Raw genomic sequence first — 53784 nt, forward strand, 5'->3', positions numbered from 1 at the left:
GCGGTTCGATGACCCATCCGGTATTAGCCCCGATTTCTCGTGGTTATCCCAGACCTGAGGGCAGGTTCTTTACGTGTTACTCACCCGTCCGCCGCTCATTCCGTCGACTTCCCCCCGAAGGGTTCCGTCGATTTCCTGCGCTCGACTTGCATGTATTAGGCACGCCGCCAGCGTTCGTCCTGAGCCAGGATCAAACTCTCCAAAGAATTTGATATAGCTCTTGAAAATGACGAAGCTTGCGCTTCAATCAAAACTTGTAAAACTTTTTTGCCTCATCGTTCAGTTTTCAAAGACCAAATGTTGTCGTGTTAGCGACTTTTTAATAATAGCGAGTTCACTTTTTAAAGTCAACCGTTTTTTATTATTTTTCCACTTTTTTCTGTTGCTCAAATTTGAACAGCAGCGACGTTTATTAATATATCAATGCCTGCACTATTCGTCAACTGTTTTTCTAAAAAAACTTTGATTGCTTCAAAAATTATTTCGATACGCTTAAATCGGCCGTGGACTCCCTTCTTAACCAATGGAAAAGCTCAGGCGAAATCACCTGAGCTCATCACTGGCAAGAGAACATTACGACGATTTGGACGAGACGCGTTTCTTCGTCTTTAATGACTCTTTAGGACCACTATTCGATTTTGACACTGCTTCACCGTGCGCTGGCGCTTGGAAACGATGAAGCATCAACACTTGGTAAGCGTTGGCGAACACGAGCGTCGCAAGTGCCGGCCATAGAAGAGCGATCTCATCTGTCGCTTGCAGTGCCGGAATCCACTCAATCAACGTAATGACGATCATCAAGAAGAGCGCGGGGATAAATGCACTCGCGTTCGTCTGTCTCGCCTTGCTCGTCGCTACGATCCACGACACGACGACTAGGACGAGCATCTCTCCGATATAACGCCACATGTGATCATTTCCAAATGCGAGCATGCGTAGATAGACCGCGTCAAATAACGCGAATACAATCAAGAGCACTTGAACTCGATTCCACAGTTTCGCTCCGCGGAATAAATCCAAGCCGACACGGTGGACGATCAAGTAGGCAAAAAAGCCCATCATACTGATTCCCGTCCACGTGCTCGAGTAACTGAGTGCCGTCACGATCGCTTCCCACGACTGACTGACCAAATAACCCGGATTGGCGAGTATATTCATCAGGAACCCAAATAGCGTCCCGAAAACGAGCGTCGTCCAAAACAAACGTAAAAAACCTTGTACTTTCATCTGCTAACCATTCACCCTTCTATTTGTTGAATGACCGATTGCGCCAATTCATCATATGTTGTCTCAAACGGATGCCCATCCCGGTAGACCGAAGGCGCAAAGTCGTCTTCGTTGTCATACGGCTGACCGAGCGGGATTTGCGCGAGCAGTTTACTCTTGAGCGCTTCTGATAATTTTTCGCCGCCGCCGTAACCGAAGACGTATTCTTTCTCGCCCGTTACCTTACTCTCGAAGTACGCCATATTCTCAATGATTCCGAGCACTTTATGGTTCGTCTTGATTGCCATCGCACCCGCTCGAGCCGCTACGAACGCAGCGGTCGCGTGAGGTGTCGTTACAATCAACTCCTGGCATGACGGGAGCATCGAGTGGATATCAAGCGCGACGTCACCTGTCCCTGGCGGTAAATCGAGCAACAAGTAGTCGAGGTCGCCCCACTCCACATCATTGAAGAAGTTGTTGAGCATCTTCCCGAGCATCGGTCCGCGCCAGATGACCGGCGCATTGTCTTCGACGAAGAAGCCCATCGAGATGACTTTTACCCCGAACCGCTCGACCGGGATGATTTTTTCACCTCGGACGACGGGACGTTCTTCAATCCCGAGCATATCCGGGACACTGAACCCGTAAATATCGGCATCGATCAAGCCGACCTTTTTACCGGCACGTGCTAACGCGACCGCCAAGTTGACCGACACCGTCGACTTCCCGACGCCGCCTTTTCCTGAAGCGATTGCTATGAACGTCGTTCCTGAGTTTTCACGAAGGATAGCCGGTTTTGTCGCTTCTTGTAAACTTTCGTCATTTAGCGCTTCGAAACGAAGGCCGACCGTCTTAAAGCCTTTTCCTTTCAACAATGTGACGATCTCTTGTTGCAACTGAAGCTGTTCCCCGCTCCCGGTCTGACCGAGTGCCACTTTCACGCTGACATAGTCTTCTTTAATTCGGACGTCTTTCACGCCAGCTGTATCTCCAAGCGTACGATTGATCGTCGGATCGACCAACCCTGCTAGTTCTTCACGAACTTGTTCTACTGTAAGCATGTCATTTCCCCCTAATTTCTGTCTCGATAACAGTATATCAAAAAAAGCGTTTTCTTGAGGGAACGAAAACCGACTATTTCTCGAGCAACAAAAAAAACTCTCCGCCCATAAAGGCGAAGAGTTTAGACCAAACTGTTCGAAGATTAACGCTTCGAGAACTGTGGTGCGCGACGTGCTGCTTTAAGACCGTATTTTTTACGCTCTTTCATACGTGCGTCACGAGTCAAGAAGCCTTTTTCTTTGAGGCTTGGACGGAATTCTGGGTCCGCTTGAAGAAGCGCACGTGATACGCCGTGGCGAATCGCTCCAGCTTGTCCAGTGAATCCACCACCGTTAACGTTAACGATGATATCGTATTTACCTTCTGTTTCAGTCAATACGAGTGGTGATTTTGCCATCATGATCAAAGTCTCATGACCGAAGTATTCTGAAATATCACGGCCATTTACAACAACTTTGCCGTCACCTGCAACGAGGTGAACACGAGCCACCGAGTGCTTGCGGCGGCCAGTTCCGTAGTAACGTACATCTGCCATCGTTTAGTTCCTCCTTGTGTCCCGATTAACCGCGAAGTTCGTAAACTTCTGGTTTTTGTGCTTCGTGGTTGTGCTCAGCTCCAGCGTAAACGTGGAGTTTAGTGAATTGTTGACGACCGAGCGATCCTTTTGGAAGCATCCCTTTGATCGCGAGTTCAAGCATACGCTCTGGGCGTTTTGCAAGAAGCTCTTTTGCAGTTTGTGATTTCAAGCCGCCTGGATGACCTGAATGACGGTAGTACATCTTGTCGTTCAGTTTGTTACCAGTCAATTTGACTTTCTCAGCGTTGATGATGATGACGTGGTCTCCGCAATCAACGTGTGGTGTGAAAGTTGGCTTGTGCTTACCGCGAAGAAGTGATGCTACTTCACTAGTCATACGACCGAGTGTTTTGCCTTCTGCATCGATAAGGTGCCATTTGCGTTCTACTTCAGATGCTTTAGCCATGAATGTCGTGCGCATGTGGAATACCTCCTAAAATGTCTGTTCATTTGAATTTTTTAATGCTTGTTTGATGCTTTATCATAATCCTAGTTTACGGGGCTAAGATTGTGGTTCATCTCTCAATGTGAAAATGAAATGCCAATGAATATGATACGTTTTTACAAGGGGAATGTCAATCTACTTTTTTATAATTCACATTCCATAAATATAGACCGTGCGGTGGAGCCGTAATCCCAGCACTGCGGCGGTCTTTCGCCGCGAGCATTCGACTCACATCGGCCGGCTCATACTTCCCTCTACCAACCTCCATTAACGTACCGACCATAATCCGAACTTGGTTGTACAGAAAGCCGGATCCGACGAAGCGAAAGTACATTTCGTCTCCCGCATCAACGAGTTCCGCTTCATAAATCGTGCGGACACGGTCCACCACTTCTGACTTCGTCACCGAAAACGAAGTGAAATCATGTGTCCCGACGAGTGAACGGAGCGCTTGACGCATCCGTTCCCGGTCAAGCGCATACGTCACCGTCACGGCATGATGGCGGCGGAACGGATCAACGTCAGTGCGAATGAAGTAACGATACTCTTTCCGTTTCGCACCGTAGCGGGCATGGAAAGAAGCATCTACTTCTTCGGCTGAACAAACAAGGATATCATCTGGCAACATCGCGTTCAACGCTTTGACAAAACGATCTACCGGCATCGATAAATGCGTATCGAAGTGGATGACCTGACCTTTAGCGTGAACACGGGCATCCGTCCGCCCAGAAGCGACGACTTTCATCGCTTGACCATGCATCTTCGCAAGAACCGTCTCGACTTCGGCCTGAACCGTATTGCCGTTTGGCTGGACTTGATAGCCCGCATAATTCGTCCCATCATAAGCAATCGTCAATTTAACCCGTCTCATCCTATACCTCGCAATCCAATCAAAATGAGCGTCAAGCAGACAAACACGATCAACAATCCTGTGTCGCGCCGTTCCCACGTCATCTCACGCCACCTCGTCCGCCCTTCACCCCCACGGTACCCGCGAGCTTCCATCGCCGTGGCAAGGTCCTCAGCCCGCTTAAACGCGGACACGAACAATGGGATCATGAGCGGGACGACCGCTTTTAACCGATCTTTAATCGGACCACTCTTTAAATCGACGCCTCGCGCCTGTTGCGCCTTCATGATGCGATCCGTCTCGTCGGCTAGCGTCGGCAAGAAACGAAGCGAGATTGACAGCATCAGGGCGATCTCGTGTGCTGGCACTCGTATGCGTTCGAGGGGACGAAGACCGGCTTCAATCGAATCGGTCAGTTCCATCGGCGTCGTCGTTAAGGTGACAAGCGTCGTCAACATGACGAGATAGAAGAAACGGAGCGAGACGATCAAGCCCATTCTCACCCCTTCCGAATAAATCGAGAACGGACCGAGTGAAACGAGCAGCGTCCCTTCCCGATTAAAGAACAGTTGCAACAGGAGTGTGAACACGATCAAAAATAAAATCATTTTCAAACCGTTCCATAAATAGCGCCATGACAACTGAGACAATTTGACCGCGAATAACGTGAACGCGAGTAAAAACACGTTCGTCCACAAATTGTCGGCCAAGAAGACGACTGGAATAAACCCGAGGATGAACAGCGTTTTGGCCCGAGCGTCAAGTGTGTGCAGCCATGAATGACCGGGAATGTATTGCCCGATGATCATATGGCTCCCCCCTTTCTCAACTCGGCCGTAATCCAGTCCGCCAGTTCGACTTCCGTCCGAAGGGATGGAGGCTCGACCCCGAACGCCGGTGCGAGTTCAAGCGCGAGTCGAAGCACGTTCGGGACGTCGAGTTGCAACGAGCGAACGAGTGACTCGTCCTTGAACAGTTCGAACGGGTCACCATCGAAGGCGACTCGTCCTTGTTCCATGACGACGACACGTTCCGCATACGTCAACACATCATCCATGTCATGCGAGACGAGGATGAGCGTCAAGTCGAGTTCTTCTTTTAAACGTTTAAACAGCGCCAGCATGTCTTGACGGCCGAGCGGGTCGAGTCCCGCCGTCGGTTCATCGACGACTAAGACGTCCGGACGGCTCGCGAGCACGCCAGCAATCGCGACACGTCGCATCTGTCCGCCCGACAAATCGAACGGGGAACGGTCCCATAACGTTTCATCAAGACCGACAAGGCGCAGGGCAGCATGGGCCCGGTCTTTCGACTCAGCCTCCGTCGCACCGAAGTTGCGGGGACCAAACATCACGTCGCGTTCGACCGTCTCTTCAAACAGTTGATGCTCGGGATACTGAAAGACGAGCCCAACGCGGCGCCGAAGCGGAAGCAGACTTTGCTTTTTATCGCGACGCTTCGTAATCGCACGTACTGTAATGTCATCCACGACGACACGACCTTTTGTCGGTCGCAGTAAGCCGTTCATGTGCTGAACGAGTGTCGATTTCCCAGAGCCGGTATGGCCAAGAAACGCAACAAGCGCCCCCGACGGAATAAATACATTCACATCGCGCAGCGCGGTTCGTTCAAACGGAGTATTCAATTGATATTGGTAAGTCACTTCTTCAATGCTAATCGGCATAGATGGTTCACCAACTCCGAATGTTGTAGCATCAGACGATCGAGTGGTATGCCCCGTTCCTTCAGTTCGAGTTGCATCCGTACGATAAACGGCACATCGAGTTGGATGGCACGTAACGCTTCCGGATTTCTAAACACGTCTTCTGGTGTACCGGTCATTGCAATTTTCCCTTTAGACAGGGCAATGATACGGTCGGCAAACAACACTTCGTCGAGCTCGTGTGTAATGGCGACAACGGTCATCCCTTCTGAGACGAGCTGTTGTACCGTTTGTAACACCTCTTTACGCCCAATCGGGTCGAGCATCGAGGTAGCTTCATCGAGCACGAGGACATGCGGGCGCATTGCGAGAGCCGAAGCAATCGCAACACGCTGCTTTTGTCCACCGGATAACTGATGCGGTTCACGGTCCGCTAGTTCCGATAATCCAACGCGCGCTAGACTGTCATCAATTCGACGAACCATTTCTTGACGTGGAAGTCCCATGTTTTCGAGAGAGAACGCCACATCATCGCGCACGGTCGCCCCGACAAACTGATTGTCGGGATTTTGGAAGACGACACCGATCCGTTTACGAACGTCCCACACGTCTGTGGCGTCCGTCGGATCGAGCGTCTCAACCCGGACCTCTCCTTCCTGAGGAAGCAAAAGCCCGTTCCACAACTTCGTCAAAGTCGACTTGCCGGAACCATTATGGCCAACGATGGCGAGCCATTCCCCTTTGTATACATCGAGTGACAACCCGTCTAAGGCTGGCTCGGTTTGTCCCGGGTAACGAAACACGACATCGCGTACCATAATTTGAGATTCCATCTGTCGACTCCTTTCCGATGTGGAAACAGGGCAATACGTGACCGCATGCCCTGTTGACTGCCTAATGAATTAGACGAGTTCGATGATTACGACTTCCGCACCGTCACCGCGGCGTGGGCCGACTTTCATGATGCGTGTGTATCCACCTTGACGTTCAGCGTAGCGTGGTGCCACGTCTTCGAACAATTTTTGGATTGCGTTTTTCTCTCCAGCGCTCTCTTTGCGAACGAATGAAGCTACTTGACGACGGGCATGAAGATCGCCACGTTTTCCAAGAGTGATTAATTTTTCAACGACTGGGCGAAGTTCTTTCGCTTTTTGTTCAGTTGTTTGAATGCGCTCGTTGATAATAAGGTCAGTTGCAAGATCACGCAAAAGAGCCTTGCGTTGCGAGCTTGTACGGCCAAGTTTCGAATAAGCCATTACATTTCCCTCCTTCGGTTGAACTTAGTCTTCTTTACGCAAGCCCAAACCGAGCTCGTCCAACTTGAGTTGAACTTCTTCGAGTGATTTACGTCCGAGGTTACGGACTTTCATCATCTCTTCCTCTGATTTGTTTGCGAGTTCTTGAACAGTGTTGATGCCGGCGCGCTTCAAGCAGTTGTACGAACGAACTGAGAGATCGAGTTCTTCGATCGTCATTTCAAGTACTTTTTCTTTTTGGTCTTCTTCTTTCTCGACCATAATTTCTGCATTGAGAGCTTCGTCAGTCAAACCAACAAAGATATTCAAGTGTTCTGTCAAAATTTTCGCTCCAAGCGATACTGCTTCTTCCGGACGGATTGAACCATCTGTCCACACGTCTAATAGAAGCTTATCGAAGCTAGCATCTTGACCGACACGTGTTTTGTCTACTTCGTAGTTCACGCGTTGAATCGGTGTATAGATCGAATCGATTGGAATGACACCAATCGGCATATCATCACGTTTGTTATCTTCTGCCTGGACGTAACCACGACCACGGCGAGCAGTCAAACGCATGCGAAGCGTCGCATTGTCAGCGAGAGTCGCGATGTGGAGCTCAGGATTCAAGATTTCAACGTCGCTATCATGGGTAATGTCTGCCGCAGTGACAGCACCGGCACTTGAAACGTTAATCTCAAGCGTTTTCTCTTCTTCCGAGTACACTTTGAGCGCTAACTTCTTGAGGTTTAAAACAATTTGGGTGACGTCTTCGACGACTCCGTCAATCGTTGAGAACTCGTGAAGCACGCCATCGATTTGAACCGCCGTAATCGCTGCACCAGGAAGCGATGACAATAAAATTCGACGCAGTGAGTTGCCGAGAGTAGTGCCATATCCACGTTCAAGCGGTTCCACCACGAATTTACCAAACGTAGCATCCTCGCTGATTTCGACCGTTTCGATCTTTGGTTTTTCAATCTCGATCATCTGAACCCCTCCTTGAGTGTATCCTGCCACGCAGCTTGCGCTGCATTGTATATGTTGTTCGTGCTAGGTAAGCCCATCACACGCACAAACGATTATACGCGGCGACGTTTTGGAGGGCGGCAACCGTTGTGCGGAACAGGTGTTACGTCACGGATTGCAGTTACTTCAAGACCAGTAGCTTGGAGGGCACGGATTGCCGCTTCACGTCCAGCACCAGGACCTTTAACATTAACTTCTACTGTACGCATACCGTTGTCCATTGCAACTTTCGCTGCAGTTTCAGCAGCCAATTGTGCTGCGAACGGTGTCGATTTACGTGATCCTCTAAATCCAAGGTTACCAGAAGTAGCCCATGAGATCGCGTTACCTTGCGTGTCAGTGATTGTGATGATTGTGTTGTTAAATGTAGAACGGATGTGTACCACACCGACTTCAATATGCTTTTTGACTTTACGTTTTGAACGTACATTTTGCTTACGTTTCGCCATTGTTCAATTCCCTCCTTTACTTCTTCTTGTTCGCTACTGTACGGCGTGGGCCTTTACGAGTACGCGAGTTGTTCTTCGTGTTTTGTCCGCGAACAGGGAGACTACGACGATGACGGACACCGCGGTAGGCGCCGATTTCGATCAAACGCTTAATGTTGAGTGAAACTTCACGACGAAGGTCACCTTCAACTTTAATTCCGTCAATTGCTTCACGGATGCGGTTGATTTCGTCTTCTGTAAGATCACGTGTGCGTGAATCTTCAGATACGTTTGCAGTCTTCAAGATTTCTTGTGCTTTTGTTTTACCAATACCAAAGATGTATGTGAGCGAAATAACGATACGTTTTTCGCGCGGAATATCTACACCAGCAATACGTGCCATGTGTGCACCTCCTCTTAGATTAACCTTGTTTTTGTTTGTGTTTCGGGTTTTCGCAAATTACCATTACTTTTCCTTTACGGCGAATAACTTTACATTTTTCGCAGATCGGTTTTACCGACGGTCTTACTTTCATGATTATACCCTCCTCCTGGAAAAATCGGAGTTACTTATAACGGTACGTGATTCGCCCGCGAGTCAAGTCGTACGGAGACAACTCGACAGTTACGCGGTCGCCTGGAAGGATTCGAATGTAGTGCATCCGAATTTTCCCTGAGACGTGCGCGAGCACCGTGTGGCCGTTTTCTAACTCCACTTTAAACATTGCGTTTGGAAGTGGTTCGATAACAGTGCCTTCCACTTCAATGACATCTTGTTTCGCCATCATTTATTCCCCTTTCTATATGAAGATATTTAGGAGCACAGACGATCTATTGTACAGTACTGTGAGAGAAGGATCCATAACGGATCAGCACGCAACAATAGAGCCTCATTCACCGGAATCGAGTTTCGTTAAAATCTCGTATCCATCGTCTGTGATGGCGATGGTGTGCTCAAAGTGGGCGCACATGCTACCGTCCACTGTCACAACTGTCCAGTTGTCAGCCAGCGTTCGAACATAGCGTTGACCAGCGTTGACCATTGGTTCAATGGCTAACGTCATCCCAGTCTTTAGGCGCGGCCCTTTCCCCGGTGGACCATAGTGCGGAATTTGCGGTTCTTCATGCAAATTTTGACCGACACCATGACCGACATACTCACGGACGACAGAAAACTCATGAGATTCAACATACGCTTGAATCGCATGCGAAATGTCTGTCAATCGCAGTCCAGCCTTGGCGTGCTCCAATCCTTTATACAGACTTTCTTCGGTTACGTCAAGCAACCGCTGTGTCTCTTCTGAGATTGTTCCCACTGGATAAGTCCAAGCGGAATCTCCATGGTATCCGTTATAGTAGGCACCGATGTCGATCGAGATGATATCTCCATCGTTCAATACCCGTTCTCCGGGAATTCCATGAACAAGTTCTTCGTTCACTGAAGCGCAAACACTACCGGTAAAACCGTTGTAGCCTTTGAACGACGGTGTCGCACCTTGGCTGCGAATGTAATCTTCCGCAATCCGGTCGAGCTCTAGCGTCGTAATACCTGGTTTGATGTGCTCTTTGAGCACCTGGTGCGTTCGAGCAACAATTTGCCCAGCCTCACGCATAATCGCAATTTCTCGAGGCGTCTTCGTGATGATCATTCAGTATCACCGAGTAACGCTTTAACATCGGCATAAACGACATCGATTGGACGATCTCCATCCAATGTACGAAGATACCCTTTTTCTGCATAAAAGTCAATAAGTGGTTTCGATTGCTCGATGTTGACGTCAAGGCGACGGCGAACCGTTTCCTCTTTATCGTCTTCACGTTGCATGAGTGCCGACCCATCCACATCACAGATGCCTTCCACTTTTGGTGGGTTGAAGATCACATGATATGTCGCTCCACACGTCGGGCAGATCCAACGACCTGTCAAACGCGGAACGAGAATTTCCGCAGCCACATCAATGTTGACGACGTGGTCGATCTGTTTCCCCAAATCTTTAAGCAAACTTTCGAGTGCCTCTGCTTGAGCAACAGTACGCGGGAATCCATCGAGTAAAAAACCGTTTTTCGTATCATCTTGACTCAAGCGTTCACGTACGATTCCGATTGTTACCTCATCCGGTACGAGTTCACCTTTATCCATGAACGATTTAGCTTCTTTACCAAGTGGCGTTCCGCCTTTGATTGCCGCACGAAACATGTCGCCTGTCGAAATGTGTGGGATTTGGTACTCTTCGACGATTTTAGCCGCTTGAGTCCCTTTCCCTGCACCCGGTAAGCCCATGAGTACTAGATTCATCTCAGTTAGCCTCCAGTTTTGATTTTCACAACACATCGTAAACACGACAGGAAGGAAGGGAGAGCCCTTCCTTCCGCTTTAACGGATAAAGCCTTTGTAGTGTCGTTTTACGAGTTGACTTTCGATTTGTTTCATCGTTTCAAGGGCTACCCCGATTACGATCAACAAGCTCGTCCCTCCGATTTGCACCGAAGTTGGGAGACCGGCAAGCTTAATGAAGATTGTCGGCATGATCGCGACGAGCGATAGGAAAATCGCTCCGAAGAAAGTCAATCGATAGAGCAACTTCGTGATGTACTGTTCTGTTTGCGCCCCAGGACGAATCCCAGGAATATAGCCGCCTTGCTTCTGCAGGTTTTCTGCCATTTGTTCTGGGTTGACCTGAATAAATGTATAGAAGTAAGCGAACGCGATGATGAGCGCTACGTAGATTGACATTCCGATTGGAGATGTCGTATCGAAGTAAGTCTGCAACTTCTGCGTCGTTTCCGGAGAAGCAATGAAGCTTGCAACAGTTGGCGGTGTCACCATGAAGGAAATCGCGAAGATGACCGGGATGACACCAGCAGCGTTTAGCTTGATTGGCAAGTGCGTCGACTGACCGCCCACAGGGGTGCGGTTCGCCGTGCGCTTAGCGTATTGAATCGGAATCTTACGTGCCGCTTGTTGAACATAAATGATCCCAACCGTCACAGCAAGAATAACGAGCAATAGCACAGCCAAGTAAACGATGTTAATGAATAACGCATCTCCAGCATTTTGGAGCTTCGTCTCGTAAATCTGCGTGAAGATTCTTGGGAACCCAGCGATGATACCAGCGAAGATAATAACGGAAATACCATTCCCGACACCTTTCTCCGTTGTCATCTCACCGAGGAACATCAAGAACGCCGTACCTGCAGTAAGTACAATCGCGATCACGAAATAGGTTGCCGTTCCCCACGTCTCATTGACGAGACCTGGATAGAGACGGTTAAATCCAAATGACAGTGATGTCGCTTGAACAAACCCTAACATGATCGTCCCATAGCGCGTGACCGTCGCTAGCTTCTTACGCCCGGACTCGCCTTGTTTTGCCCATTCGGCAAACTTCGGAACGACGTCCATTTGTAAAAGTTGTACAACGATCGATGCCGTGATGTACGGCATGATCCCCATTGCGAACAGGGAGAAGTTCTGTAAAGCATTTCCTCCAAACAAGTTCAAGAAGTCGAGTAGACCTCCTGAGTCAAAACGCAACACATCCGTATTCACCATCGGCACCGGGATATGGGCCCCGATGCGGAAAATGATGATGATTGCGAGTGTGAAGAGAATACGCTGTCGAATATCTTTCACGCGCCACATATTGGAGATCGTCTGAAACATCAGATCACCTCAACTGAACCGCCAGCTGCTTCGATCGCTTCTTTCGCTGCACCCGAGAATTTGTTGGCTTTAACAGTTAATTTTGTTTCAAGCTTGCCGTTAGCAAGTACTTTGATTCCGTCTTTAGCAGAGCTGACGACACCAGTCTCGATTAAGAGTTCTGGAGTGACTTCAGTACCTGCTTCGAAACGGTTAAGCGTGTCTAGGGAAACAACTGCATACTCTTTACGAGTAGGGTTGTTGAAACCGCGTTTTGGAAGACGACGGTAAAGTGGGTTTTGTCCACCTTCGAACCCTGGACGAACGCCACCGCCTGAACGAGCTTTTTGACCTTTATGTCCACGGCCAGAAGTTTTACCGTTACCAGTCGCCATACCGCGACCGACACGGTTGCGTTCGTGACGCGAACCTGGAGTTGGCTTCAATTCATGGAGTTTCATAGTGGCACCTCCTTATTATTAAAATCGATATTATTCGTTAATTTCTTCTACAGTCACAAGGTGCGACACTTTTTTGATCATACCACGCATCGCGACGTTGTCAGGGACAACGACGGTTTGATGCATTTTGCGAAGACCAAGTGTACGTACTGTTACACGCTGATCCTCGGGACGACCGATTGTGCTGCGTGTGAGGGTGATTGCGAGTTTCGCCATGTCTAGTTCCCTCCCTTATTTAAGAAGTTCTTCTACGCTTTTACCGCGTAGTTTAGCAACTTCCTCTGCTTTTTTAAGCTCTGTCAAGCCTTTGACCGTCGCACGGACGATGTTGATCGGTGTGTTTGATCCAAGCGATTTCGAAAGGATGTCACCTACACCTGCAAGTTCGAGCACTGCACGAACTGGACCACCGGCGATAACCCCAGTACCTTCAGAAGCAGGTTTCATGAATACGCGACCTGCTCCGTATACTCCTGTGATTTCGTGTGGAATTGTTGTACCAACCATTGGTACTTGAACCATGTTTTTCTTAGCGGCTTCAATAGCCTTGCGGATCGCTTCTGGCACCTCTTGTGCCTTACCTGTACCGAAACCGACGTGACCATTTTTGTCACCTACGACTACGAGAGCGGCGAAACGGAAGCGACGGCCACCTTTCACAACTTTCGCGACGCGGTTTACGGTAACAACGCGTTCTTCAAGTTGTTCCATGTTAACGTCTAACTGGCGCATCGAGTGTCCCCTCCTTTTTGTTAGAATTTAAGACCCGCTTCACGAGCTGCTTCTGCAACAGCTTTGACGCGGCCATGATAGAGGTATCCACCACGGTCGAACACAACAGTGTCGATACCTTTCTCGAGTGCACGTTCAGCTGCAAGTTTACCAACAGCTTTCGCTGCTTCAACGTTGCCGCCGTTTGTAAGATCGAGTGCTTTATCTTTCGAAGATGCTGACACAAGCGTTGTTTGTGACGCATCATCGATAAGTTGTACGTAGATGTTCTTGCTCGAACGGAATACGTTCAAACGTGGACGAGCTGCCGTCCCGATGATCGTACGACGTACACGAGCATGACGTTTCTTACGAACTGCATTTTTATCTGCTTTTGTGATCATTTATGCCACTCCTTTCCGTTCATTTCGTGACGAATTACTTACCAGTCTTACCTTCTTTACGGCGAATACGTTCATCAGAGTAACGAACACCTTTACCTTTGTAAGGTTCTGGAGCACGGTACGAGCGGATTTGAGCTGCAACGTGACCGACGCGCTCTTTGCTAATCCCTTTTACGATGATTTGCGTGTTTGAAGGAACTTCGATCTCGATACCTTCTTCAGCAACGTACTCGATTGGATGCGAGTAACCGAGGCTGAGGACGAGTTTGTTACCTTGCTTAGCAGCACGGTAACCAACCCCTGAGATCTCAAGTGTTTTCTGGAACCCGTTAGACACACCTTCCACCATGTTGGCGATGAGGGCACGTGTCGTACCGTGGATCGTACGGTTCTCTTTCGAGTCATCCGGACGAACAACAGTTAGTTCGTTTTCTTCAATTTTGACTTCCAAAGCTGGGTTAGCTGAAAGCGAAAGTTCACCTTTAGCACCTTTTACTGTGACAATGTTGCCTTCTGCAACCGTTACAGTAACGCCAGCTGGAATCGTAACTGGTTTTTTACCAATACGTGACATTGATTACACCTCCGTTCTTGTTAGAAAAGTGACTTACCAGATGTAGGCGAGCACTTCGCCGCCGACTTGTTGTTGGCGAGCTTCTTTATCAGTCATAAGACCTTTTGATGTCGAAAGAACTGCGATACCGAGTCCTCCGAGTACTTTTGGTACTTCATCTGCTTTTGCATATACACGAAGACCTGGTTTCGAAATACGTTTGAGACCAGTGATAACACGTTCGTTGCTTGCTCCATATTTAAGGAAAAGACGAAGTGTACCTTGTTTAGCGTCCTCGATATATTCAACATCGCGAATGAAACCTTCACGCTTGAGGATCTCTGCAACCTCACGTTTGATGTTAGAAGCTGGAAGCTCCAATTTTTCATGGCGAACCATGTTAGCGTTACGGATACGTGTAAGCATATCTGCAATAGGGTCTGTCATTACCATGCGATGTACCTCCTTTCACACTGTTAGTGGATTACCAACTTGCTTTTTTAACACCAGGGATTTGACCTTTGTATGCAAGATCACGGAACTTGATACGGCTGATCCCGAATTTACCCATGTAACCATGTGGACGACCTGTGATACGGCAACGGTTATGAAGACGTACAGGTGACGAGTTACGTGGCAATTTGCTGAGTCCGATGTAGTCGCCTTCAGCTTTTAATTGCGCGCGCTTCTCAGCGTACTGGGCAACGAGTTTCTCGCGTTTTTGTTCGCGATTCACCATTGACTTTTTAGCCATGTTGTCGACCTCCCTTTATTATTTTTGGAATGGCATTCCGAGAAGTGTGAGCAATTCACGAGCTTCTTCGTCTGTGTTCGCTGTTGTAACAACAACGATATCCATACCGCGTACTTTAGTTACTTTATCGTAATCGATTTCAGGGAAAATAAGTTGCTCTTTCACACCAAGCGTGTAGTTACCGCGTCCGTCGAATGCTTTCTTCGATACACCGCGGAAGTCACGTACACGTGGAAGTGAAACAGTTACTAATTTGTCGAGGAAATCGTACATGCGCTCGCCACGAAGTGTTACTTTCGCACCGATCGGCATGCCCTCACGAAGTTTGAAACCAGCGATTGATTTCTTAGCCTTCGTTACGAGTGGTTTTTGACCTGAAAGAATTGATAATTCTTCCACTGCCATGTCAAGAGCTTTCGAGTTCGAAACAGCGTCACCTACACCCATGTTGATGACGATCTTGTCGACTTGTGGCACTTGCATAACCGAGTCATAGTTGAATTTATCCATCATCGCTTTCACGATGTCGCTTTTATACTTCTCTTGCAAACGGTTCATAGTCGAATGGACCTCCTTTCGTCACGTTGTTCTTATTTATCGAGTACTTCGCCCGATTTCGCGACACGAACTTTTTTACCATCGACTACTTTGAAACCAACGCGAGTTGGTTTGCCCGTTTTAGGGTCGATTGGCATGACGTTCGAGACGTGAATTGGTGCTTCGATTTCAAGGATACCGCCTTGTGGATTCGCTTGTGATGGTTTAGCGTGTTTTTTCATCACGTTAACCCCTTCAACGACTACGCGGTTCTTGCTTGGCATAGCTTTGAGGATAACCCCTTGCTTGCCTTTATCTTTACCAGACATTACCTGGACTGTATCGCCTTTTTTAACATGCATCGTTTTGCGCACCTCCTTATAGGATTGAAATTGGAAATTAAAGTACTTCCGGTGCCAACGAAACGATCTTCATGAATTCTTTTTCACGAAGTTCACGTGCAACTGGCCCGAAGATCCGAGTGCCGCGTGGGCTCTTGTCATCTTTGATGATGACTGCTGCGTTCTCATCGAAACGGATGTACGAACCATCTTTACGACGAGCGCCGCGTTTTGTACGAACGACAACTGCTCTGACAACGTCACCTTTTTTAACAACGCCACCTGGTGTTGCTTGTTTTACCGTCGCGACGATGATGTCACCGATGTTTGCAGTCTTACGACCTGAACCACCGAGGACTTTAATTGTCAACAGTTCACGCGCGCCAGAGTTGTCTGCTACTTTCAAGCGAGATTCTTGTTGAATCATGCGAGTGTACCTCCCTCCGGATGTTTATAGATCCGAACTGTTATTAGATGATTACTGATTCTTCTACTACTGTTACGAGACGGAAACGTTTGTCTTTAGAAAGCGGACGTGTTTCCGCGATGCGGACTACATCGCCTACTTTAGCGACATTGTTCTCATCGTGCGCTTTAAATTTCTTCGTGTAGTTTACACGTTTTCCATAAAGCTTATGACGTACTTTTGTTTCAACTGCAACGACGATCGTTTTGTCCATTTTGTCAGACACGACGCGTCCAGTGAGTACTTTACGCTTATTGCGTTCCATGAGTGTTACCTCCTCTTCAATAATCCGATTAGATTAGCCGTTGTTGATGCCGAGTTCGCGTTCACGAAGAATCGTTTTAGCACGCGCAATCGACTTGCGTACTTCACGGATACGAGCAGGATTCTCAAGCTGACCTGTAGCTAATTGGAAACGAAGGTTAAAGAGTTCTTCTTTCCACTCGCCTACTTTACCGTTGAGCTCTTCATTTGTTGATTGACGGAGATCAGTTGCTTTCATTCGTATCACCACCATTTTCTTCACGTTTCACGAACTTACATTTTACTGGAAGTTTGTGCGCTGCAAGACGAAGTGCCTCACGTGCGACTTCCTCAGATACACCCGCGATTTCGAACATTACTTTACCAGGCTTAACTACAGCTACCCAGCCTTCTGGAGCACCTTTACCCGAACCCATTCGAACTTCGAGAGGCTTTTTAGTGTACGGCTTGTGTGGGAAGATCTTGATCCACACTTTACCGCCACGTTTCATATAACGTGTCATTGCGATACGTGCTGATTCGATTTGACGGTTTGTGATCCAGCTCGCTTCGAGCGATTGGAGACCGAATTCACCGAAATGTACTGTTGTGCCGCGTTTTGCATTTCCGCGCATTTTACCACGGTGTACACGACGATATTTCACGCGTTTAGGTAACAACATAGTGTGTTGCCTCCTTCCTGAAAGAGTGTTTATTATTTAGTGTTTTTTGTTGGAAGAACTTCTCCGTGGTAAAGCCATACTTTAATTCCGATTTTACCATAAGTTGTGTCAGCTTCAGCTGTTCCGTAGTCGATGTCGGCACGGATTGTATGAAGCGGAACTGATCCTTCTGAGTACTTCTCTGAACGAGCGATATCAGCGCCACCAAGACGACCAGAAACTTCTGTTTTGATCCCTTTGATGCCAGTGCGCATCGAACGTTGAATTGACTGTTTCATTGCACGACGGAATGACACACGGCCTTCCAATTGACGAGCGATGTTTTCAGCAACAAGCTTAGCGACTGCATCCGCGTTTTTCACTTCAACAACGTTGATGTGAACACGTTTGCCTTCAGCAAGCTTCGTGATATTTTTACGGAGTGACTCGATTTCCGAACCACCTTTACCGATGACCATACCTGGTTTCGCAGTGTGAAGCGAAATGTTTACGCGGTTTGCAGCGCGTTCGATTTCAACTTTAGCCACACTAGCATCCTTCATTTTGTTTTCGATGTATTCACGAATAACGTAGTCTTCATGAAGGAGATCTGCGTAGTCTTTCTCAGCGTACCAACGCGAATCCCAGTCTTTGATAACACCAACGCGAAAACCGTGCGGATTTACCTTTTGACCCACTACATATCCCTCCTTATTTCTCAGTTACCACGATGTGAATGTGGCTTGTGCGTTTGTTAATACGACTTGCGCGACCCATCGCACGTGGGCGGAAGCGTTTGAGTGTTGGACCTTCGTTGACGAAAATTTCAGATACAACAAGGTTCTCAATGTTCATATCGTAGTTGTGCTCTGCGTTAGCAATCGCTGATTTTAATACTTTTTCAACGATTGGCGACGCTGCCTTGTTCGTGTGAGCAAGGACAGAGAGCGCTTCGCCGACTTGTTTCCCGCGAATTAAGTCTACAACGAGACGTGCTTTGCGAGGAGCAAGACGGACCATATTAGCTGATGCTTTAGCTTGCATGGATTTGACCTCCCCTCAGATTACCGTTTCGTTTTCTTGTCTGATCCGTGACCTTTGTACGTGCGTGTTGGAGCGAATTCACCAAGTTTGTGACCGACCATGTCTTCTGTCACGAATACTGGTACGTGTTTACGACCATCGTGTACACCGAACGTGTGACCCATGAATTCTGGGAAGATTGTCGAGCGACGTGACCAAGTTTTGATGACTTGCTTCTCACCAGATTCGTTAAGTTTGTCAACTTTAGCGAGCAAATGGTGATCTGCGAATGGACCTTTTTTCAAGCTGCGACCCATGATAGAACCTCCCTTTGGAATGATTCGGGAACGGCTCTTTCGAACCGCCCAAGAATCATGTGATAATTATTTCTTACGACGACGAAGGATGTACATGTCGCTCGATTTGTTTTTCTTACGAGTTTTGTAACCAAGAGCTGGTTTACCCCAAGGAGTAAGTGGGCCCGAACGACCGATTGGCGCACGACCTTCACCACCACCGTGTGGGTGATCAACTGGGTTCATTACAGAACCACGTACTGTTGGGCGTTTGCCTAACCAACGTGAACGTCCTGCTTTACCGATGTTTACAAGTTCGTGTTCTTCGTTACCAACTGAACCGATTGTAGCGCGGCAAGTGCCGAGGAACAAGCGTGATTCACCTGATTGAAGACGAACGATGACGTACTTGCCGTCACGTCCTTGGATTTGTGCCGATGCACCAGCCGCACGAACAAGCTGACCGCCTTTACCAGGCTTAAGCTCGATGTTGTGGATAGTAGTACCGACAGGGATGTTTACGAGTGGAAGAGCGTTCCCCACTTTGATATCCGCTTCAGGACCAGACATGATTTCCATGCCCACTTTGATGCCCTTAGGAGCGAGGATGTAACGTTTCTCACCATCTGCATAGTTGATGAGGGCGATGTTAGCTGAACGGTTTGGATCGTATTCGATCGTAGCAACGCGTCCGATGATAGCATCTTTGTTACGTTTGAAATCGATGATACGGTATTTACGTTTGTGCCCGCCACCTTGGTGACGTACAGTCAAACGACCTTGGTTGTTACGACCGCCTTTTTTCGAAAGCTTTTCAGTTAACGATTTTTCAGGACGGTTCGTTGTGATCTCTGCAAAGTCGAGAGATGTCATGTTACGGCGACCGTTAGTGGTCGGCTTAAACTTTTTAATTGCCATCGAGGATTCCCTCCTTTTCTTCTAAGGTAGTAAATTAACCGAGGAAGTCGATTGTGTTGCCTTCAGCAAGAGTTACGATCGCTTTTTTACGACGCGATGTGTAACCAGAGTGACGACCGACACGTTTCGCTTTCGGTTTAATGTTCATTGTGTTTACCGAAGCAACTTTCACGTTGAAGATTGTTTCGATAGCGTGCTTCACTTGTGATTTAGTCGCTTTAACGTCGATCTCGAAAACGTATTTGTTAGCTTCCATGAGGCTAACTGAACGCTCAGTGATGATAGGACGTTTGATAATATCGTATGCTTGAGCCATTATGCAAGCACCTCCTCTACCTTCGCAACCGCATCTTTAGTGAAGATGACTTTGTCGTTAGCAACGAGGTCAAGAACGTTAACGCCTGCTGCCTCGATTACAGTCACTCCTGGGATGTTACGAGCTGCGAGAGCGATAGTCTCATTGTAGTCCGCTGTGACTACAAGAGCCTTACGTTCTACTGATAGGCCAAGAAGTACTGCGACCATATCTTTTGTTTTTGGTGCATCGAAAGCAAGGCCTTCGAGGACGATCATTTCGTTGTTTTGTACTTTTGACGACAAAGCCGAGAGAAGTGCAAGACGACGAACTTTTTTAGGAAGCTTGTAAGAGTATGAACGTGGAGTTGGACCGAAGACTGTTCCACCACCAACCCATTGTGGTGAGCGGATCGAACCTTGGCGCGCACGACCAGTTCCCTTTTGTTTCCATGGTTTACGGCCGCCACCGCGTACTTCCGAGCGACCTTTCGTATCGTGAGTACCTTGACGGCGTGATGCTTGTTGCATGACGATCGCGTCATAAAGTACTGATTCGTTTGGCTCGATACCGAAAATGGCTTCAGCCAATTCGATTTCGCCAACTTGTGAACCTGTTTGGTTTAGCAAAGCTACTTTAGGCATTCGTAATTCCTCCTTTCCGTGCAGTTAATTAGTTACCTTTGACAGCTGTCTTGATGATGACGTTCGATTTACGAGCGCCTGGGATTGCGCCTTTAACGAGTACAAGGCCGCGTTCCACGTCAACTTTGACAATCTCAAGGTTTTGAATCGTTTTACGCTCGCCACCCATTTGACCAGGAAGAAGCTTCCCTTTAAATACGCGGTTAGGAGCTACAGGACCCATTGAACCAGGACGACGGTGGTAACGCGAACCGTGGGACATTGGTCCACGTGATTGTCCGTGACGCTTAATCGCACCTTGGAATCCTTTACCTTTTGAAGTACCTGTTACGTCCACTAATTCACCTGCAGCGAAAATGTCCGCCTTGATCTCTTGACCGATTTCGTATCCTTCTACTGAAGTACGAATTTCTTTCATGAAGCGCTTAGGTGTCGCGCTTGCTTTCGCAGCGTGACCTTTTGCCGGTTTGTTTTGACGTGATTCTTTGATGTCTCCGAAACCGAGTTGAACTGCTTCGTAACCGTCTGTTTCAAGTGTTTTAACTTGAAGCACGACGTTTCCTTCGACAGCAACTACTGTTACCGGTACGACTTCGCCTGCTTCGTTGAAGATTTGAGTCATACCAAGTTTTGTTCCTAAGATTCCTTTAGCCATGAGATACACCTCCTGTTTAATAATTATTGTCTCTTCTGGCTAGTATCTACTATATGAAGAATTAAAGTTTGATTTCGATGTCAACACCTGATGGTAATTCGAGACGCATAAGCGCATCAACCGTTTTTGGTGTTGGGTTAACGATGTCGATCAAGCGTTTGTGTGTACGCATTTCGAACTGCTCACGAGCATCTTTATACTTGTGGACCGCACGAAGGATCGTGTAGATCGATTTGTCAGTTGGAAGCGGGATTGGGCCCGAGACCTTCGCACCTGAACGTTTCGCAGTTTCAACGATTTTCTCAGCTGATTGATCGAGAACGCGATGGTCGTATGCTTTTAAACGAATACGGATTTTTTCATTTGCCATGTAAGTTTCCCTCCTTTGTCGCCTACTTTTAAAAATAGACAGTTCTCAGCGGAAATTTCCACACCGGCCATGGCAAAGCTGCCTGGCGTGTCATAACCTCCCGCTTCATCGCAGCGTGCTTGTGTCAGCAGAGGTATCCGATCATTGCAAATCAACGATAGGACCCATTTTCTGCTGTAAAGTCTCTCACCACTCGCACAAACACTTAATCATTATATCGAATCTGCAAAACAAATGCAAGATTTGATTTTTTTCGATCGTGCCGGATGTCTGATGAGTTGTTCAACGTTCACTAATGTAACAAGATTCGAACCCTTTTGCAAGTTCTTTTCCTTCTTTTGTTGAACTATTTTTCAAAAGAAGGCCCATGCCAACTCTTCCTAGCGTTTCATACACTCTTTAAACTGCTCAGTCACGGCTTCGACGACCGATGCCGGAGCTCGTTTCAAACACGTTTGCACAATCGAGTTGTTGAACGGGTGCGTCATAAAGTATTCGTGCAGCTTGTCGACTCTCTCTTCCCGCCCCATCACTGAATAGAGGACGACCCACTCTTCAAGATGCATCCAACTCTCGTCCGGTTCAATGTAAGGATGCGTATAAATCCCGTCCGTGCAACGCATCCGAAAACTAGCAATCACGTCGATGTCCTGTCCTTCAAACGTATATTCGCCAAAGTACGTCGTCATATACTCGTCGTGCGGACCAGACTCTTCTTTTTTTCCGGCACGGCTGAGCACACGGTCAATCGTCTCGAACTGGTCAGGCTCAACGAACAAATCTAAGTCACGCGCCGTCTCGACGATCCCGTGATGCTTGAGTAAATTTGACCCACCAAAGCGGCAGGCAACGCCGTTCAACCGGCAAAGCGTCTCCACTTGCTTTTCCATCATCGATTCTCCTTCCTACAATCCTATCTCCTATCCTATCACTTCGTTTGAAAAAACAAAAAAGCAGCCCGCAAATGCGGACTGCTTAAGACATCGATTACTCGACGATTTCTGTTACCGAACCAGCACCTACAGTACGGCCACCCTCACGGATTGAGAAACGTGTTCCGTCTTCGATCGCGATTGTAGAAATCAATTCGATCGTCAACTCGATGTTGTCTCCTGGCATTACCATTTCAGTACCTTCTGGAAGGTGAACGATACCTGTTACGTCAGTTGTACGGAAGTAGAACTGCGGACGGTAGTTCGCGAAGAATGGCGTGTGACGGCCACCCTCTTCTTTAGAAAGAACGTAGATTGAAGCTTTGAATTTAGAGTGCGGAGTGATTGTACCTGGTTTAGCAAGTACTTGTCCACGCTCGATGTCTTCACGTGATACACCACGGAGAAGAGCACCGATGTTGTCGCCAGCTTCTGCATAGTCAAGAAGCTTACGGAACATCTCTACACCAGTACATACAGTTTTCTTAGTTTCTTCTGTAAGACCAACGATTTCAACTTCGTCGTTGACGCGGAGAATACCACGCTCAACACGACCAGTCGCTACAGTACCGCGACCAGTGATTGAGAATACGTCCTCAACTGGCATCATGAAGTCTTTGTCCGTGTCACGAACAGGCTCAGGGATGTACTCATCAACTGCGTTCATGAGTTCCATGATTTTTTCTTCCCATTGTGGTTCGCCGTTAAGCGCGCCAAGAGCTGAACCTTTGATTACAGGGAGGTCGTCGCCTGGGAAGTCATATTCAGAAAGAAGTTCACGGATTTCCATCTCAACGAGTTCGAGAAGCTCTTCGTCGTCAACCATGTCAACTTTGTTCATGAATACTACGATGAAAGGAACACCTACTTGACGTGAAAGAAGAATGTGCTCACGTGTTTGTGGCATTGGGCCATCTGTTGCCGAAACAACGAGGATCGCGCCGTCCATTTGTGCAGCACCAGTGATCATGTTTTTAACATAGTCAGCGTGACCTGGGCAGTCAACGTGTGCGTAGTGGCGTTTTTCAGTTTCGTACTCGATGTGAGCTGTTGCGATTGTGATACCGCGCTCGCGCTCTTCTGGAGCACCATCGATTGCGTCAAACTTTGTAGCTGTTTTCCCTTGTGCTTTTGAAAGTACAGCTGAAATCGCTGCAGTCAAAGTTGTTTTACCGTGGTCGACGTGGCCAATTGTACCAACGTTAACGTGCGGTTTAGAACGGTCGAATTTTTCTTTACCCATTCTAGATTCCTCCTCTATAGACAATTAATTTTTATTTAACTAGGAAGACGTAGGCTACTTTTAACATACGTCCTCCTTAGCTTACAACAATCATTTCAGCGTTACAACCGTTATTAGCCGTTCGCTTTTTTGATGATTTCTTCTGCAATTGACTTCGGTACTTCTTCATAGTGATCGAAGTGCATCGAGTACGTTCCACGTCCTTGCGTACGTGAACGGAGTGACGTTGCATATCCGAACATTTCTGAAAGTGGAACCATCGCTTTAACGACTTGTGCGTTACCGCGAGCTTCCATACCTTCTACGCGTCCACGGCGTGACGTGACGTCACCCATGATGTCTCCCAAGTATTCTTCTGGGATGACAACTTCAACACGCATCATTGGCTCAAGGATGACAGCTTTCGCTTGTTCCTTAAGTTGTTTGACCGCCATCGAAGCAGCAACTTTAAACGCCATCTCGTTCGAGTCGACATCGTGGTACGATCCGAAGACGAGGGCAGCTTTAACGTCAACTACTGGGTAACCAGCAAGGATACCGTTTTCGAGAGCTTCTTGGATACCGTTTTGAACAGCCGGTACGTATTCACGTGGAACAACACCACCGACGATCTTGTTCTCAAATTCGAATCCAGCACCTTCTACGTTCGGTTCGAATTCAACGACAACGTGACCGTACTGACCGCGTCCACCCGACTGACGTACGAATTTCGAATCGATCTTCGCAGCGCTACGGATTGTCTCACGGTAAGCAACTTGTGGTGCACCGACGTTTGCTTCGACTTTGAATTCGCGACGCATACGGTCAACGAGGATATCAAGGTGAAGCTCACCCATACCAGAGATGATCGTTTGACCAGTCTCTTGGTTTGTTTCAGTGCGGAAAGTTGGATCCTCTTCTGCGAGTTTCGCGAGGGCTTGACCCATCTTGTCTTGGTCTGCTTTCGATTTAGGCTCGATTGCGACCGAGATAACCGGTTCTGGGAATGTCATTGACTCGAGAACGACGTTGTCTTTCTCTGAGCAAAGCGTGTCACCAGTCGTTGTATCTTTGAGACCAACAGCAGCGGCGATGTCACCAGCAAATACCATTGGAATTTCTTCACGGCTGTTTGCATGCATTTGAAGGATACGACCGAGACGCTCGCGCTTCCCTTTAGTCGAGTTCTTCACATACGAACCAGCTTGTGCTGTACCAGAGTACACACGGAAGAATGTCAATTTACCGACGTAAGGGTCAGTCATGACTTTGAACGCAAGTGCCGAGAACGGCGCTTCGTCAGAAGGTTCACGCGTGATTTCTTCTTCTGTATCGAGGTTGATCCCTTTGATTGACTCGACATCAACTGGTGATGGGAGGTAATCAACAACAGCGTCCAACATTAATTGAACACCTTTGTTTTTGAAGGCCGAACCGACAAGTACAGGGTAGAATTCAACGCTAAGTGTTGCTTGACGAATACCAGCTTTGAGTTCTTCGATTGAGATCTCTTCGCCTTCGAGGTATTTCATCATCAAATCTTCGTTGTAATCTGCAACGCCTTCGATCAAGCGACCGCGAAGTTCTTCAGCTTGGTCAGCCATATCAGCTGGGAAGCCTTCTGTTACTTCGATGTCAGTACCGAGGTCGTTCGAGTACATGTATGTCTTTCTTTCGACGAGGTCGATGATTCCTTTGAATTCATCTTCTGCGCCGATTGGAAGTTGGATTGGGTGTGCGTTAGCATGTAAACGCTCGTGAAGTGTTTTCACCGAGTACAAGAAGTCCGCACCGATCTTATCCATCTTGTTGACGAATACGACACGTGGAACACCGTATGTTGTCGCTTGACGCCATACAGTTTCTGTTTGTGGTTCAACACCTGACTGAGCGTCAAGTACAGCAACTGCGCCATCAAGTACACGGAGTGAACGTTCAACTTCAACTGTGAAGTCTACGTGTCCAGGTGTATCGATGATGTTTACACGGTGGCCATTCCACTGTGCAGTCGTCGCTGCAGAAGTGATCGTGATTCCACGCTCTTGCTCCTGCTCCATCCAGTCCATTTGTGAAGCTCCTTCATGAGTTTCACCAATCTTGTGGATACGACCTGTGTAATAAAGAATACGTTCAGTTGTAGTCGTTTTACCGGCATCGATGTGAGCCATGATCCCGATGTTACGAGTATTCTTTAGGGAGAATTCTCTTGCCATACTGGGTATTCTCCTTCCGCATGTGTTTTTCGTGTGCTGGCACACGATATGATTATACCCGAAAGCCACTCCATTAAGCCACCGCTTGGTGACGTGGAGTGGTCTTTACGTTTAACTTACCAACGATAGTGAGCAAACGCTTTGTTCGCTTCTGCCATCTTATGCATGTCTTCACGTTTCTTAACTGAAGCACCAGTGTTATTGGCTGCATCCATGATTTCATTCGCGATACGTTGCTCCATCGTCTTCTCGTTGCGGAGACGAGCGTAGTTCACGAGGTAACGAAGACCAAGTGTCGTACGGCGTTCTGGACGAACTTCAACAGGAACTTGGTAGTTTGCTCCACCTACACGGCGAGCTTTAACTTCAAGTACAGGCATGATGTTTGTCATTGCTTCTTCGAACACTTCCATAGGCTCTTTGCCTGAGCGTTCAGCGATGAGGCCAAATGCGTTGTAAATGATAGTTTGAGCTGTACCTTTTTTACCGTCTAACATGACACGGTTAATGAGGCGAGTTACCAATTTCGAGTTGTAGATCGGATCTGCGATAACGTCACGACGTTCTGCACGGTTTTTACGCATCCGAGTACCCTCCTTTCAAAATTTCAGTAGTTTAGTTTGCGAGAATTACTTCTTCGCAGCTTTCGGACGTTTCGTACCGTATTTAGAACGGCCTTGCATACGTCCGTCCACACCTGCAGTGTCAAGTGCACCACGAACGATGTGGTAACGTACTCCTGGTAAGTCTTTTACACGTCCTCCGCGGATAAGAACAACGCTGTGCTCTTGAAGGTTGTGGCCAATACCTGGAATGTACGCAGTCACTTCGATTTGGTTAGTCAAACGAACACGGGCATACTTACGTAAAGCCGAGTTCGGTTTCTTCGGAGTCATTGTACCAACACGTGTACAAACACCACGTTTTTGTGGTGAGCTCACGTTTGTTTGTGACTTGATGAAACTGTTGTAACCTTTGTTAAGTGCTGGAGAGTCAGATTTAACGACTTTCGATTTACGTCCTTTACGGACTAACTGGTTGATAGTAGGCATCTTTGAAGATCCTCCCTTCCTGAATTATGCTATTTTCTAGACCCACCGACCCGGGTGGTTCATTTAAGGTCATAACGAAACGCTTTTACGAGGCGTAGGCATTCCATGACCTCGCAAAAACGTGAGTTATACCTTGAAAGTGGCAATAATAGCAGCCAAACCTTTCCGTAGAAAGATCGGTTAACGTCCAAGTAGCTTGCCGACTGCTGGACACCATTGTCATCGACAACAACCGATTGGCGGCACTAAATCATAGTAGCACCGCCAAAGAGTGCTGTCAAGACGTTTTTACTCGACGTTCGCGTCTTCGAGGACGGCTTTCGACGCATCTTCTTTAAGTTTAACGTCACGGTATACCGGCATCCCTGTACCAGCTGGCACGAGTTTACCGATGATGACGTTCTCTTTGAGTCCGAGAAGATAGTCGCGCTTACCTTTGATGGCAGCGTCTGTCAACACGCGAGTCGTTTCTTGGAACGAAGCGGCCGAGAGGAACGAATCTGTCTCAAGCGACGCTTTCGTGATTCCGAGAAGGACCGGTTTCGCCGTTGCGGGGCTCTTACCTTCGCGAAGTACGTCTTTACACGCTTCTTTGAAGACGCCGATGTCGACGAGTGAACCAGGGAGAAGTGGCGTGTCACCTGACTCGATGACTTTGACGCGACGAAGCATTTGGCGAACCATGACTTCGACGTGTTTGTCGCCGATTTCTACCCCTTGCATCCGGTATACTTTTTGAACTTCTTGAAGAAGATAGTTTTGGACACCAGACACACCACGGACGGTGAGCAATTCTTTCGGATCGATCGAACCTTCCGTGAAGACTTCCCCGGCATCTACCGTGTCGCCGATCTGAACGCGTAAACGCGCTCCGAATGGAATCGTGTACGTACGAGTCTCACTGAGTCCTTCGACCGTGAGTTCCCGCTTGTCACGCGACTCGGTAAAGTCGATGACCGTACCAGGAATTTCCGAGATGACCGCTTGCCCTTTCGGGTTACGAGCCTCGAATACCTCTTGGATACGTGGAAGACCTTGCGTGATATCATCTCCGGCTACCCCACCTGTGTGGAAGGTACGCATTGTAAGCTGCGTTCCTGGCTCACCGATTGATTGCGCGGCGATGATTCCGACGGCTTCGCCAACTTCAACGTTCGAGCCGGTCGCCAAGTTACGGCCGTAGCACTTCTTACATACGCCGTGTGACGTGTTACATGTGAAGGCTGTACGGATTTCAACTCGTTCGATACCAGCGTCGACGATGTCGCGGGCGATATCTTCTGTGATCAATTGGTTCTTCTCAATCATGACTTCACCCGTTTCCGGATGTGCCACTGTCTCGAACGCTGTACGGCCGACGAGTCGGTCATACAAGTTTTCGATTTCTTCCGTGCCTTCGCGGAGAGCGGCAACGCGGATTCCGCGGTCCGTTCCACAATCTTCTTCACGGATGATGACATCTTGGGCAACGTCTACAAGACGACGCGTCAAGTAACCTGAGTCAGCCGTTTTAAGGGCTGTATCGGCAAGACCTTTACGCGCACCGTGCGTCGAGATGAAGTATTCTTGAACCGTCAGTCCCTCACGGAACGACGATTTGATTGGAAGTTCGATGATGCGGCCAGATGGAGCGGCCATCAAACCACGCATCCCTGCGAGCTGCGTGAAGTTGGACGCGTTACCACGGGCACCTGAGTCAGACATCATGAAGATCGGGTTCAAGCGGTTGAGGGATTTCATCAATCGCGATTGAATCTCGTCCTTCGCTTCGTTCCAAGAGCGTACAACGCGCTCGTAACGCTCATCTTCAGTGATGAGACCACGACGGAACGACTTCATGATTTGGTCAACTTGAGTTTGCGCTTCATCAAGGATTTCTTGTTTGTCCGGAAGAACGATGATATCGGCGATTCCGACCGTCACACCCGCTTTAGTCGAGTGTTTGAAGCCGAGATCTTTCATCCGGTCAAGCATGCGGCTCGTTTCAGTCGTTTCAAACTTCTGGAACACTTCCGCGATGACTTTACCAAGGAATCCTTTTTTGAACGGTTCGATGAGTGGACGTGCGGCAATTTCTTCCGCGACGTTGGCACCTTTTTCGATGAAGTACTTATCAGGCGTTGCTTCCTGCAAGTTTTCCATCGTCGGTTCGTTCAAGTATGGGAACGTGTTCGGCAAGATCTCGTTAAAGATCATCTTACCGACTGTCGTGATTAACATTTTCTCATTTTGCTCCGCTGTGAACGTCGGGTTGTTGAGCGTACGTGCTGGAAGGGCGACACGTGTATGCAAGTGGACGTATCCATTTTGATACGCGATGAGCGCTTCGTTGACGTTCGACAAAATTTTCCCTTGTCCGATGGCATCGTCGCGTTCAAGCGAGATGTAGTAGTTACCGAGGACCATATCCTGCGATGGTGTAACAACTGGTTTACCATCTTTCGGGTTCAAGATGTTCTGTGCAGCGAGCATGAGGAGACGAGCTTCTGCTTGCGCTTCGGCTGAAAGTGGTACGTGGACCGCCATTTGGTCACCATCAAAGTCGGCGTTGTAAGCCGTACATACGAGTGGGTGTAGACGAATCGCACGGCCCTCGACGAGAATCGGTTCGAAAGCTTGAATCCCTAGACGGTGAAGTGTAGGGGCACGGTTCAAGAGAACCGGATGCTCACGAATGACTTCTTCGAGGACGCCCCAGATTTCTGGTTGCATCTTCTCAATTTTGCGTTTGGCGTTCTTGATGTTCGACGCGATCCCGCGACCGACAAGTTCTTTCATCACGAACGGTTTGAAGAGTTCAAGGGCCATCTCTTTCGGGAGACCACATTGGAACATCTTCAAGTTTGGTCCAACGACGATAACCGAACGTCCTGAGTAGTCGACCCGTTTACCAAGAAGGTTTTGACGGAAACGACCTTGTTTCCCTTTCAACATATGTGAAAGCGACTTAAGTGGACGGTTACCTGGACCTGTTACCGGACGACCACGACGACCGTTGTCGATGAGGGCGTCAACCGCTTCTTGAAGCATACGCTTCTCGTTTTGCACGATGATGTTCGGCGCGCCGAGATCGAGCAAACGTTTGAGACGGTTGTTACGGTTGATGACTCGACGATATAGATCGTTCAAGTCAGAAGTCGCAAAGCGCCCACCATCGAGCTGCACCATCGGGCGAAGCTCAGGTGGAATGACAGGAAGTACTTCGAGGATCATCCAATCTGGATCATTCCCCGACGTGAAGAACGCATCGAGCACCTCAAGACGCTTGATCGCACGTGTACGACGTTGGCCTTGAACTGTCTTCAATTCTTCGCGGAGTTCTCCGACTTCCTTCTCGAGTTGTACGTCTTGAAGGAGTGTCCGGATCGCTTCCGCACCCATGTCTGCTTTAAAGTCACTACCGTACTTCTCACGGTAGAGACGGAATTCTTTTTCCGAGAGAAGTTGTTTCTTCTCGAGCGGAGTGTCACCTGGTTCTGTCACGACGTACGACGCGAAGTAGATTACTTCTTCGAGCGCACGCGGTGACATATCGAGAACAAGCCCCATTCGACTTGGAATCCCTTTGAAGTACCAGATGTGCGAAACCGGAGCCGCGAGCTCGATGTGGCCCATACGTTCGCGACGCACTTTCGCTTTCGTCACTTCAACGCCACAGCGGTCACAAATGACTCCTTTATAACGGATTCGTTTGTATTTCCCGCAGTAACATTCCCAGTCTTTCGTAGGACCGAAGATTCGTTCACAGAACAGTCCGTCCTTCTCTGGTTTGAGTGTACGATAGTTGATTGTTTCCGGCTTTTTGACTTCCCCGTAAGACCACGAACGGATCTTTTCGGGTGAAGCCAAGCCGATTTTCATATATTCAAATCGATTAACATCTACCAAGGGGCCGACCTCCCTTTTCGCCTTATTCCTCTTCCGTAACAGTCGGTTGAACGACTTGTTCTAACGCCGATGTTGCGTTCGGGATGTTGTCGTCATCTTCATCTTTCATTTCAACTTCTTCGTCGTCCACAGACATCATCTTGACTTCCATACCGAGCGCTTGAAGCTCTTTGATCAAGACGCGGAACGATTCAGGAACGCCCGCTTTCGGAACGCTCTCGCCTTTCACGATTGCTTCGTATGCTTTCACACGACCAACCGTGTCATCCGACTTGATTGTAAGGATTTCTTGGAGCGTGTAGGCTGCGCCGTACGCTTCAAGTGCCCAAACTTCCATCTCACCGAAGCGCTGTCCACCGAACTGTGCTTTACCACCGAGCGGTTGTTGCGTAACGAGCGAGTATGGTCCTGTCGAACGAGCGTGAAGTTTATCATCAACCATGTGCGCAAGTTTGATCATATACATGACACCGACCGAGACGCGGTTATCGAACGGTTCACCAGTACGACCGTCATAGAGACGAGTCTTGGCATCTTTGTCCATTCCAGCTTCTTCAATCGTTGCCCATACGTCTTCTTCACGTGCGCCATCGAATACAGGTGTCGCCACTTTGATGCCGAGCTTTTTAGCCGCCATTCCAAGGTGGAGTTCAAGTACCTGACCGATGTTCATCCGCGATGGTACACCGAGTGGGTTAAGCATGATGTCAATCGGTGTGCCGTCTGGCATGTATGGCATGTCTTCTTCAGGGAGGATCCGCGAGATAACACCTTTGTTACCGTGACGTCCCGCCATCTTATCCCCTTCGTGAATCTTACGTTTTTGAACGATGTAGACACGAACCATTTGGTTCACACCTGGTGAAAGTTCGTCGCCGTTCTCACGGTCGAACACCTTAACGTCCAAGATGATGCCGTCGCCGCCGTTTGGTACACGGAGTGACGTATCACGGACTTCACGGGCTTTCTCACCGAAGATCGCATGCAAGAGACGCTCTTCCGCCGTCAGTTCAGTTACACCTTTAGGCGTGACTTTCCCGACGAGGATATCGCCATCTTTCACTTCCGCACCAATGCGGATGATCCCACGATCGTCCAAGTTGCGAAGCGCGTCATCACCGACGTTCGGAATATCACGTGTGATTTCCTCAGGTCCGAGTTTCGTGTCTCGTGACTCTGACTCATACTCCTCGATGTGAATCGAAGTGTAGACGTCATCTTTCACGAGGCGCTCACTCATGATGATCGCATCCTCATAGTTGTAACCGTCCCAAGTCATGAAGGCGACAACGACGTTACGACCGAGCGCGAGCTCACCCATATCCATCGATGGACCGTCAGCAAGGATTTCTCCTTTTTCGACTTGGTCACCAGCAGCGATGATCGGCTTTTGGTTATAGCACGTTCCTTGGTTCGAACGAACGTACTTTTGAAGTTTGTAGCGGTCAAGGTCACCTGAAACCGTTGTTCCATTCACGTCAGACGTGCGGCGGACCAAGATTTCACGCGCTGTGACACGCTCGACGACACCTGGGTATTTCGCGATAATCGCGGCCCCAGAGTCTTTCGCTGACACGTACTCCATACCAGTACCGATAATCGGCGAGTCCGGTTGAAGGAGTGGTACAGCTTGACGTTGCATGTTCGCTCCCATGAGGGCACGGTTCGAGTCATCGTTCTCAAGGAACGGGATACATGCTGTTGCCGCAGAAACAACCTGTTTCGGCGAAACGTCCATGTAGTCGACTCGACTTGGCTCAACTGACAAGTTTTGTCCGCGGAAGCGGCAAAGGACTTGCTCGTTTGCAAAGTAACTGTCTTCAGTGAGCGGCATGTTCGCCTGGGCGACGACGTAGAGATCTTCTTCATCCGCCGTCATATATTGAATCTCGCTCGTGACGAGACCTGTTTCTGGGTCGACTCGGCGGTACGGTGTCTCAATGAAACCGTACTCGTTTACTTTCGCAAAAGATGAAAGCGAGTTGATGAGACCGATGTTCGGTCCTTCAGGTGTTTCGATTGGACACATCCGACCGTAGTGCGAATAGTGAACATCTCGAACTTCGAAGCCGGCACGCTCACGTGTCAAACCACCCGGTCCGAGTGCAGAGAGACGACGCTTATGCGTGAGCTCTGCGAGCGGGTTTGTTTGGTCCATGAACTGTGACAACTGCGAGCTACCGAAGAACTCTTTCAGCGATGCGATTACCGGGCGGATGTTAATCAGCGCCTGTGGTGTGATCGCATTTTGATCTTGAATCGACATCCGTTCTTTTACGACACGTTCCATACGAGAAAGACCGATACGGAATTGGTTTTGGAGAAGTTCTCCGACTGAACGAAGACGACGGTTTCCTAAGTGGTCGATGTCATCTGTTGTTCCGACTTCGTGAAGTAAGTTGAAGAAGTAGTTGATCGATGCAATGATATCCGCTGGTGTGACGTGCTTGATGCTACGGTCGATGTTGCCATTACCGATAATGTTCAAGACACGCTCTCCATCCGGGTCATCTGGTGAGATGACTTTAATCGATTGGAGACCAAACGGCTCACCTTCAGCAACGCCGCCAGTTGGCTCAGCGTCCATGTAACCGAGACCGTTTTCCAAATGCGGAAGGACGCGGTCTAAGTTGCGACGGTCGAGTATTGTTCCAGCTTCGGCGATCACTTCGCCTGTCTCTGGGTCAACGAGCGTCTCGGCCAATTTCTGACCGAAGAGACGGTTTTTAAGATGAAGTTTTTTGTTCATCTTATAACGACCAACGTTTGCGAGGTCGTAGCGTTTCGGGTCGAAGAAACGTGAGACGAGAAGTGATTTCGCGTTTTCAACCGTTGGTGGTTCACCAGGGCGGAGACGCTCGTAAATCTCGATCAACGCTTTCTCTGTCGACTCGGTATTATCTTTTTCAAGGGTGTTCCGAAGATATTCATCATCCCCGAGAAGGTCGATAATTTCTTGGTCCGTACCAAATCCGAGAGCACGCAACAACACGGTTACCGGGATCTTACGGGTACGGTCGATACGAACATAAACGATATCCTTAGCATCTGTCTCAAGTTCGAGCCATGCTCCACGGTTCGGGATGACTGTTGCACCGAAACCACGTTTACCGTTTTTATCGAGTTTAGAATTGTAATAGACGCTCGGCGAACGAACAAGCTGGGAAACGATGACGCGTTCTGCGCCGTTAATAATAAACGTTCCCGACTCTGTCATAATCGGGAAATCACCCATGAATACTTCTTGTTCTTTAAGCTCACCTGTCTCTTTGTTTTGCAGACGTACTTTCACGCGCAATGGCGCAGAATAAGTGACGTCGCGCTCCTTCGAGTCATCAATCGAATATTTCGGCTCGCTAAGCGAGTAATCGATGAACTCAAGCACGAGGTTTCCAGTGAAGTCGGAGATTGGCGAAATGTCGGTAAACATCTCTTTCAATCCTTCACGTAAGAACCACTCATAAGAAGCAGTTTGAATTTCAATCAAATTCGGAAGCTCTAATACCTCACTGATACGGGCAAAGCTTCTTCTCTGACGGTGACGACCGTACTGAACAAGTTGACCAGTCAACTGATTCACCTCTCAGACCCCCAATTCTCTATCGAATTTTTCGGGCGTAATAATCGAACATTGTCATTGAATGTCGCCCTTTTTCCGCGTCTAAAAAGCGGCAAACGCGGCAATTCAAGGCGAATTCCATTCCAATGGCATTTTATAATGTTAGCATATACGTTATAGCGAGTCAACAAGACTCAACCGTTTGTCAAGAGCGAATTGCCCGGAAAATAAAATAGCCTTTGTCTTTGGCAACCGTCTCGACCTGACCGAACACATCTTCAAGCAGCTTCTTAGCAGAAGGCGCTCCTTGTTTCTTTTGAATGACGACGTAGAGTGCCCCGCCCATGACGAGATGCGCGTACGCATCTCTTAAAATCGTGTGAACCACTTGCTTCCCGGCCCGAATCGGCGGATTGGTCACGATAGCGGCAAATTGCTCGCCTCCGACTCCATCATATGCGTGGCTAAGCCGTGTTTCGATCGTCACCCCGTTTTGGGCGGCGTTTTGCTCTGACAAGGCAAGCGCTCGTTCGTTCACGTCGACGAGAAGCGCTTCACGCCCAGAGGCGTCGGCAAGCGAGATCCCCATCGGACCGTAGCCGCAGCCTACATCTAAAATGCGACCTTCAACTTCCGGCACTTCAAATGACTCGATTAAGAGACGTGACCCAAAATCGACCGATCCTTTCGAGAACACGCCGCGGTCCGAGGTGAAGCGATACATCTTCCCTCGCAACTCATACGTCCACGTCTCAGGGGCACTTTTCGAACTCGGATCGTTCGTATAGTAATGATCTCCCATGCATTGAACCTCCTAACCCACTCTTCAAGGAAATAAAAGAAGCTCGCCATAGCGAGCTTCTATACGTTGTGAAGTAAAAGTTAGATTACTTAACTTCGACAGATGCGCCAGCTTCTTCAAGCTTAGCTTTAACTGCGTCTGCATCTTCTTTAGAAACGCCTTCTTTGACTGGAGCCGGAGTTCCGTCAACGAGTGCTTTTGCTTCTTTAAGACCGAGGCCAGTAAGTTCACGTACTGCTTTGATTACGTTGATCTTACCAGAACCTGCGCTTGTGAGGATTACGTCGAATTCAGTTTGCTCTTCAGCTACTGCTGCGCCTGCACCTGCTGCTGCTACTGGAGCTGCTGCTGATACGCCGAATTCTTCTTCGATTGTTTTTACGAGTTCGTTAAGTTCGAGAACCGTCATTGATTTGAGGTCTTCGATGAATTGCTCTTTGTTGAAAGCCATTATGGTTTTCCTCCTTTGATGTTGTAAAAAGTTTTTTTACGCTACGCGACAAAGATTAAGCAGACTGCTCTTCTTTTTGTTCTGCGATTGCGTTTGTTGCGATTGCGAGCCCGCGGATCGGAGCTTGAAGGACGCTGAGAAGCATAGAGAGAAGACCATCGCGTGATGGAAGTTCTGCAAGGGCTTTAACTTCTTCGAGTGAAGTTACTTTGCCTTCGATGATTCCGCCTTTAAGTTCGAGCGCTTTGTGCTCTTTTGAGAAGTCGTTCAAGATCTTCGCTGGAGCAATAACGTCTTCTTTCGAGAACGCGATTGCAGTAGGACCTGTGAAGACTTCATCGAGACCGTCATAACCAGACTGAGTCGCCGCGCGACGAAGGAGACCGTTTTTGTATACTTTGAACTCGATTCCAGCGTCACGAAGTGTTTTACGGAGTGTAGTCACTTCTTCAACTGTAAGTCCACGGTAGTCAACAACGATCGTTCCAACGCTTGCTTGCATTTTCTCAGCGATTTCATCAACGAGTACTGATTTCTGAGCTACGATTTTTTCGCTTGCCATGTTTGTGCACCTCCTAGTCAATTCTTATACCGGACGAGAGGCTGCTCTCCAAAAAGAAATCCCTCGTATGAAGACATACGAGGGCGTAATTGTTTGAAAGTAAACCTGTGACAACAGGCTCAAGTTCGAGCAAAGACACCTCGGAAGGGTTTACGGACCGATGTCCACCTTCTGTCTGCGGTAATCCAACATATTCGGTTGAACGTGTTTTACTTTAACAGCGGCATCACACGTTGTCAACAGTTTATTTCAAGTGAATTACTTGATGAAATCGGCAGTCGCGACACGGATACCAGGACCCATTGTCGAAGAAAGCGCGATGTTTTTGAGGTAAGTTCCTTTTGCAGTAGCAGGCTTAACTTTCATAAGTGTCTCGAGGATAGTCTCGATGTTCTCAGAGAGTTTTGTTGCTTCAAATGACTTCTTACCAACTGGTACGTGGATGTTACCGGCTTTATCAACGCGGTACTCAACTTTACCAGCTTTGATGTCCGCGATTGCTTTCGCAACGTCGAACGTGACTGTGCCTGTTTTCGGGTTAGGCATGAGGCCTTTTGGTCCGAGAACGCGACCGAGTTTACCAACTTCACCCATCATGTCAGGTGTCGCAACGATAACATCGAAGTCGAACCATCCTTGTTGGATTTTAGTGATGTACTCAGCATCGCCGACGAAGTCAGCGCCAGCCGCTTCAGCTTCTTTAACTTTTTCGCCTTTTGCAAAGACGAGAACTTTTTGTGTTTTACCAGTACCGTGTGGAAGTACAACGGCACCGCGGATTTGTTGGTCCGCTTTCTTCGGATCTACGCCGAGACGGACAGCAATTTCGATTGTTTCATCGAACTTAGCTGTTGCAGTTTTTTGAACGAGTTCAACCGCTTCTGCGAGGTCGTAAGACTTCGTGCGATCAACAAGCTTAGCTGCTTCTTGGTGTTTTTTACCCATGATTCTTTTCCTCCTTGTGGTTAGCGGAATTTCCTCCCACATAATGAAGGGATTGAAGGTGAGCAAAATATGCACCGACAATCCCAGAGACTAATAAATTAGTCTTCGATTACAATACCCATACTGCGCGCAGTACCTTCAACCATAAGCATCGCTGTTTCTACAGACGCTGCGTTAAGGTCAGGCATTTTAAGTTCAGCGATTTCGCGAACTTTATCACGCTTAACCGTTGCTACTTTCTTACGGTTCGGTTCTCCTGAACCGCTCTCGATACCAGCAGCTTTTTTCAAAAGAACTGCAGCTGGTGGAGTTTTCGTAATGAATGTAAACGAACGATCTTCGTATACCGTAATGACTACAGGAATAATCAATCCGGCTTGGTCTTGTGTACGAGCGTTGAACTCTTTACAGAATCCCATGATGTTAACACCTGCTTGACCAAGTGCTGGACCAACTGGTGGTGCTGGGTTAGCTTTACCAGCAGGGATTTGAAGTTTAACGAGTTTAGTAACTTTTTTCGCCACGAGACACACCTCCTTAAGTCTAAAATGTGGTTTCTTGGACGTTGTGCGCCCTCCCACTCAATCTATTAGGTCGAGTTTGTACTGAAATATAGCACAACATCAAACATTTCCGATTGTACCATCCGTTTCCGAGAATGGCAAGTGGGTTTTAGTTAATTTTCTGAACTTGTTCGAAATCAAGCTCAATTTTTGTTTCGCGGCCGAACATGTCGACGACGACTTTGAGCTTCTCTTTGTCAGTTTCGATCTCATCAATCGTACCTTCAAAGTTCTCGAACGCGCCTTCTTTGACACGAACGAGATCGCCAAGCTCATAGTTATAACGGTCTTTCTTCTCAATCAGACCCATCTGCGAAAGGACGTTCGTCACTTCGTCAGGCTGGAGTGCGATCGGCTTCGCGCCGCCCCCGGTTGATCCTAGGAAGCCCGTTACGTTTGGCGTGTTACGAACAACATACCATGAATCGTCTGTCATAATCATCTCGACGAAGACATATCCAGGGAAGTTTTTTACTTCACGCTCTTTAATTTTCTTTTCGCCACTCTTCAACGTGACTTCTTCTTGCGTTGTTTCGGTCGGAACGAGGACGCGGAAAATTTTATCTTCCATGTTCATCGAACCGATTCGACGTTCTAGGTTTTCTTTGACGTTGTTCTCAAAGCCAGAGTACGTCTGGACAACAAACCATTGTTTCTCCACGGCTTTCACCTCTTTCCTTAGTTAATCAATAGGTTGACGAGATAACTGACACCAGTATCTACGCCGAACACGAACAGGCCGATCACGACGACCGTCGCGATGACTGTGATGGTATATTTTGTGAGCTCTTTACGAGTCGGCCAACTCGTCTTCTTTAACTCTTTCCATACATCGCGCAAAAAGTTCATGGTAGCTTCCTCCTACGTTGAATGCCAATCTACGTTACTTTGATTCTCGATGTGTTGTATGCGCATTGCAACGACGGCAGAACTTGTTCAGCTCGAGCCGCGTCTGCACATCATCTTTCTTGGTCGTCGAGTAAACTCTTGACCCGCAATCCGCGCACTCGAGACTTACTTTCTTTGCCATCCATAAGCGCCCCTTTCGACAGCTCCATATTAAAAAAGAGCGAAAAAAAAACGCCTCCTGTAACTGGCGTCTACGGACAAGGCGCTGCCTTAAAAGTATCACATAGGAGGCGTGCGGTCAATACGAGTTAACTCGTCAGCATTTTAACATCAACGTGCCGCTCGAATTTTTTCTTCACGCGCTGTAAGGCATTATCGATCGACTTCACGTGACGGTCAAGGTCGTCAGAGATTTCTTGATACGAACGACCATCCAAATAAAGACGAAGCACTTTTCGTTCCAAGTCACTGAGGAGCTCATCCATCTTCTCTTCCATGAATAGTTGTTCTTCCCGCGTGACGAGCAAGTCTTGCGGGTCGTTCGGATGCGGGGGCAAGATCACGTCGAGCAACGTCCGGTCAGACTCATCGTCAAAGATCGGCTTGTCGAGCGAGACGTATGAGTTGAGCGGAATATGTTTCTGACGCGTCGCCGTCTTAATGGCCGTAATCATCTGACGGGTGATACACATCTCGGCAAAACTCTTAAACGAAGCGAGGCGTTCATCCCGATAGTCACGCACGCCTTTGTACAGACCGATCATTCCCTCTTGGACGATATCCTCGTGGTCAGCGCCGATCAAAAAGTAAGACCGCGCCTTCGCCCGCACGAAGTAACGGTAACGTTCAATCAAAAACTCGAGCGCATCACTATCCCCTTCATTCCGCGCTAGAGAGACGAGCTCTTCGTCTGACATCGTTTCAAACTGCTCGTATGGCCATCCGTTCATGTTTCATACCCCCCGGCAATTGATAATGAACTATGTAAGTTAGTGTTCTTATTATAGGCGTCGTACAAAACGACCGTCAAATAAATTTCAAAAAATTCCGTCAATTAGATATGGTGTGACTCATACAACTAATAGTATACAACATTTCTTTCCAAAAAAATGTCAAACTAAAAACAAAAAAACGAGTCCATTGTATGAACTCGTCAGTGAGAATCCTCACCGTTCGACTTGCGGCGCCGCATTTCTTCAAAACGGGCCATGACGTCGGGCGGGATATCGATTGTTTTTCGGTTGGACCGGTCGCTCGCGAGCGTCTGACGCTCTTGCTCAATCGCCACTTTCGCTTGCTTCCAATCCTTTAATAGTTCGGTCGCCGGGACACGGAGGGCACCTTGACCGAAGATGACCCATTGCTCGGTAAAATCGTTTGTGGCGACGAATAACGTCACTAAACGATCGTCCACGAGTTCATGGGCCCGACGTTCGATCCACTCATCCGCCGTTTCGTTCTCCTTCGTATAGACGACCTCGACCCGGCTCCGCTTCTGGATCGATTCGCGCCCATAGCGCATGTGGGCATCAAAGACGACCGTCACCGTGCGGCCTGTGGCGGCCTGATACTCGGCCATCGCTTCAATCAAGTCATTTCGAGCTTGATCGAAGTCAATGTCCCGCAGTTTTCGCAGATGCGGCCACGCCCCAATGATGTTATAGCCATCGACGAGGAGTAATTCTCGCTTTTTCAGGCTCATGATAACGGATTACGAGAGCGATGCACCTCATACAGAAGAAGTGCGGCCGCGACCGAAGCGTTGAGCGACGTGACATGACCAACCATCGGCATATGGACGAGGAAGTCACACGCCTCGCGCACGAGACGGCCCATACCTTTCCCTTCGCTGCCGATGACGACGACGAGTGGCATGTTTCCATCGAGCCGACGATAGTCTTGACTCTCACTCGCGTCAGTTCCGACGATCCACATCCCTTTTTCTTTCAATTCTTCGAGCGTCCGCGTCAAGTTCGTGACACGCGCGACCGGGATATATTCAATCGCTCCCGTCGAGGCTTTCGCGACGGTTTGCGTCAAGCCGACCGAGCGCCGTTTCGGAATGATGACTCCATGGGCACCGACCGCGTCAGCTGTCCGTAAAATCGATCCCAAGTTGTGCGGGTCCTCTAGCTCATCGAGCAAAATAAAGAGCGGTGTCTCCCCTTTAGACTCGGCCAGCGCGAACATATCGTCAAGCGTCTTATACTCGTAAGCCGCGACGGCCGCGACGACGCCTTGATGGTGTTCACTGCCCGCCATTTTTTCAAGCTTCGTCTTCGGGACGAACGAGATCTGTACCGAGGCCTCATTGGCCATGCCGATAATTTGGGCGAGAGGCCCTTTGTGCTGCCCTTCCATGATAAAGACTTTGTTCATATCCCGTCCGCTCCGAAGCGCCTCGATTACTGGATTGCGTCCATATAAGAAATCGATGCCTTCTTCAAGGACGTCAACTTCTTGATAGTCCGGGCGTTCCGGCTTTTGACGATGCGGACGGTCGCCCCGTTCGCCTCTCGGACGGTCGAACGAACGCTTGTCGTTCGCTCGTCCTCCGTCATGTCGTTTCGGGTTGCTCGGTTTCGAGCCATGTGAGTGCCTGTTCGATGAGTTCTTCAAGACGATCCCTTCTTTCTATTAGATATGTGTAGCCGATCAATGCCTCAAAAGCTGTCGAGTAGCGGTACGTGTGGACGTCGGTGCGTTTCGGGATCGACCCTGATTTCGCATTTTTACCGCGCCGGACGATCGCTGTCTCGTCCTCTCTCAAGATACCCGTCTCTAACCAGTGGGTGACGACGCTCGCTTGCGCGGTTGCGTTCACGTAACGGACGGCCCCGCGATGGAGGTCGTTCGGTCGCGTCAACCCTTTGCCGAGCAGTCGTTTTCGTACCGCCATCTCATACACTGCGTCGCCCATATAAGCGAGGGCGAGCGCGTTTAGTTGATTCGCATTCGTCATGACCGTTTCCACCGTACGCCTTGCGCCGTATCTTCGAGCTGGATGTTCTGTTGTTTCAACAAGTCACGGATTTCGTCGGCACGGGCAAAGTTACGCTCTGCTCGGGCCGTATTCCGCTCGAGAATTAACTGATCGATCTCGGCGTCGAGTAGTTCTGTTTCCACTTCAATCGTCAACCCGAGCACGCCCGTCAATTCCTTGAACAAGTCGAGCACTTGCTCGAGCGTATCTTTCGAGACATGGTCTGCTTTGGCGTAGATGTTTGCCTCTTTTGCTAAATCAAACAATACTGTCACGGCGTTCGCCGTGTTGATATCATCATCCATCGCTTCGATAAATGCTGCTTTCACCGTCGCAAGTTTTCGCTCCATCGCCTCGCTCGGTTCAACGAGACCGGCCGTGACCGACAGACGGTGTTCGACGTTATGGTACGCTTCCTTGATCCGGTCCCATCCGTTCGCGGCCTGATTGATCAGCTCGCGGCTATAGTTGATCGGATGACGGTAGTGGACCGATAACATGAAGAAACGGAGCACCATCGCGTCGACTTCTTTTAACGCCTCGTGGACGAGCAGGAAATTCCCGAGTGATTTCGACATCTTCTCGTTCTCGATGTTGATGAAGCCGTTGTGGAGCCAGTAGTTCGCAAACTTCGTATGGTTGCACGCCTCAGACTGCGCAATCTCATTCTCGTGATGCGGGAATTTGAGGTCGTGCCCGCCTGCGTGAATGTCGATCGTTTTGCCGAGGTGCTTCTTCGCCATGGCCGAGCATTCGATATGCCAGCCGGGGCGTCCTTGTCCCCAAGGGCTGTCCCAAGCCGGTTCATCTGGTTTAGCCGCTTTCCAAAGCACGAAGTCGAGCGGGTCTTCCTTCTTCTCCCCGACGTCGACACGTGACCCGGCCCGAAGGTCTTCAATAGACTGTTGGCTGAGCTTGCCATACTCTTCAAACTTACGCGTCCGGAAATAGACATCGCCTTCTGACGCGTAGGCGTAGCCTTCATCCTCTAAGTTACGGATAAAGTCGATGATTTCCTCCATCGTGTCGGTGACACGTGGATGCACGTCCGCCGGCAAGACGTTCAACGCACCCGTATCCGCCAAATAAGCGTCGATATAGCGGTTCGTCAGCGTTCCGACATCTTCACCGAGCTCATTCGCCGTACGGATGATCTTATCATCCACATCGGTAAAGTTGAGGACGTACTTCACGTCGTAGCCTCGGTATGTCAAATAGCGCCGTACCGTGTCGAATGCGATGGCCGGACGGGCGTTTCCGACGTGAATATAATTATAGACGGTCGGTCCGCATACGTACATGGACACTTTCCCAGGAACGATTGGGTTGAACGGTTCTTTCTTATTCGTGAGGCTGTTGTAAAACTGAATCATGTGACTTCTCCTCCATCTGTTTCTCGAGTGATGCTAACTTACGTTCCAAATCAGCCACGGCGTTCTCTAACCGCTCTTGGCATTCACGATCCGGGTCCGGTAAGCGATGGTCGAGGTCGTGTTGTTTGACCCGCTCCCCGTTGCGGATGACGACACGTCCCGGGATCCCGACGACGGTCGAGTCTGACGGGACATCTTTTAAAACGACCGAACTGGCCCCGATTTTGACGCAATCGCCAATCGTGATATTACCGAGCACTTTCGCGCCGGCCGAGATGAGCACATCGTTCCCGATGGTCGGATGCCGCTTTCCTTTTTCTTTGCCGGTTCCGCCGAGCGTCACGCCTTGATAGATGGTGACGTTGTTGCCGATGATCGCCGTCTCTCCGATGACAATCCCGAATCCGTGGTCGATAAAGACACCTTCGCCGATAATGGCACCGGGATGAATCTCAATCCCGGTCACCCAACGACTCCACTGTGCGACCAATTTAGCCAATAGTTTAATATTGCGCGTCCACAACCCATGCGCGATCCGATGCGACCACAAGGCATGAAGTCCAGGATACGTCAATATCACTTCTGCTTTCGACCGGGCAGCCGGATCGAGTTCGATCACGTTCCGGATGTCGGCGCTCACACTTTTCCAAAATCCCATAATTGTTCTCCTTTTCCATATCAAAAACAAAGACGCCCCTGTGCCAAGGCACAGAGACGCCGTAAGCGCGGTTCCACTCTGTTTGGGAAAGTTCCCCTCTCAAGTCTCGTTAACGCCGAGTCGCGGTCCCGACTACATATCGCCGGAACGGCTCCGAGGTGCACTTCGACGGGGGACCCTTCTAGAACTTCCAGCCTAGGTTCTAGTCTCTGACAAGTGTCAACCCGCTTACTTTCCTCATCGTTGCCTTTAAGCTAATAATGTTGTGAGACGTGCCAACACACGCTCTTTGCCAATCAGCGCAATCGCGTTTGGAAGTTCTGGTCCATGTGTTTGTCCGGTCGTGGCGACGCGGATTGGCATGAACAAGTTCTTTCCTTTTTGACCAGTCGCTTTTTGAGTGGCCTTCGTAGCCGCTTTGACAGCTTCCGGTGTGAAGTCTTCGATCGCCTCGAGTTGCGTTTTAAACTCAGCGAGTACAGCCGGCACCGTTTCGCCGGCAAGCACCGCGTTCGCCGCCTCGTCATACTCGACCTCGTCTTTAAAGAACAAGTCTGTCAACGGTACAATTTCGGCACCGTGTGTCATTTGTTCTTTATAAAGGGCGATGAGCGCTGTGGCCCAGTCCGCCTCTTCCATTGACAAGGCTTCAGGCAATCGTCCTGCTTCTTGTAAGAATGGTAAACTGAGTGCCACCACTTCGTCAAGCGAAGCCTGCTTCATGTAAACACTGTTGATCCAAGCGAGTTTATGCTGATCGAATACGGCCGGACTCTTCGATAAACGTCCAGCGTCGAACATGTCGATAAACGCTTCTTTCGTGAAGATTTCCTCTTCACCGACTGGAGACCAACCGAGAAGCGAGATGAAGTTGAAGAGCGCACCAGGGAGATATCCGAGATCTGCATATTGCTCGATGAACTGGATGATCGACTCATCACGTTTCGAGAGCTTCTTATGGTTCTCGTTATAGATCAATGTCATGTGACCGAACGTCGGATAGTCCCATCCGAGCGCATCGTATACCATCATCTGTTTCGGTGTGTTCGCGATATGGTCATCGCCACGCAACACGTGGCTGATTTTCATCAAGTAGTCATCGACGACGACGGCAAAGTTGTACGTCGGAATCCCGTCTTGCTTGACGATGACCCAGTCTCCGAAGTCTTTCGACTCGAACGAAACGTCGCCTTTGACAACATCTGTCCATTTGTACGTAACCTGTTCTGGCACTCGAATCCGAATCGACGGCTTCCGTCCTTCGGCTTCGAACGTCGAGCGCTCAGCGTCGCTCAAGTCGCGATGTGCTCCCGAGTAGCGTGGTGCTTCACCGCGTGCGATCTGTGCCTCGCGCTCCGCTTCGAGTTCTTCTGACGTCATGTAGCATTTATAAGCGAGCCCTTTGTCCATCAACTCGTTCACGTATTTGTTGTAGAGGTCGAGTCGTTCCATTTGGAAATATGGACCGTAATCGCCATCGCGACCCGGACCTTCATCCCAGTCGATACCGAGCCATTCCAAGTACTTCATCTGACTTTCGACACCGTTCTCGACGTTTCGTTTTTGATCCGTGTCCTCGATCCGAAGAATCATTTTCCCACCTGCGTGGCGAGCATATAAATAGTTAAATAGCGCGGTCCGGGCGTTCCCGATATGAAGGTGACCCGTCGGACTTGGCGCATAGCGTACACGCACTTCACTCATAATATTTCCACCTTTCTTCTCTTCTGCCCAAATAGTATACCACTTTTTTCAAGCACGGTTGAGCAAGATGACCGCCTGGGCGGCGATTCCTTCTTCACGCCCCGTGAAACCTAACCGCTCCGTCGTCGTCGCTTTCACGTTCACTTGGCTAATATCAGCTTCAAGCAGTTCAGCGATGACCGCGCGCATGTCATCGATATACGTCCGGAGCTTCGGCCGTTCCGCCATAACGGTCGCGTCTACGTTGCCGAGCACATACCCTTCTGCCTTGACGAGTTGCCATACGTGTTGGAGCAACACTTTCGAGTCTGCATCTTTAAAATCGGGATCCGTATCCGGAAAGTGTTTGCCGATATCCCCTGCCGCGATGGCACCGAGCGCCGCATCCGCGATGGTGTGAAGCAACACGTCGGCATCCGAGTGTCCAAGCAAACCGCGGTCGTGAGGAATCTCGATCCCTCCTAATATAAGCGGACGCCCTTCTGCGAACGCATGTACATCAAAACCTTGTCCGATTCTCATCGATAGTCCTCCTTCGTCAAGATCGCTTCCCCGAACAACAAATCCTCGGGGGTCGTCATTTTTATGTTGTGATAGTCACCTGGAATGACGGTGACTTCTTTACCTGACCACTCGAACAAGCTAGCATCATCGGTCCCGACGAATCGGGATGATTCCGCCTGATCATGAATCGCACGGATGTCAGCCGCAGGAAACGCTTGTGGTGTCTGAGCGAGCCAAAGCGTCTCACGGGGAACAGTTTGCGTAATCGTCCCCGCGGTCACTTGTTTCACCGTATCTTTCACAGGAACGGCTAAAATGGCCCCTTTCGTCTGAGCCGCTTCCGCCACTTGATGCAACTGACTGATTCGAACGAACGGCCGGGCCCCGTCATGGATCAACACAACTCCGTCCGTGTCGATTATCTGTAAACCGGCTCGAACACTCTGTTGCCGTTCTTCCCCGCCTGCCACGTACGTAATCGGCGTCGGGACGTGACGTAACTCATGCGCGAACCAGGCTTCTTCTTCCGGACGAATCGCCAAAACAATCTGTTCACACCATGTGTCTCTCGCAAACGCCTCGACGGTCCAGACGATGATCGGTTTTCCTTGGAGCGACAACATCAACTTGTTCTCATCGGCTCCCATGCGCTTGCCTTTCCCGGCAGCCGGGATGACGACCGTGTAACGTACCATCACGTTCACCTCTCTTCGTGAAAAAAGAGAGCGCTGATGCGTCTCTTTTTCCATACTTATTCAGGGCGAGCAAAAATCATTCGGCCCGCGGATGTTTGGAGTACGCTCGTCACGACGACAGGAAGCGTCTTCGAGATGAGCTTGCGTCCGCCTTCGACGACGACCATCGTCCCGTCTTCAAGATAAGCGACCCCTTGGTTCTGTTCTTTCCCTTCTTTGATGACCGTCACGACCATCTCTTCTCCAGGAATAACAATCTGTTTGACCGAGTTGGCCAAATCATTAATGTTGAGCACCGGTACGTTTCGGACCTCACACACTTTATTCAAGTTGTAATCGTTCGTCACGACGATGCCTTTTTTTAACTCGGCGAGCTTGATCAATTTAATATCGACTTCGGCCACGTCTTCAAAGTCACCATCGTAAATCTCGACCTCGATTCGATCGTTGTTTTGGAGCTCTTTTAAAATATCCAGACCGCGTCGGCCTCGATTCCGTTTAAGCGTATCCGACGAGTCGGCGATGTACTGCAACTCTCCGATGACGAACTGAGGAACGATGAGTGTCCCTTCGATGAATCCGGTCTTCGAAATATCGGCGATCCGACCATCGATGATTACGCTTGTATCTAATATTTTATCGTTCGAGCGGCGTAATGGTTCCGCTTCCGGCTTGTCCCGTTCACTTTTCACGAACAACTTGATCCATTCGTTCCGCTTCCGGTAACCAACGGCAAATCCAAAGTAACCGAACAGGGCAGTCACAAAAATCGGTACAATCTTACTGAGTAAGAAGATGCCTGTGACCTCAAGCGATACACTGATCAAAAAGGCAATCAATAAACCGATGATCAATCCGATCGAGCCGAATAAAATATCGCCGACCGGTAAACGGACGAGCCGTTCTTCGACAAAACGGATAAATTTGACGATCACATCGGTCAAAAATAAACTGAGAATGAAGAAGATAAGTCCACCAATCAAACTAGCAACGTAAGGAATCGTCAACCATGCCGGCACGCTGACACCGAGGTCATCAAGAAGCACCATCGCTTCGATCATGCCAAACCATCCGACGACGAGTCCAATCAAAATAAATCCGAGTCGCACTGCAATCTTCACTCATTCCACCTCCTTCTATTGAATTAAAATTTCAAAAAAATAACACTTATATTGTAACACGGTTCTTTTAAATCCGTTCGTTACAAAGCGTTAAAAACTGCCGGAAGCGCCCCGTCAGAACGGGATGGCAAGTTGGAGCGCTTCATCGACAGTACTGACACCGACCACGTCGATACCAGGCGGGGCGGTCCAGCCTCCTAGATTATTCTTCGGAATGATCGCACGCGTGAAACCGAGCTTGGCCGCTTCCGCGACACGTTGCTCAATCCGTGACACACGGCGCACTTCTCCGGTCAATCCGACCTCGCCGATGCAGACATCGGTCGGACGAGTCGGACGGTCCCGGAAACTTGAGGCAATCGAAATACAAATCGCCAAATCGATTGCCGGTTCATCGAGCTTGACTCCGCCCGCCGCCTTCAAATAAGCGTCTTGCGTTTGAAGCAAGAGACCCGAACGTTTCTCCAGCACGGCCATGAGAAGAGCGACCCGATTTTGATCGATTCCCGTTGCCATCCGGCGCGGGTTCCCGAACGACGTCGGGGAAATGAGTGCTTGCAGCTCAACGAGTACCGTCCGCGTCCCTTCCATCGATGCGACGACCGTCGAGCCTGAGACGCCCGCGGTCCGTTCTTCGAGGAAAATCTCTGACGGGTTGAGCACTTCCTCAAGACCGCCTTCTTTCATCTCGAATATTCCAATCTCGTTCGTCGAACCGAACCGGTTTTTGACGGCCCGTAAAATCCGGAACGTGTGGTGACGTTCTCCTTCAAAATACAGAACAGCGTCCACCATATGCTCGAGCAGACGCGGTCCGGCAATCGATCCTTGCTTCGTCACGTGGCCGACGATAAAGACGGCGACCCCTCGTGTCTTCGCAATTTTCATGAGCGCAGCTGTACATTCCCGTACTTGGGCGACGCTGCCTGGCGCCGATTGGATTTCATCCATGTATACCGTCTGAATCGAGTCGATAATGACGAACCCGGGTTCCTCTTCATCGATGACCCGTTCGATCATGAGCATGTCCGTCTCGGCGAGAACGTATAAATCCTGCGTCGGCAATCCGAGTCGTTCCGCGCGCAACTTTGTCTGTTTCAACGATTCTTCCCCGGAAATATATAGCACTTTCCGACCGCTGTGGGCGAGATGTGCACTCACTTGCAGGAGAATTGTCGACTTCCCGATCCCCGGGTCCCCACCGACGAGGACGAGCGAGCCCGGGACGATTCCGCCCCCGAGCACCCGGTCGAACTCTTGACTGTTCGTATGCACACGTGTTTCTTCTTGGGAAACGACGTCTGAGAGACGCTCTGGCTTCAGTTGTCGCGACGAGCTATGGACGAACGCAGCTCCCCGTTTCGCTTTCTTTTCTTCAACAAATTCTTCGACGAGCGTGTTCCACTCGTTACATCCTGGGCAACGGCCCATCCATTTTGCGGATTCATAGCCACAAGACTGACATACGTACTTCGTTTTAATTTTTGCCATGTTATTCCCTTCTGTCTAAAAAAGCCCCCTCACAAGAGAGAGGGAGCTCCGTATTTACTGGACGACACCTTCGTTGCGGACGATGAATTCACCGTCTTGAACATCGAGAGCCACTTTACTGCCTTTCGTGATCTCCCCGCTGAGCATCGATTCTGAGAGTCGGTCTTCCACCTCGCGCTGGAGCGCACGGCGGAGCGGACGAGCCCCGTACTCAGGGTCATAACCAACTACGGCAATCTTCTCAAGCGCCGATTCCGTCAAAGTGAAATCGATGCCTTGCTCGCCAAGTCGATCTGTGAGCGTCTTCGCCATAAGTTTGACGATTTCTTGGATATGCTCTTTTTGAAGCGAATGGAAGACGGTGATCTCGTCGATCCGGTTCAAGAACTCAGGTCGGAACGCTTTCTTCAATTCTTCCATGACTTTATCTTTCATTTCCGTATATTCACGTTTCACGTCATCTTCGACGGTGAAACCGACATATTTGTTCCGTTTAAGTGCGGCCGCACCGACGTTTGACGTCATGATGATGACCGTGTTGCGGAAGTCGACCGTACGACCTTTCGAGTCGGTCAGACGCCCGTCATCGAGCACTTGGAGCAAGATGTTGAACACTTCAGGGTGAGCTTTTTCAATCTCATCAAGCAAGATGACCGAGTATGGCTTACGACGAACTTTCTCCGTCAACTGACCGCCTTCTTCGTATCCGACATACCCCGGAGGTGATCCGACGAGACGGCTCGTCGCATGTTTTTCCATATACTCCGACATGTCGATTCGGATGATCGCATCCTCGTCACCGAAGAGCGCCTCAGCTACAGCACGCGCTAGTTCCGTTTTCCCGACACCGGTCGGTCCGAGGAAAACGAATGAACCGATCGGACGTTTTGGATCTTTCAGTCCGGCCCGGGCCCGGCGGATCGCCCGCGAGATTGATTTGACGGCTTCATCTTGACCGATGACCCGACCGTGTAAGATCGATTCGAGCTTGAGGAGACGGTCTGTCTCCTCTTCGGCAATTTTTGTCACCGGCACACCCGTCCAGCTTGCGACGACTTGGGCGATATCTTCTTTCGTCACTTCAAGCTTTTCATTGCCTTGCTTGTTCTGCCATTCTGATTTGAGGTGCTCGAGTTCATCGCGAAGCTTCTGTTCTGTATCACGAAGCGAAGCCGCTTTTTCAAACTCTTGGCTCTGGACGGCCGAATCTTTTTCTTTACGAATCGATTCGAGACGTGCTTCAAGCTCTTTTAAGTTCGGCGGAGCCGTGAATGAACGAAGGCGAACTTTCGAAGCCGCTTCGTCGACGAGGTCGATCGCTTTGTCTGGAAGGAACCGGTCCGAAATATAGCGGTCAGATAAGACAACCGCTTCATGAATCGCCTCATCCGTAATTGTGACACGGTGGTGAGCCTCATAGCGGTCACGCAAACCGAACAAAATCTGTTCAGCCTGGTCCGTCGTCGGCTCATTCACTTGAATCGGTTGGAAGCGGCGTTCGAGTGCGGCATCCTTCTCAATGTATTTCCGGTACTCGTCAAGCGTTGTTGCACCGATACATTGGAGCTCACCTCGAGCGAGCGACGGTTTCAAGATGTTCGAAGCATCGATCGCCCCTTCGGCTCCACCCGCCCCAATCAACGTGTGTAACTCGTCGATGAAGAGAATGACGTTGCCGGCCTGGCGAATCTCGTCCATGACTTTTTTCAATCGGTCTTCAAACTCACCGCGGTATTTCGTTCCCGCGACGAGCGTACCCATGTCAAGCACCATGACGCGTTTGTTGCGAAGCGTCTCCGGCACTTCATTGTTGATGATCTGTTGCGCGAGTCCTTCGACAACTGCCGTCTTACCGACACCTGGCTCTCCAATCAAGACCGGGTTGTTCTTCGTCCGGCGAGACAACACTTCGATGACCCGTTGGATTTCACCGGCACGGCCGATAACAGGGTCGAGACGTGACTCACGCGCTTGTTGCGTCAAGTCGCGGGCCAAGCCATCAAGTGTCGGTGTCGCAGCGCTTGTACCTGGTTGTGATGCGTTTGACGACGATTCCGTGTTCCCTAGGAGTTGAAGCACTTGTTGCCGTGCTTTCGTCAAGCTGATACCGAGGTTGTTCAAGACGCGGGCAGCGACGCCTTCGCCTTCACGAATCAATCCGAGTAAAATATGCTCTGTCCCGACGTAAGAATGACCGAGTTTACGGGCTTCATCCATCGAGAGCTCGATGACTTTTTTCGCACGCGGCGTGTAGTGGATTGTCGACCCGTTCTCAGAACCACGGCCAATCAGCGCCTCGACTTCTTGTTGAATCTTCTCAGAAGTTAGACCGAGGGCGAACAACGCTTTGGCAGCAATCCCTTCACCTTCACGGACAAGTCCGAGCAAGATATGTTCCGTACCAATATTATGATGGCCAAGTCGTACCGCTTCCTCTTGTGCTAAAGCTAATACGCGTTGAGCTCGTTCTGTAAATCGACCAAACATCATTGACAAAACCTCCTTAAAGTTGGATCAAACTAAACCATGATCTAACGTTCGACGTACGAGAGTCGCTCGTTCGCGATCTCGTTCTTTCGTAGATAATGTTTTCCCGAAATGTTTTTGTAGGAAACCTGATTGTAGGCGGACGATCAAATCATGAAACTGCGGTGGACTCCAGTCGGACAAAATACCGAGGTCACTCGCTAAATGTAAATCGGATAACCGTTCAATCGCCTCTGTCGACGACAATAATTTGGAATAACGTAAAATCCCGTAAGAACGATAAAACTGATCTTCCAATTCATCTTGGTTACTGGCTAGGAGCTGTTCTCGGGCTTGACGTTCCGCGTGGACGATTTGTTCTGTAATTTCCATAAAATCAGATAACAGCTGCGATTCATCGCTGCCAAGCGTCCGTTGATTCGATAACTGGAACAAACGCCCGGCTGCGTCACTGCCTTCTCCGTAACGTCCTCGAATCGTGTATCCGCGTTTGCGAAGTTCTACTAATATAGGAGTTATTCGTCCCGTTAACGTCAGACCCGGCAGGTGAAGCATGACCGATGCGCGAAGTCCGGTACCGATGTTGCTCGGACACGTCGTCAAATAGCCAAGCTCTTCATCGAAAGCGTATGGGAGCGACTCACCACAGAGCGCGTCGACTCGTTTCGCAAGTTCGAACGCTTCTTGGACTTGATAGCCGGGAAGCAACGTTTGGATGCGCAAATGATCTTCTTCGTTAATCAACACGCTAATCGTCTCGTCTTCACTCAGGAAAACAGCACTCTCATCTTTTTCCGCAATCGTCGGGCTGATCAAATGCTTTTCGACGAGAGCTTGCCGCGTCACTTGATCATAGGCGCGCATATGCAGATATTCAAAGCCTTGTAAGCCGCCCAAGGCCGTCTCGATACGTTCGCATAGCTGTCGCTGTCCTTCTTGATACAATGTAGGAGAAAAGACGGTGTCTTTTAAATTACGTGCCAAACGAATTCGTGTCGAGATGACAAGATCATCAAGCTTGGCCCGTTCTTTCATTTTTGGACCGAGCGGATGTTTGAGGAATGTCTCCATCACGCCTCACCTTGCCCTTTCAGTTGCGTCATTTCTTTTTTGATTCGTGCCGCTCGTTCATAATCTTCTTGTTCGACGGCCCGTTCTAACTCCCCTGCTAACTTTACAAGACGTTCGCCGATTCGCTCATCCGGTGTGCGTAACGCGTCAGGTACCGAACCGACATGATGGTCGTGCCCTTGCTGGTACTGACGTGTCATTTTAATCAACTCTTCACGGAAAACTGTGTAACATGAAGCGCAGCCCGCTTTTCTGAGGTGCGTCACCTCGCTCTGTGTCATCTGGCAAGTTGGACACCGCTTCACGACAGGAACGTAACCGGCCATCACTTCGGCTGTACAGTTCCGACATAGTTTTCGTTCGACTGGGACCCCGTTTTCCAACATAACGACTTCATTGACGGCAGGACGCCGTTTACACCGTTCGCATAACATGTCTTAAGCCTCCGTCAGTGATAACTAAGTAGCTTCATCAGGGCGAGTAGTTGCTGTCTTCGAATCAGATAGCGGTCGTCGGCGTTGAAGCCGAGCGTTTCGTCGGACAACAAGTGGTACAGTAAACGGACATCCCGCTCGCTCAACATACCTTCTTCAAATAAACGGATCAAAATGTTTTCAACAAGTTGTTCCGTAAGGCGAGGATGGTCTTGTAAAATATCCATTAAACTCGTCAGCAAGTCTTGTTTCTCATGAAGAATGACGCGACGAATTCGAATATAACCGCCCCCGCCTCGCTTACTTTCTACAAGGTAGCCTTTTTCGACCGTAAAACGTGTATTGATGACATAGTTGATTTGAGACGGAACACATTCAAAACGTTTCGCGATATCTTGTCGTTTGATTTCAATCGCTTCTGCCTGACTTTCCTTCAGCACTTGCTTCAAATACTGTTCGATTACATCAGATATGTTTCTCATCTCCACCACCCTCTGACCATCTTTGACTTTTGTTTTTATTCTATCATTGATTTAAAAAAAGGCAAACGAAAAGCGACGACGCAAATGCGTCGTCGCTCAAAAGAAAAGACGACCAAGCATGTGCTTGGTCATCCTTCATATGGCCTGGCAACGTCCTATCCTCACAGGGGGAGACCCCCAACTACTTTCGGCGCTGAAGCGCTTAACTTCCGTGTTCGGCATGGGAACGGGTGTGGCCGCTTCGCTATCGCCACCAGACAAGGGAATTG

Annotated in this window: 68 protein-coding genes, 2 rRNA genes and 2 other annotated features; all 70 genes read right to left on the reverse strand. The window is 49.2% G+C overall.

The features are described 5' to 3' along the window. A 16S ribosomal RNA gene (locus EVJ22_RS12365) occupies window positions 1–206 on the reverse strand; the annotation flags it as partial. A 367-nt stretch (window positions 207–573) separates the two neighbouring features. Beyond that, complete coding sequence (locus EVJ22_RS12370; protein WP_071398651.1) at window positions 574–1227, reverse strand: KinB-signaling pathway activation protein; 654 nt, start codon at window positions 1225–1227, stop codon at window positions 574–576. A gap of 11 nt (window positions 1228–1238) precedes the next feature. Continuing rightward, window positions 1239–2270, reverse strand: a complete 1032-nt coding sequence (locus EVJ22_RS12375; protein ID WP_071398652.1) for a P-loop NTPase — start codon at window positions 2268–2270, stop codon at window positions 1239–1241. Window positions 2271–2413: 143 nt separating this feature from the next. Further along, window positions 2414–2806, reverse strand: a complete 393-nt coding sequence (gene rpsI / locus EVJ22_RS12380; RefSeq protein WP_070329232.1) for a 30S ribosomal protein S9 — start codon at window positions 2804–2806, stop codon at window positions 2414–2416. A 25-nt stretch (window positions 2807–2831) separates the two neighbouring features. Then, entirely contained in the window at window positions 2832–3269 is a 438-nt protein-coding gene (rplM, locus tag EVJ22_RS12385; RefSeq protein WP_016510784.1) for a 50S ribosomal protein L13, read from the reverse strand. 154 nt (window positions 3270–3423) lie between these two features. After that, on the reverse strand, window positions 3424–4164 hold the full coding sequence (truA, locus tag EVJ22_RS12390; protein ID WP_071398653.1) for a tRNA pseudouridine(38-40) synthase TruA: 741 nt from the start codon (window positions 4162–4164) through the stop codon (window positions 3424–3426). Continuing rightward, a complete protein-coding gene (locus tag EVJ22_RS12395; RefSeq protein ID WP_070329234.1) occupies window positions 4161–4952 on the reverse strand; it encodes an energy-coupling factor transporter transmembrane component T family protein in 792 nt (263 codons plus the stop codon). Before EVJ22_RS12395 ends, truA begins: the two co-directional genes overlap by 4 nt. Beyond that, complete coding sequence (locus EVJ22_RS12400; protein WP_071398654.1) at window positions 4949–5827, reverse strand: energy-coupling factor transporter ATPase; 879 nt, start codon at window positions 5825–5827, stop codon at window positions 4949–4951. The genes EVJ22_RS12395 and EVJ22_RS12400 overlap by 4 nt, the downstream gene beginning before the upstream one ends. Further along, complete coding sequence (locus tag EVJ22_RS12405) at window positions 5803–6639, reverse strand: energy-coupling factor transporter ATPase (RefSeq protein ID WP_070329236.1); 837 nt, start codon at window positions 6637–6639, stop codon at window positions 5803–5805. The genes EVJ22_RS12400 and EVJ22_RS12405 overlap by 25 nt, the downstream gene beginning before the upstream one ends. 69 nt (window positions 6640–6708) lie before the next feature. Next, the gene (gene rplQ / locus EVJ22_RS12410; protein WP_016510776.1) at window positions 6709–7062 is read right to left on the reverse strand and encodes a 50S ribosomal protein L17; all 354 of its coding nucleotides are present in this window, start codon (window positions 7060–7062) and stop codon (window positions 6709–6711) included. Between the two features lie 24 nt (window positions 7063–7086). Beyond that, the gene (locus tag EVJ22_RS12415; RefSeq protein ID WP_070329237.1) at window positions 7087–8031 is read right to left on the reverse strand and encodes a DNA-directed RNA polymerase subunit alpha; all 945 of its coding nucleotides are present in this window, start codon (window positions 8029–8031) and stop codon (window positions 7087–7089) included. Between the two features lie 92 nt (window positions 8032–8123). Continuing rightward, window positions 8124–8519, reverse strand: coding sequence for a 30S ribosomal protein S11 (rpsK, locus tag EVJ22_RS12420; RefSeq protein WP_070329238.1), 396 nt, complete (start codon window positions 8517–8519; stop codon window positions 8124–8126). 16 nt (window positions 8520–8535) lie between these two features. Then, a complete protein-coding gene (gene rpsM / locus EVJ22_RS12425) occupies window positions 8536–8901 on the reverse strand; it encodes a 30S ribosomal protein S13 (protein ID WP_035386113.1) in 366 nt (121 codons plus the stop codon). A 19-nt stretch (window positions 8902–8920) separates the two neighbouring features. Beyond that, window positions 8921–9034 carry a 50S ribosomal protein L36 gene (gene rpmJ, locus EVJ22_RS12430; RefSeq protein WP_003156543.1) on the reverse strand — a complete coding sequence of 38 codons (114 nt, stop codon included), beginning with the start codon at window positions 9032–9034 and terminating at the stop codon, window positions 8921–8923. Between the two features lie 30 nt (window positions 9035–9064). Beyond that, entirely contained in the window at window positions 9065–9283 is a 219-nt protein-coding gene (infA, locus tag EVJ22_RS12435; protein WP_035386112.1) for a translation initiation factor IF-1, read from the reverse strand. Between the two features lie 105 nt (window positions 9284–9388). Next, window positions 9389–10147, reverse strand: a complete 759-nt coding sequence (gene map, locus EVJ22_RS12440; RefSeq protein ID WP_131444036.1) for a type I methionyl aminopeptidase — start codon at window positions 10145–10147, stop codon at window positions 9389–9391. Further along, window positions 10144–10794, reverse strand: coding sequence for an adenylate kinase (locus tag EVJ22_RS12445; RefSeq protein ID WP_070329239.1), 651 nt, complete (start codon window positions 10792–10794; stop codon window positions 10144–10146). Before EVJ22_RS12445 ends, map begins: the two co-directional genes overlap by 4 nt. A 78-nt stretch (window positions 10795–10872) precedes the next feature. After that, entirely contained in the window at window positions 10873–12162 is a 1290-nt protein-coding gene (secY, locus tag EVJ22_RS12450) for a preprotein translocase subunit SecY (RefSeq protein ID WP_070329240.1), read from the reverse strand. Next, on the reverse strand, window positions 12162–12602 hold the full coding sequence (gene rplO, locus EVJ22_RS12455) for a 50S ribosomal protein L15 (RefSeq protein ID WP_021066618.1): 441 nt from the start codon (window positions 12600–12602) through the stop codon (window positions 12162–12164). Before rplO ends, secY begins: the two co-directional genes overlap by 1 nt. A 30-nt stretch (window positions 12603–12632) precedes the next feature. Further along, window positions 12633–12818, reverse strand: coding sequence for a 50S ribosomal protein L30 (gene rpmD / locus EVJ22_RS12460; RefSeq protein WP_016508937.1), 186 nt, complete (start codon window positions 12816–12818; stop codon window positions 12633–12635). A gap of 15 nt (window positions 12819–12833) precedes the next feature. After that, window positions 12834–13334 carry a 30S ribosomal protein S5 gene (gene rpsE / locus EVJ22_RS12465; protein WP_016508948.1) on the reverse strand — a complete coding sequence of 167 codons (501 nt, stop codon included), beginning with the start codon at window positions 13332–13334 and terminating at the stop codon, window positions 12834–12836. A 20-nt stretch (window positions 13335–13354) separates the two neighbouring features. Beyond that, on the reverse strand, window positions 13355–13717 hold the full coding sequence (rplR, locus tag EVJ22_RS12470) for a 50S ribosomal protein L18 (RefSeq protein WP_071398656.1): 363 nt from the start codon (window positions 13715–13717) through the stop codon (window positions 13355–13357). Between the two features lie 34 nt (window positions 13718–13751). Beyond that, window positions 13752–14291, reverse strand: a complete 540-nt coding sequence (gene rplF / locus EVJ22_RS12475) for a 50S ribosomal protein L6 (protein ID WP_016508938.1) — start codon at window positions 14289–14291, stop codon at window positions 13752–13754. Window positions 14292–14324: 33 nt separating this feature from the next. Continuing rightward, window positions 14325–14723 (reverse strand): 30S ribosomal protein S8, encoded by a 399-nt coding sequence (gene rpsH / locus EVJ22_RS12480; RefSeq protein WP_021066614.1) that lies wholly within the window; start codon window positions 14721–14723, stop codon window positions 14325–14327. Window positions 14724–14754: 31 nt separating this feature from the next. After that, window positions 14755–15024, reverse strand: a complete 270-nt coding sequence (gene rpsN, locus EVJ22_RS12485) for a 30S ribosomal protein S14 (RefSeq protein ID WP_021066613.1) — start codon at window positions 15022–15024, stop codon at window positions 14755–14757. Between the two features lie 18 nt (window positions 15025–15042). Further along, entirely contained in the window at window positions 15043–15582 is a 540-nt protein-coding gene (gene rplE / locus EVJ22_RS12490; RefSeq protein ID WP_016508927.1) for a 50S ribosomal protein L5, read from the reverse strand. A 32-nt stretch (window positions 15583–15614) separates the two neighbouring features. After that, the gene (gene rplX / locus EVJ22_RS12495) at window positions 15615–15923 is read right to left on the reverse strand and encodes a 50S ribosomal protein L24 (RefSeq protein WP_071398657.1); all 309 of its coding nucleotides are present in this window, start codon (window positions 15921–15923) and stop codon (window positions 15615–15617) included. 37 nt (window positions 15924–15960) lie between these two features. Then, window positions 15961–16329 (reverse strand): 50S ribosomal protein L14, encoded by a 369-nt coding sequence (gene rplN / locus EVJ22_RS12500; RefSeq protein ID WP_012727667.1) that lies wholly within the window; start codon window positions 16327–16329, stop codon window positions 15961–15963. A 43-nt stretch (window positions 16330–16372) separates the two neighbouring features. Further along, window positions 16373–16633, reverse strand: a complete 261-nt coding sequence (rpsQ, locus tag EVJ22_RS12505) for a 30S ribosomal protein S17 (protein WP_016508930.1) — start codon at window positions 16631–16633, stop codon at window positions 16373–16375. Window positions 16634–16666: 33 nt separating this feature from the next. Continuing rightward, window positions 16667–16870 (reverse strand): 50S ribosomal protein L29, encoded by a 204-nt coding sequence (gene rpmC / locus EVJ22_RS12510; protein ID WP_016508900.1) that lies wholly within the window; start codon window positions 16868–16870, stop codon window positions 16667–16669. After that, window positions 16857–17294: a 50S ribosomal protein L16 gene (gene rplP / locus EVJ22_RS12515; protein WP_016508922.1), complete on the reverse strand. Its 438-nt coding sequence runs from the start codon at window positions 17292–17294 to the stop codon at window positions 16857–16859. The genes rpmC and rplP overlap by 14 nt, the downstream gene beginning before the upstream one ends. A 32-nt stretch (window positions 17295–17326) precedes the next feature. Beyond that, window positions 17327–17971: a 30S ribosomal protein S3 gene (gene rpsC / locus EVJ22_RS12520; RefSeq protein WP_035386108.1), complete on the reverse strand. Its 645-nt coding sequence runs from the start codon at window positions 17969–17971 to the stop codon at window positions 17327–17329. 13 nt (window positions 17972–17984) lie between these two features. After that, a complete protein-coding gene (gene rplV / locus EVJ22_RS12525; protein ID WP_021066609.1) occupies window positions 17985–18317 on the reverse strand; it encodes a 50S ribosomal protein L22 in 333 nt (110 codons plus the stop codon). A 20-nt stretch (window positions 18318–18337) separates the two neighbouring features. Further along, window positions 18338–18613 (reverse strand): 30S ribosomal protein S19, encoded by a 276-nt coding sequence (gene rpsS, locus EVJ22_RS12530; protein ID WP_012727673.1) that lies wholly within the window; start codon window positions 18611–18613, stop codon window positions 18338–18340. 66 nt (window positions 18614–18679) lie between these two features. Continuing rightward, the gene (gene rplB, locus EVJ22_RS12535) at window positions 18680–19510 is read right to left on the reverse strand and encodes a 50S ribosomal protein L2 (RefSeq protein ID WP_070329243.1); all 831 of its coding nucleotides are present in this window, start codon (window positions 19508–19510) and stop codon (window positions 18680–18682) included. Window positions 19511–19544: 34 nt separating this feature from the next. After that, entirely contained in the window at window positions 19545–19826 is a 282-nt protein-coding gene (gene rplW, locus EVJ22_RS12540; RefSeq protein WP_071398658.1) for a 50S ribosomal protein L23, read from the reverse strand. Continuing rightward, a complete protein-coding gene (gene rplD, locus EVJ22_RS12545; protein ID WP_016508943.1) occupies window positions 19826–20449 on the reverse strand; it encodes a 50S ribosomal protein L4 in 624 nt (207 codons plus the stop codon). Before rplD ends, rplW begins: the two co-directional genes overlap by 1 nt. A 28-nt stretch (window positions 20450–20477) precedes the next feature. After that, on the reverse strand, window positions 20478–21104 hold the full coding sequence (gene rplC, locus EVJ22_RS12550) for a 50S ribosomal protein L3 (RefSeq protein WP_016508913.1): 627 nt from the start codon (window positions 21102–21104) through the stop codon (window positions 20478–20480). 61 nt (window positions 21105–21165) lie between these two features. Next, window positions 21166–21474, reverse strand: a complete 309-nt coding sequence (gene rpsJ, locus EVJ22_RS12555) for a 30S ribosomal protein S10 (protein ID WP_016508894.1) — start codon at window positions 21472–21474, stop codon at window positions 21166–21168. Window positions 21475–21854: 380 nt separating this feature from the next. Further along, a complete protein-coding gene (locus EVJ22_RS12560) occupies window positions 21855–22364 on the reverse strand; it encodes a hypothetical protein (protein ID WP_071398659.1) in 510 nt (169 codons plus the stop codon). Between the two features lie 97 nt (window positions 22365–22461). Then, window positions 22462–23649 (reverse strand): elongation factor Tu, encoded by a 1188-nt coding sequence (gene tuf / locus EVJ22_RS12565; RefSeq protein WP_070329246.1) that lies wholly within the window; start codon window positions 23647–23649, stop codon window positions 22462–22464. A 113-nt stretch (window positions 23650–23762) separates the two neighbouring features. Beyond that, entirely contained in the window at window positions 23763–25841 is a 2079-nt protein-coding gene (gene fusA / locus EVJ22_RS12570; protein WP_071398660.1) for an elongation factor G, read from the reverse strand. Window positions 25842–25957: 116 nt separating this feature from the next. Next, window positions 25958–26425, reverse strand: coding sequence for a 30S ribosomal protein S7 (gene rpsG / locus EVJ22_RS12575; protein WP_071398661.1), 468 nt, complete (start codon window positions 26423–26425; stop codon window positions 25958–25960). A gap of 45 nt (window positions 26426–26470) precedes the next feature. After that, a complete protein-coding gene (rpsL, locus tag EVJ22_RS12580) occupies window positions 26471–26893 on the reverse strand; it encodes a 30S ribosomal protein S12 (RefSeq protein WP_012727683.1) in 423 nt (140 codons plus the stop codon). Window positions 26894–27181: 288 nt separating this feature from the next. Continuing rightward, window positions 27182–30781: a DNA-directed RNA polymerase subunit beta' gene (gene rpoC, locus EVJ22_RS12585; RefSeq protein WP_071398662.1), complete on the reverse strand. Its 3600-nt coding sequence runs from the start codon at window positions 30779–30781 to the stop codon at window positions 27182–27184. A 22-nt stretch (window positions 30782–30803) separates the two neighbouring features. Further along, window positions 30804–34352, reverse strand: a complete 3549-nt coding sequence (rpoB, locus tag EVJ22_RS12590) for a DNA-directed RNA polymerase subunit beta (RefSeq protein WP_070329266.1) — start codon at window positions 34350–34352, stop codon at window positions 30804–30806. 193 nt (window positions 34353–34545) lie between these two features. Continuing rightward, window positions 34546–35142, reverse strand: coding sequence for a class I SAM-dependent methyltransferase (locus tag EVJ22_RS12595; protein ID WP_131441633.1), 597 nt, complete (start codon window positions 35140–35142; stop codon window positions 34546–34548). 85 nt (window positions 35143–35227) lie between these two features. Next, window positions 35228–35593 (reverse strand): 50S ribosomal protein L7/L12, encoded by a 366-nt coding sequence (gene rplL, locus EVJ22_RS12600; RefSeq protein WP_070329250.1) that lies wholly within the window; start codon window positions 35591–35593, stop codon window positions 35228–35230. A 55-nt stretch (window positions 35594–35648) separates the two neighbouring features. Continuing rightward, window positions 35649–36155 carry a 50S ribosomal protein L10 gene (gene rplJ / locus EVJ22_RS12605; RefSeq protein ID WP_070329251.1) on the reverse strand — a complete coding sequence of 169 codons (507 nt, stop codon included), beginning with the start codon at window positions 36153–36155 and terminating at the stop codon, window positions 35649–35651. A gap of 45 nt (window positions 36156–36200) precedes the next feature. Next, window positions 36201–36354 (reverse strand) — a sequence feature (ribosomal protein L10 leader region). Between the two features lie 59 nt (window positions 36355–36413). Further along, complete coding sequence (gene rplA, locus EVJ22_RS12610; RefSeq protein ID WP_083274148.1) at window positions 36414–37100, reverse strand: 50S ribosomal protein L1; 687 nt, start codon at window positions 37098–37100, stop codon at window positions 36414–36416. A 98-nt stretch (window positions 37101–37198) separates the two neighbouring features. Next, window positions 37199–37624, reverse strand: coding sequence for a 50S ribosomal protein L11 (rplK, locus tag EVJ22_RS12615; RefSeq protein ID WP_070329252.1), 426 nt, complete (start codon window positions 37622–37624; stop codon window positions 37199–37201). A gap of 148 nt (window positions 37625–37772) precedes the next feature. Beyond that, window positions 37773–38324, reverse strand: coding sequence for a transcription termination/antitermination protein NusG (nusG, locus tag EVJ22_RS12620; protein WP_071398664.1), 552 nt, complete (start codon window positions 38322–38324; stop codon window positions 37773–37775). A 17-nt stretch (window positions 38325–38341) separates the two neighbouring features. Next, window positions 38342–38512, reverse strand: a complete 171-nt coding sequence (secE, locus tag EVJ22_RS12625; RefSeq protein ID WP_012727692.1) for a preprotein translocase subunit SecE — start codon at window positions 38510–38512, stop codon at window positions 38342–38344. Window positions 38513–38546: 34 nt separating this feature from the next. After that, window positions 38547–38693: a 50S ribosomal protein L33 gene (gene rpmG / locus EVJ22_RS12630; RefSeq protein ID WP_083274150.1), complete on the reverse strand. Its 147-nt coding sequence runs from the start codon at window positions 38691–38693 to the stop codon at window positions 38547–38549. A 127-nt stretch (window positions 38694–38820) separates the two neighbouring features. Beyond that, window positions 38821–39462 (reverse strand): RNA polymerase sporulation sigma factor SigH, encoded by a 642-nt coding sequence (sigH, locus tag EVJ22_RS12635; RefSeq protein ID WP_070329253.1) that lies wholly within the window; start codon window positions 39460–39462, stop codon window positions 38821–38823. A 203-nt stretch (window positions 39463–39665) separates the two neighbouring features. Then, a complete protein-coding gene (locus EVJ22_RS12640; RefSeq protein ID WP_071398665.1) occupies window positions 39666–40214 on the reverse strand; it encodes a YacP-like NYN domain-containing protein in 549 nt (182 codons plus the stop codon). Beyond that, window positions 40211–40948 carry a 23S rRNA (guanosine(2251)-2'-O)-methyltransferase RlmB gene (gene rlmB, locus EVJ22_RS12645; protein WP_035386115.1) on the reverse strand — a complete coding sequence of 246 codons (738 nt, stop codon included), beginning with the start codon at window positions 40946–40948 and terminating at the stop codon, window positions 40211–40213. Before rlmB ends, EVJ22_RS12640 begins: the two co-directional genes overlap by 4 nt. 121 nt (window positions 40949–41069) lie before the next feature. Further along, on the reverse strand, window positions 41070–41474 hold the full coding sequence (locus EVJ22_RS12650; protein WP_071398666.1) for a Mini-ribonuclease 3: 405 nt from the start codon (window positions 41472–41474) through the stop codon (window positions 41070–41072). Next, entirely contained in the window at window positions 41471–42868 is a 1398-nt protein-coding gene (cysS, locus tag EVJ22_RS12655; protein ID WP_071398667.1) for a cysteine--tRNA ligase, read from the reverse strand. Before cysS ends, EVJ22_RS12650 begins: the two co-directional genes overlap by 4 nt. Next, window positions 42837–43526 carry a serine O-acetyltransferase gene (gene cysE / locus EVJ22_RS12660; RefSeq protein WP_071398668.1) on the reverse strand — a complete coding sequence of 230 codons (690 nt, stop codon included), beginning with the start codon at window positions 43524–43526 and terminating at the stop codon, window positions 42837–42839. Before cysE ends, cysS begins: the two co-directional genes overlap by 32 nt. 49 nt (window positions 43527–43575) lie before the next feature. Next, window positions 43576–43779, reverse strand: a binding site (T-box leader). After that, window positions 43776–45233, reverse strand: coding sequence for a glutamate--tRNA ligase (gene gltX, locus EVJ22_RS12665; RefSeq protein ID WP_173647384.1), 1458 nt, complete (start codon window positions 45231–45233; stop codon window positions 43776–43778). It overlaps the preceding feature by 4 nt. A gap of 45 nt (window positions 45234–45278) precedes the next feature. Continuing rightward, window positions 45279–45752, reverse strand: coding sequence for a 2-C-methyl-D-erythritol 2,4-cyclodiphosphate synthase (gene ispF / locus EVJ22_RS12670; RefSeq protein ID WP_070329258.1), 474 nt, complete (start codon window positions 45750–45752; stop codon window positions 45279–45281). After that, window positions 45749–46429, reverse strand: a complete 681-nt coding sequence (ispD, locus tag EVJ22_RS12675; protein WP_071398670.1) for a 2-C-methyl-D-erythritol 4-phosphate cytidylyltransferase — start codon at window positions 46427–46429, stop codon at window positions 45749–45751. The genes ispF and ispD overlap by 4 nt, the downstream gene beginning before the upstream one ends. A 56-nt stretch (window positions 46430–46485) precedes the next feature. Then, window positions 46486–47550, reverse strand: coding sequence for a PIN/TRAM domain-containing protein (locus EVJ22_RS12680; RefSeq protein WP_070329260.1), 1065 nt, complete (start codon window positions 47548–47550; stop codon window positions 46486–46488). A gap of 114 nt (window positions 47551–47664) precedes the next feature. Further along, window positions 47665–49041 carry a DNA repair protein RadA gene (gene radA, locus EVJ22_RS12685; protein ID WP_070329261.1) on the reverse strand — a complete coding sequence of 459 codons (1377 nt, stop codon included), beginning with the start codon at window positions 49039–49041 and terminating at the stop codon, window positions 47665–47667. A 54-nt stretch (window positions 49042–49095) separates the two neighbouring features. Next, window positions 49096–51531 (reverse strand): ATP-dependent Clp protease ATP-binding subunit, encoded by a 2436-nt coding sequence (locus EVJ22_RS12690; RefSeq protein ID WP_071398671.1) that lies wholly within the window; start codon window positions 51529–51531, stop codon window positions 49096–49098. A 24-nt stretch (window positions 51532–51555) separates the two neighbouring features. Then, complete coding sequence (locus EVJ22_RS12695) at window positions 51556–52599, reverse strand: protein arginine kinase (protein WP_071398672.1); 1044 nt, start codon at window positions 52597–52599, stop codon at window positions 51556–51558. Next, complete coding sequence (locus EVJ22_RS12700; protein WP_071398673.1) at window positions 52599–53033, reverse strand: UvrB/UvrC motif-containing protein; 435 nt, start codon at window positions 53031–53033, stop codon at window positions 52599–52601. Before EVJ22_RS12700 ends, EVJ22_RS12695 begins: the two co-directional genes overlap by 1 nt. A gap of 14 nt (window positions 53034–53047) precedes the next feature. Next, a complete protein-coding gene (locus EVJ22_RS12705) occupies window positions 53048–53515 on the reverse strand; it encodes a CtsR family transcriptional regulator (RefSeq protein WP_071398674.1) in 468 nt (155 codons plus the stop codon). A gap of 142 nt (window positions 53516–53657) precedes the next feature. Then, a 5S ribosomal RNA gene (rrf, locus tag EVJ22_RS12710) occupies window positions 53658–53773 on the reverse strand. Window positions 53774–53784: the final 11 nt, after the last annotated feature.

The sequence above is a fragment of the Exiguobacterium sp. SH0S7 genome (assembly GCF_004337195.1).
GTDB lineage: Bacteria > Bacillota > Bacilli > Exiguobacteriales > Exiguobacteriaceae > Exiguobacterium > Exiguobacterium aurantiacum_A.

Excerpts from the sequence above, each read along its gene's own strand:
- EVJ22_RS12370 (WP_071398651.1), bottom strand. The coding sequence starts at position 1,227 with ATGAAAGTACAAGGTTTTTTACGTTTGTTTTGGACGACGCTCGTTTTC.
- EVJ22_RS12375 (WP_071398652.1), bottom strand. The coding sequence starts at position 2,270 with ATGCTTACAGTAGAACAAGTTCGTGAAGAACTAGCAGGGTTGGTCGAT.
- rpsI (WP_070329232.1), bottom strand. The coding sequence starts at position 2,806 with ATGGCAGATGTACGTTACTACGGAACTGGCCGCCGCAAGCACTCGGTG.
- rplM (WP_016510784.1), bottom strand. The coding sequence starts at position 3,269 with ATGCGCACGACATTCATGGCTAAAGCATCTGAAGTAGAACGCAAATGG.
- truA (WP_071398653.1), bottom strand. The coding sequence starts at position 4,164 with ATGAGACGGGTTAAATTGACGATTGCTTATGATGGGACGAATTATGCG.
- EVJ22_RS12395 (WP_070329234.1), bottom strand. The coding sequence starts at position 4,952 with ATGATCATCGGGCAATACATTCCCGGTCATTCATGGCTGCACACACTT.
- EVJ22_RS12400 (WP_071398654.1), bottom strand. The coding sequence starts at position 5,827 with ATGCCGATTAGCATTGAAGAAGTGACTTACCAATATCAATTGAATACT.
- EVJ22_RS12405 (WP_070329236.1), bottom strand. The coding sequence starts at position 6,639 with ATGGAATCTCAAATTATGGTACGCGATGTCGTGTTTCGTTACCCGGGA.
- rplQ (WP_016510776.1), bottom strand. The coding sequence starts at position 7,062 with ATGGCTTATTCGAAACTTGGCCGTACAAGCTCGCAACGCAAGGCTCTT.
- EVJ22_RS12415 (WP_070329237.1), bottom strand. The coding sequence starts at position 8,031 with ATGATCGAGATTGAAAAACCAAAGATCGAAACGGTCGAAATCAGCGAG.
- rpsK (WP_070329238.1), bottom strand. The coding sequence starts at position 8,519 with ATGGCGAAACGTAAGCAAAATGTACGTTCAAAACGTAAAGTCAAAAAG.
- rpsM (WP_035386113.1), bottom strand. The coding sequence starts at position 8,901 with ATGGCACGTATTGCTGGTGTAGATATTCCGCGCGAAAAACGTATCGTT.
- rpmJ (WP_003156543.1), bottom strand. The coding sequence starts at position 9,034 with ATGAAAGTAAGACCGTCGGTAAAACCGATCTGCGAAAAATGTAAAGTT.
- infA (WP_035386112.1), bottom strand. The coding sequence starts at position 9,283 with ATGGCGAAACAAGATGTCATTGAAGTGGAAGGCACTGTTATCGAACCA.
- map (WP_131444036.1), bottom strand. The coding sequence starts at position 10,147 with ATGATCATCACGAAGACGCCTCGAGAAATTGCGATTATGCGTGAGGCT.
- EVJ22_RS12445 (WP_070329239.1), bottom strand. The coding sequence starts at position 10,794 with ATGAATCTAGTACTCATGGGCTTACCGGGTGCAGGGAAAGGGACTCAA.
- secY (WP_070329240.1), bottom strand. The coding sequence starts at position 12,162 with ATGTTTCAGACGATCTCCAATATGTGGCGCGTGAAAGATATTCGACAG.
- rplO (WP_021066618.1), bottom strand. The coding sequence starts at position 12,602 with ATGAAACTCCATGAATTGAAGCCAACTCCAGGTTCGCGTCACGAACGC.
- rpmD (WP_016508937.1), bottom strand. The coding sequence starts at position 12,818 with ATGGCGAAACTCGCAATCACCCTCACACGCAGCACAATCGGTCGTCCC.
- rpsE (WP_016508948.1), bottom strand. The coding sequence starts at position 13,334 with ATGCGCCAGTTAGACGTTAACATGGAACAACTTGAAGAACGCGTTGTT.
- rplR (WP_071398656.1), bottom strand. The coding sequence starts at position 13,717 with ATGATCACAAAAGCAGATAAAAATGCAGTTCGTAAGAAACGTCATGCT.
- rplF (WP_016508938.1), bottom strand. The coding sequence starts at position 14,291 with ATGTCACGTATTGGTAAAAAACCAGTTACGATTCCAGCTGGCGTTACT.
- rpsH (WP_021066614.1), bottom strand. The coding sequence starts at position 14,723 with ATGGTAATGACAGACCCTATTGCAGATATGCTTACACGTATCCGTAAC.
- rpsN (WP_021066613.1), bottom strand. The coding sequence starts at position 15,024 with ATGGCTAAAAAGTCAATGGTGAATCGCGAACAAAAACGCGAGAAACTC.
- rplE (WP_016508927.1), bottom strand. The coding sequence starts at position 15,582 with ATGAACCGTTTGCAAGAGAAGTATAAAAGCGACATCGTGAAAGCGATG.
- rplX (WP_071398657.1), bottom strand. The coding sequence starts at position 15,923 with ATGCATGTTAAAAAAGGCGATACAGTCCAGGTAATGTCTGGTAAAGAT.
- rplN (WP_012727667.1), bottom strand. The coding sequence starts at position 16,329 with ATGATTCAACAAGAATCTCGCTTGAAAGTAGCAGACAACTCTGGCGCG.
- rpsQ (WP_016508930.1), bottom strand. The coding sequence starts at position 16,633 with ATGGAACGCAATAAGCGTAAAGTACTCACTGGACGCGTCGTGTCTGAC.
- rpmC (WP_016508900.1), bottom strand. The coding sequence starts at position 16,870 with ATGAAAGCAACTGATCTCCGTCAATCAACAAATGAAGAGCTCAACGGT.
- rplP (WP_016508922.1), bottom strand. The coding sequence starts at position 17,294 with ATGTTGTTACCTAAACGCGTGAAATATCGTCGTGTACACCGTGGTAAA.
- rplV (WP_021066609.1), bottom strand. The coding sequence starts at position 18,317 with ATGCAAGCTAAAGCATCAGCTAATATGGTCCGTCTTGCTCCTCGCAAA.
- rpsS (WP_012727673.1), bottom strand. The coding sequence starts at position 18,613 with ATGGGTCGCAGCTTGAAAAAAGGTCCATTCGCAGATCACCATTTGCTC.
- rplB (WP_070329243.1), bottom strand. The coding sequence starts at position 19,510 with ATGGCAATTAAAAAGTTTAAGCCGACCACTAACGGTCGCCGTAACATG.
- rplW (WP_071398658.1), bottom strand. The coding sequence starts at position 19,826 with ATGGCTCAAGCATACGATATTATCAAACGTCCTATCATCACTGAGCGT.
- rplD (WP_016508943.1), bottom strand. The coding sequence starts at position 20,449 with ATGCCTAAAGTAGCTTTGCTAAACCAAACAGGTTCACAAGTTGGCGAA.
- rplC (WP_016508913.1), bottom strand. The coding sequence starts at position 21,104 with ATGGCTAAAGGAATCTTAGGAACAAAACTTGGTATGACTCAAATCTTC.
- rpsJ (WP_016508894.1), bottom strand. The coding sequence starts at position 21,474 with ATGGCAAATGAAAAAATCCGTATTCGTTTAAAAGCATACGACCATCGC.
- EVJ22_RS12560 (WP_071398659.1), bottom strand. The coding sequence starts at position 22,364 with ATGGAAAAGCAAGTGGAGACGCTTTGCCGGTTGAACGGCGTTGCCTGC.
- tuf (WP_070329246.1), bottom strand. The coding sequence starts at position 23,649 with ATGGGTAAAGAAAAATTCGACCGTTCTAAACCGCACGTTAACGTTGGT.
- fusA (WP_071398660.1), bottom strand. The coding sequence starts at position 25,841 with ATGGCAAGAGAATTCTCCCTAAAGAATACTCGTAACATCGGGATCATG.
- rpsG (WP_071398661.1), bottom strand. The coding sequence starts at position 26,425 with ATGCGTAAAAACCGTGCAGAACGTCGTGACGTTATCGCAGATCCGATC.
- rpsL (WP_012727683.1), bottom strand. The coding sequence starts at position 26,893 with ATGCCTACTATCAACCAGTTAGTCCGTAAAGGACGTAAATCGAAAGTC.
- EVJ22_RS12595 (WP_131441633.1), bottom strand. The coding sequence starts at position 35,142 with ATGGGAGATCATTACTATACGAACGATCCGAGTTCGAAAAGTGCCCCT.
- rplL (WP_070329250.1), bottom strand. The coding sequence starts at position 35,593 with ATGGCTTTCAACAAAGAGCAATTCATCGAAGACCTCAAATCAATGACG.
- rplJ (WP_070329251.1), bottom strand. The coding sequence starts at position 36,155 with ATGGCAAGCGAAAAAATCGTAGCTCAGAAATCAGTACTCGTTGATGAA.
- rplA (WP_083274148.1), bottom strand. The coding sequence starts at position 37,100 with ATGGGTAAAAAACACCAAGAAGCAGCTAAGCTTGTTGATCGCACGAAG.
- secE (WP_012727692.1), bottom strand. The coding sequence starts at position 38,512 with ATGAACTTTTTGCGCGATGTATGGAAAGAGTTAAAGAAGACGAGTTGG.
- rpmG (WP_083274150.1), bottom strand. The coding sequence starts at position 38,693 with ATGGCAAAGAAAGTAAGTCTCGAGTGCGCGGATTGCGGGTCAAGAGTT.
- sigH (WP_070329253.1), bottom strand. The coding sequence starts at position 39,462 with ATGAACGGATGGCCATACGAGCAGTTTGAAACGATGTCAGACGAAGAG.
- EVJ22_RS12640 (WP_071398665.1), bottom strand. The coding sequence starts at position 40,214 with ATGAGCCTGAAAAAGCGAGAATTACTCCTCGTCGATGGCTATAACATC.
- EVJ22_RS12650 (WP_071398666.1), bottom strand. The coding sequence starts at position 41,474 with ATGACGAATGCGAATCAACTAAACGCGCTCGCCCTCGCTTATATGGGC.
- cysS (WP_071398667.1), bottom strand. The coding sequence starts at position 42,868 with ATGATTCAGTTTTACAACAGCCTCACGAATAAGAAAGAACCGTTCAAC.
- cysE (WP_071398668.1), bottom strand. The coding sequence starts at position 43,526 with ATGGGATTTTGGAAAAGTGTGAGCGCCGACATCCGGAACGTGATCGAA.
- ispF (WP_070329258.1), bottom strand. The coding sequence starts at position 45,752 with ATGAGAATCGGACAAGGTTTTGATGTACATGCGTTCGCAGAAGGGCGT.
- ispD (WP_071398670.1), bottom strand. The coding sequence starts at position 46,429 with ATGGTACGTTACACGGTCGTCATCCCGGCTGCCGGGAAAGGCAAGCGC.
- radA (WP_070329261.1), bottom strand. The coding sequence starts at position 49,041 with ATGGCAAAAATTAAAACGAAGTACGTATGTCAGTCTTGTGGCTATGAA.
- EVJ22_RS12690 (WP_071398671.1), bottom strand. The coding sequence starts at position 51,531 with ATGATGTTTGGTCGATTTACAGAACGAGCTCAACGCGTATTAGCTTTA.
- EVJ22_RS12695 (WP_071398672.1), bottom strand. The coding sequence starts at position 52,599 with ATGGAGACATTCCTCAAACATCCGCTCGGTCCAAAAATGAAAGAACGG.
- EVJ22_RS12700 (WP_071398673.1), bottom strand. The coding sequence starts at position 53,033 with ATGTTATGCGAACGGTGTAAACGGCGTCCTGCCGTCAATGAAGTCGTT.
- EVJ22_RS12705 (WP_071398674.1), bottom strand. The coding sequence starts at position 53,515 with ATGAGAAACATATCTGATGTAATCGAACAGTATTTGAAGCAAGTGCTG.